We start from the raw sequence: 57671 nt of genomic DNA, 5'->3' as shown, positions 1-57671 counted from the left end.
CGCCAAGCGGCAGCATAAGCACTGTACTCTCCGTTGCCATATTGAGCTTCTCGGCGAGCTTCCTGCCGAGCTGTTCATTCTCTTCCACGGTCGTCCGCATCAGGGTGACTGTAGGATTATGATGATAGAATTTGCGATCCTTGAACTTCTCCGGTACGGTATCCGCCGGGCCGAAGTTGCACATGTCCAGGGCCCCCACCGAGACGACCTGCGGAATGCGGTTGCGGCCTGCGGCCTCCAGGCGGTGCGGTCCTGCGTTCAAGACGCCGCCGATCAGTTCATCTGCCCATTCGGTGGTGGTTAAGTCCAGCACCCCTTCAATGAAGCCCGCTTCGATCAGCGCCTCCATCGATTGTCCGCCGATTCCGGTTGCATGGAATACCAGCACCTCGTAGCCGCGCTCCTCCAGGTATTTGCGCGCTTCAGTCACACAAGATGTGGTCACTCCGAACATGGTGGCTGCTACCAGCGGCTTTTTCTCCGGTTCATAGTCTGCTTCGAACAGGAGCATGCCCGCGATGGCAAACATCGCATTGCTGAATATTCTCGTCGAGATCGAATTGAGGCCTGAGACATCCACGACAGACGGAATCATCATAATATCGCTGGTCCCGACATAGGGGGCGGTATTTCCGGAGGCAACCGTGGATACCAGCACCTTCGGTACGCCGATCGGCAAGGCTCTCATGGCAGGGGCAACCAGTGAAGTTCCGCCGGTACCCCCGAAGGATATGATGCCGTCAAATTTCCCCTCCTGGTATAACCGGGGAACAAGCTTCTCCAGCCCCTTGGACAAGACCTCTGTAGCTAACGCCCGGTCCTTCTTCGCGGCAAGCTCGTCCAGCTCCACACCAGCGGCGGATGCGACCTCCCGGTTAGACACATCGGGTTGAAAGGCTGGCTCGAATACACCGGTATGGATCATCAGGGCTCTGAGGCCCAGCTCCTCTGCAAGCTGCTTGATGTACAGGTACTCCTCACCTTTCGTATCAAACGTTCCAGCTATGGCGATCGTCTTCATTCTGTGGCCTCCTCGTATACGAATCATAGATTCATCATACCGGGCATTTTTATGGATGAAAACGCTTTTATGTTCTATGTTTTTGTGTTTAGGTTAGATTTGTACTGCTTGGGCGAGCTGCCCATCAGCTTTTTGAACATTCTGCTGAACTGGGCATAGTCGGGGTAGCCGACCATTGCGGACACCTCGGATAATTGCAGATGCGGGGCCTGGAGCAGGATGGCAGCCTTTTGCATACGGAAGCCGACCAGATAGTTCTGGAAGCTGCACCCTACCTCCTTTTTAAACAAGCTACTCAGGTAACTGCGTGACACATGTGCCACCTTGGCCAGATCCGCGAACACTACTTCCTCGCTGTAGTTCTGGGCGACATATTCTTTGACGAATTCTACGTAATCGTAATGCCGGGTGATGCCGCTGAGCATTTTGACCATGAGATCATCCTCATCCAGCTTGCCCAGTCGCTTGAAATCGCGGGTTATGGCTGTAATCGACTGCTCGGAGGGAATCCGTTCAAAGGCAGAGCCGCCAATGTAGCCCATAATCTGCGTGTTATTGCTGTACATATACTGGACATCAACCGGAGTCTTGACCGGACCGCCGTAGATCATCTTAATGACTTCAGGCTTAACCTCTCCGCAGGCAGTGAGAATACGCAGCGCCTTCGCCTTGGCAGCTTCCAGAGAGACCACCTTCCGCGCCCCCAGCAATCCGCCTACAGTCAGGCCGAGATGCACACAGATCACATCCGCCCCCGCCTCTGCCATCTGGACCGCCTGGGCTTCGTCGAAGACGAAAGCCACCGTGAACAGCTCCTGCTGATGAGCCAGACGTATAGCCTCAACCTCCCTGTCATAGCTGATACCGTCCTCCTCCAGTGCCTCTCTGAACACCCCGTCGATCAGGCCGACCGTCGGATAATTATTCACTCCCGCGAAGCCTCTGGCCTTAATCTCTTCTATATACAGGGACATTTCTCTCGTTGGATCATTCGCATTCAGCCCGAACAGCACCGGAGTGTCTCTTACCAGCGGCACAATCTCCTTCGAGGCAAAATCCATCACCATCTCATTGCTGTTGCAGAAGGGCAGGAACCCCGCCAGCGAGCTTCTCCCCATCTGCCGGAACTTGCCGGAGTTCAGCATTAGAATGAAGTCTGCTCCGCTGTCAGCGGCAACCTTGGCTGTAATTCCCGTACCTGTCGAGACACCAATAATATGGTTGCCTTCGCGCAGCTCTGACTGAAGCCGCTCCAGTATGGCTGTTCTGTTCAAGCTCTATCTCCTCATCTCTCCAGCAGAATTCCCAGCAGAACATACGCAAGCATGATCCCGCCGGCTGCATAATCCATCCGTGCATATTTTAGCACCCGATAGGAAGTCCGTCCCTTCCCGTTCCCGTAAGCCCTTGCCTCAATCGTCATCGCCAGCTGCTCCGCCCGCGCAAGGGTGGTGACGAGCAGCGGAATCACCAATTGGATGTAAGCCTGTATCCGGTTAAGGCCTTTGGTATCCTTGATATCATACCCTCTGGCCTGTTGCGCCACAAGAATGCGGTCCAGCTCCTGGGTAATAGTGGGGATAAAACGAATAGCCAGCATGACCGTCAAGGCCAGCGCTTCTACCGGAACGCCCAGACGGGATAACGGCTGGCACAGCTGTTCCAGACCTTTGGCCAGATCGAGCGGTTTCGTCGTTAATGTCAGGATGAGAGCAAGCGAGACCAGGAGCAGAATCCGCCAGAGTGCGAAGAGCTCATTCCTGATCCCTTCCTGGTTGAACAGGAGATGATAGAGCATTGGCAGCAGCAGGATGAATAGAAGCGGCTGCAATGCCCGTAAGAGCATACGAAGCGGAACTCTGGACAAGAGGAGCTGTCCTCCCGCCAGAACTGTCGCAGCAATGTATCCTGTAATCGCCTGGAGATGCATACTGCCAATTGTGAAGGCTACAAGGATGAGTAGCTTGGTTCGCGGATCAAGCCGGTGGATGACAGAGTCTGAGGGGACATACTGCCCGAGTACAATTTTATCCGTCATCGCTCAGAGACCCTTTGCCTGCCAGATAGCATTCACCGTCCGAAAAATCTCTGCTTCCTTGCAGCTTGCAGGCCGTGGCTTCGCTCCAGATACTTCCTCAATGATTCTCAAGAGCTGAATCGGTTCCGGTGCAGGCAGACCCGCTTGCTCCATGCAATCTGCCTGCTTCAGGAACAGTTCGTTGACCTCCCAATGTCCTAACAACCGGCCCTGCGCCATAACCATCACCTCATCCGAGTATTCGGCAACATCCTCCAGCTGATGCGACAGGAACAGCACGGTCCGCTTGTTCTCCTCCTGCCACTTTTTAAGCCTTCTGAGCAAGTCGTTCTTGTTCCCGGGATCAAGCCCAGCGGTAGGTTCATCCAGAATAAGCAGCTCCGGCCCGGCCATCAGCACAGAAGCGATAGCCACCAGCCGCTTAAGTCCGCCACTTAGCTGTAAGGGATGCTGCTGAAGCAGCGCTGCGGGTAAGCCCAACTGCTCCATAACCTGCCGGATCGCTTGCTCCACGTTCGCCCGGGATTCACCCTTCATGGTAAGCGCAAAAGCCAGCTCCTGATTGACCGTTGCCGCAAATAGCTGCTGCTCAGGATACTGAAAGACATAACCGATGTGCGGAACAGTCTTCAGCCTGCCTTGCGGATCGCTTGGCAATGGCTGCTGACGATACGTATATTCGCCTTTTGAGATTGGCAGCAGACCCTTGAATACTTTGGCGAGGGTGGATTTTCCGGCCCCGGACTGACCGATAACCGAAATCCATTTGCCCTCCTGAAGCGTGCAGCTTACCGACTCAAGAATGTCCCGCCCGTTCATCTTCACACTTACATCCTGCAATGCGTAGACCATAAGGTTCTGATCGTCTCCTTCCATTCTGCATGCAGCGGAGCATCCAGCCCGAGCGCCTGGAATAATCTTACGGCAAAAGGAGGCGCAAGCTGATGCTCCGTCATGCTTACACTGCTGAACAAGCCGGAGGGCGTCCCGTCAAAAGCCAGCTCTCCCCGGCTAAGCAGCAGCACACGGTCAGAAGGCAGGACCTCATCCATATGATGGGTAATGTGGATGATCGTCAGCCCTTGCTGGTGAAGCATGCGCATCACCTGAAGGAGGTCCTGCCTGCCCTGCGGATCAAGCATGGAGGTGGCTTCATCCAGGATGAGGATGGAGGGCTCCATTGCCAGAACCGCCGCTACGGCAACCCGCTGCTTCTGCCCGCCCGACAGCTGATGCGGAGCGGCGTCCATATAGTCTTCCATATGAACGGCTTGCAGCGCACGGGTTGCCCGGCTGAGCATTGCGGTTCTCGGGACACGCAGATTCTCCAGCCCGAAGACCACCTCATCCAGCACGGAAGCCGTAATGAACTGATCGTCAGGATTCTGGAAGACCAATCCGGCCTGCTCGCGGATGCTTACGAGATCCTGGCGCTTCAACGTGCTCAGCGCTCCCAGCCTCACCTCTCCGGCTCTTGGCAGCAGCAATCCGTTCATTAGCTTGGCAATGGTGGATTTACCGCTGCCATTCGCGCCGATGATGGCAACGAATTCGCCTTGGCGTATGTCAAAGCTGAGCTGACGGAGAACCGGCTGCCCTCTCCGGTAAGCAAAGTCTACCTGGTCAAAAACGAGCATGGGTGGAACTTCTTCCTGCACGGCCTTCTTCATGTCAACTCCTCTACCACGCGGCTCTTCATGAGCTGGCGGGCGATTTTGCCGGAACCGGTGTAGCTGAATCCCTCTACGTTAATCAGCTGCTTAGGCAGCTTATAGCTGGCCAGATAGGGGCGGCAATACTTCCTGATCTCATCGAGTGTAAGCCGTTCCTGGCCCTGCCACTGTATCAGTAACGTTACCTGCTCCCCCCAGCGTTCATCCGGTATGCCGAACACCATCGCTTCCCGGATATTCGGATGGCGAAGCAGCACTGCTTCCACTTCTTCCGGGAACACCTTGAGCCCCCCGCTCTTGATCATGCTGCCCGCGCGTCCGGCCAGGCGCAGATGCATCTGCCGGTCCTGATACACGTAATCCCCTGTGCGCAGCCAGCCGTCCCGGAATACCCGCGCCGTCTCTTCCGGCAGGAGATGATATCCGGAGAAGATCATATCGCTGCGGATGTATAGCTCCCCCACTGTGCCTTGAGGAACCTCGCGGAACTGTTCATCGCAGATCAACAGCTCTACACCGCTGAACGGCTGGCCCAGAGAGTCCTGCGGCTCCGCTCCGGTAAGCTCCAGATAGCTGATGTAGCTGGCTTCAGAGGAGCCGTAATACTCATAGAGCCTAACCCCGTTGAACCTCTCGCGGCACTTAGGTATTGAAGACACAGGCCATTTGCCGCCGGAGCTAATCAAGGCCTGAATGGACACCTCGGCGTTGCTTGACTCCGCTTGGCGCAATAACGCCTCGGTCATAGCGGGCACAACGAACAGAATCATATCCGGTACACGGGAGCACAGGGTGAGTACGCGCTCTGCATCGAATTCCGGAAGGAGATGGAACGTAGCTCTGCTGTACAGGGATTGCAGCAGGGCGAACAGCGACAGCGAATGCACGAACGGCCCGGGCGCAAGCACATGCTGCATCCGGTTCAGGCTGAACGCCTTCTCTGTAGCCTCCAAGCTGCTGAACCACGACTGATGGGTCCGCATATACCCCTTCGGGATACCTGTGGTGCCAGAGGTATACCCGATGAACAGCAGTTCAGGGCTATCTGCGGCTTCAGCCTCCGGCCCGAAGCCTGCTACCCAAGCCTCATAGCTGCCGGAGACCTGTCCCCTGCCGAAATATAGCTGGGGAATTCCACTGTAACGACCAATCAGATCAGCTGCGAAGCATACTTCACTTACAATTAGCCCTGGAGCGCATTGCTGGATGACCTGTTCCAGCTCTGCTGGAGACCATTTCGGGTCCAGCAGTACGGGAGTGCAGCCTGCATAGATAGCACCCAGGACAAATTCGGCGAATTCCATGCGGTTACCGGATAGAAGCGCAACGGTCTGATTCGTGTGTCCGCCCTGCCGCAGACCGCTGGCAACCTGTTGAACCCGTTTCGTGAGCTGCTCATAGGTACAGTCTTCGTGTCCATCTGAAATTGCAATACGGTGAGGGACGAGTACGGCACGTTCCAGAATGTGTTCTGCTAGATTCACCGGAATCTCACGCCCCCCTCTTCTCCTCAACCGGACTGAACGCCCGGAGCTGCATGGTGATGACAGCGGCCAGCAGAGCCTTGATCAGATCTCCGGGCAGAAAAGCCGCAGACCCGGCAAGTCCGGTCCAGAGCGGAGTATTCGTAATCCAGGCCATGGTCGAAGCGCCGATTAGATTAACGAGCAGAACGCCAAAGATCAGATTAACGGCGAACAGCTTCCAGGCCCGGAGCTTCGGCCAGACCGCTTCAGCGAACCAGCCGATCAACCCGGCGGCCAGCGGCCAGCTGAACAGATAGCCTGCTGTCGGTCCAACGAGTATGGCCAGCCCGCCGCGTCCGCCTGGTAATACCGGCAAGCCTAAAGCGATAAGGATAAGAAAAATGATCAGGCTGAGTGCGCCTGTCCGCCAGCCCAGAAAACAGCCGGCCAGCATGACACCAAGCGTCTGGGCAGTGACAGGTACAGGAATAATGCCTAGCGATACGGGCGGAACCAAGCCCAACACCGCGATAAGCGCGGCGAATAAGGCCGCATAGACTAGCTCTTTGATTCTCAATTCAATAACCTCCACAAGATAAGATACAGGAATTGGGCGGCCTTCCGGTCAGGGAGTCCAGCCAACAAGCTGAATTATAGTGGAGGACGCCTTCATTGTAAACCATAAATTATTAATAGGTTCACAATCATGATGTGAGTATACCTGATTTTTCTAATGATCCTAAGCATGTTAATATATTTAAAGAAATGAGATCGGAACGTTAGACTTGTGGAGGGTTATAGGCATGACAGTTAAAGAACATATCCTGGCCTTACTGGATAGCAATAAGGGTAAATACTTCTCCGGCGAGGACATCGCCGGGCGGTTATCCGTGACGCGCAGCGCAGTGTGGAAGGCCATCAAAGCGCTGCAGAGTGACGGCTATTCCATTCAGGCCGTCACCAATAAGGGATACTCCCTGTCCCCCCAGACGGACATTCTGTCCACCGCAGCGGTTGCCAAATACCTGGATGCCAGGGGGCAGAAGCTGCGGCTTGAAGTCTTCAAGAGCGTCGCTTCCACGAACGAGCTGGTCAAGGCGCTGGCTTCCGGCGGTGAAGCGGAAGGCAAAGTCATCCTCTCGGAGGAGCAGACCGCCGGGCGGGGCCGGAAAGGCCGGCCGTTCTTTTCCCCTGCGGGAACTGGCATCTATATGAGCATTCTGCTGCGGCCCCGGCTGTCGGCGGCAGATGCTACGCTTCTGACTACCTCTGCTGCCGTTGCGGTGGCTCTGGCGATCGAGAGTGTGTCCGGCCTCAGCACGCAGATCAAATGGGTGAATGACGTATTCATGAACGGTAAAAAGGTGTGCGGAATCCTCACCGAGGCTTCCCTGTCCCTGGAGAATGAGTGGCTGGATTATGCCGTACTCGGGATCGGGATCAACGTGGCACTGCCCGCAGCAGGCTTCCCCGCCGGACTGTCTGAGATTGCAACCTCTATCTATCAGGCCGGCAATCCCGAAGGGGATTTGCGGAACCGGCTTACAGCCGAAGTGCTGAACCGCTTCATGGGCTATTATGAGCAGCTTAAGGAACGGCTGTTTCTGCCCGAATACCGGCAGCGCATGATGTCGCTGGGTGAGACGGTCATGGTTGTTAAGGAGCATCAAGAGCAAGCGGCAACCGCCGTTGATATCGACAACGACTGCCGCCTGAAGGTCCGGTATCCGAATGGCGACGAGGAATATCTGTCCAGCGGCGAAGTTCGTATTCTGCTCTAACACTTAGAAACCACAATTCGCAAGAGATGCTTGCGGGGGGTGGTTTTTTTGTGCCGTTATTCCGGCTCGGATATTTGACATGTGAATTGATTATCGATATAGTGTGAATGGATTCACACCACGTATTAAAGGAGGAAGCGATGCCAAAAAATACGTTCTTTCGATTGGATGAAGCCAGGCGCGAGGAAATATCGAACAGGGCTATGCAGCTTTTTGTGGATCATCTTTACGAGGATATATCGATGAAGATGGTGCTGGATAGCTTGTCTATGCACCCCGGAACCTTCTACCGGTATTTTGAAGACAAAGATGACCTGTATTGTCACTTAATCCGTAATGTGACCCGGAAAAGAGCAGCGTATTTTAATAACAGTACTGAGGATTCCCTGTTCCGGTCTTTCCTTACCGGCTTATTTGGTAACGTGAATGGTACGGTGGCCGAGCCGCTGAATGAGCTGGAGATCAAGCTTACTGAGACTTTTTTACACATTCCCGAGGACATACTGCTGAAAGTATATCTGAACGTGCTAAAGGGCGAGTCCTTCCCCTTGATCAAGGATATTATACGGCGGCTGAGGGTGGACGGATATCTCCGGCCTGATATTGACGATGACCTGATTTCATTTATGTTTGAATCTATGCAGTTTAATTTAGTCATGTTTTATAGGGAATTCGGGATTAAGGATTCTCAGATGCAGCATAAGCTTAGCAAATACTTTGCTGACTTTATGGGTCATGGTCTGCTTGAAGATCATAAATATTCCGAGCTGGTTAGCGATATTAAAAAAGCAAAGGAGTAGAAGTGTATGAAAACTTATGAGGTTTTTCCAGCACCTGTTGGCAGCTATACGGTTGGCCGGACTCAGATGGATCTGGAGTACACGGCTTCGGACCATTCCACAAGAGAACTGACAGCGTTCGTATTCTATCCGTCTGACAGCAGCGAAGGTAAAGCTACATCAGCATACATGTTTCCTGAAGTCTACGGGATGTTAAAGGATCAGCCGCTCGTCACCGGCTATGTTACGAGCGATTTTTTCTCCATAGAGTTCAAGACCCGGTGTTACGAAGAACTTGCTCTCTCCGCGAAGGAGCAGCGCTATCCGGTGTTATTCTATGTCTGCGGCGGGGGCGGCTCTCCGGAATGGGGCACAGTGCTCTGTACAGACTTGGCCAGTATGGGATATGTTGTGGTAAGCATCGGCCATCCGAATAGCACGATGTACAAGCGTAAAGACGGGCGTCTGTTTAATGTATCCAAGGACTTCTCCGATGCCATCATAGCGTTGTCTGAAGATCCGGAGATGCTGGCGCTGGCTGGTAAGATGGAGATGCGGCCGGACGATGAAGCTGCCGTTCAGATGTGCCGTAACGTGCTTGCACTCCCGGTACTTGCCAAGTTAACAGAGTTTAGTGAGTTACAGGCAGAAGATGTGCGTTTTGTAGCCGATGTTCTGCACAAGCTGGACACTGGAGAGCTGGATTCTATCTTTAAAGGCAGATTGCTTGTTGACACCGGCATGGGCATCGTCGGGCATTCGTATGGAGGGCTTACGACGGCGATGGTCTGCCGGGACGACGACCGGTTTACCTGCGGGATTGGCTTGGATAGCGGTGCATTCGGTCTCCTCGATAGCGATCTTAGTACGCCCTTCCTGCTGCTGTATCGTGAACCCAACTACAACATGAATGCGGTCATTGGCGCTAACAATAGCAGAGAAACCTATTATTTCTCTGTTGACCGGGTTGCGCATTTAGATTACTGTGACATCGTGTTTACCGGTGTTAGTGAGGAACTCAGAGGCAAACGGGATGCGATGGAGATGCGAAATCTGGTTACAGACTATACGAAGACCTTTTTGGATCATTACCTCCGGCAGAAGGCGGCAAGTGTGGACAGTCTGGCTTACGATGGCGTGGACTTGGTCAGGAAGACCAATAATAAGTGAGCCGTACAGTCTCAATTTTCACCGGCAACAGAGAAATATCTACCCGGCGCTAAAGTCCATATTCTGTCTAAAACGCCAAAAAACCGCACCCCGCAAGCAATGTCTGCGCGGTGCGGTTTTTCAATTGCGGCTTAGCTATGGCTTATGCTTTAATTGCGGCTTATGAATGCTCCAGTGCTAAAATCACTTACTCCCCTGCGCCTGCTGGGTAGGCCCGTAATTCGCAGCTCCGGTGAAATGAACATCTTCCGGGGTGGGATACACTTTCGGGATGCGCAGATCCCGCTGATATAGTCTCAAATGCTCTCCCCGGGGAGAGATATCCACGACATCACAGCCTCTCCAGGATACCTTGTATTCCTCGCCGCGCACGATCTCTTTCACAGTCAGCGTTTCTAGCAGATGCGTAAGCTCCACAGTGTCGCCTGCTCTTACACTGCGGATTACAAGCAGATTGCCTTCCCGTGCGGCTACGCATACGGCTCCGTTTATCCTCACCGTGAGATCCGTTCCCATCCAGTCATAGACCCTTACCGCAACATCGCATGGCTGCTTGGCTGTAATGGACATATAGCCCTGATCGGGATAGCTCATCGTGACGGCAGCCTCCTCCGTCTCCTTATCCACCGGCATATTGACGATTACCATTCCGTCCTGAAATTCCACCGCCCGGTTCCATACGATCTCCAGGGCCACCGGAGCCATGCCGACGCAGCAGCCCGCAATCGATCTGAACTTGGATAACGACATGGAATTCACGAGCGAGCCTCCGGTGAAGCCCCCGATCATTCTTTGTCAATTTCCCTGTAGGTTATGCCTGCTTCGTCAGCCCGGGTGTTGTCTGTGACCACGTAGGAAGATACCTTTAGCTGATTCTCCACCAGCTGGTTCCGCGCAAACAAGGTCATATCCTCCCAATATTCCTCATAACCGGCCAGAATCAGCTCATTCGCACATTCGATCATATCCTTGATGCAGCAGGTCTCGCAATGCTCCTCATGCGGCGGATGCCACTGGGCATATTCCGGCACCCAGCCGAAGGAGGAGGACAGGCTGCGGATATAATCATAGATTCCTTTACCGGCCTTGATATAGCGCTCTTTCCCGGTAACGCGGCCCAGACGTACCAGCCCGGAAGCTACCCAGCCTGCGGAATGGACATGGCCGAAGAATTCCATCCTGTAATTGAAATAGCGAGAAGGTCCGAGCAGATGGTTGGCAATGCCCGTTGCCAGATCAAGCGCGGCCTCATCTCCGGCAATTTCATATCTGCGCACCAGAGAATGTAGGACAATGGCATTGCGGATCGCCTGCTCCCCCCGCCCGGTATGCCTGGACAGCTCGAAGCCGCCGTCCTGCAGGTACACATCATTGGGGAATTCGTACAGGGGCTCCTGCTCCTCATAATCCCCCGACCAGAACGTTCGAACCTTCCGCTCGATCACCAGAGAGCGCATTCCTCTGACCAGCCCGGCCGCTCTGCTCTCCGCCTCCTGATCCCCGGGATCATTCTCCAGCATGCGGTTCAGCGCGGGCAGAATATAGCCCATTTCATGAAAAGAACTATGATTCGTATGCGTCCATGGATAAGGCTCATGAAAGCGGAGGCCGTGCTCCCCCCAGGACTTCATGAGATGACGGTAAAAGGATTGCTGCACCGCAGCGCCTTCCTCCGTCTTCAGCATTTTGCGTACCGCGTCTATCGCCTCATACCAAGAGCCGACCAGCTCCGCATCGTCCACCCGGCAATGGGCAGCCTCGGCAGGCTTCTTATGCGGCAGTATCAGCCAGTAGGGCAGATTGTCTTCCTGCTCATCCACCATAGAGGTCAGATACCCCAGAACGAGCTTGGCGTTGTGTAACGGCGTGAACTTTTCGTAGACCTGACTTGACATGTTGTCTATCCCTCCGCTGGTTAATCTCCGGTAACCCTAACCTTGAAATCGTCGAAGTCGATGGACGCATTCGCGTAGCCGTCAACACCGAACAGTTGTCCGGTCAGAGTGCTGCCGCCAGTGTGGCGGAAGGCGAAATCCGTAGCAACCGGAACAGATTCATTGTTGATATACACGCTGTACGTCTTGGCATCCCAGTTCGCGACCATTTTGATGGCGTACCATGTGCCCAGCGAGAAGTCTCTCACCTTGACCTTGTTGGAACCGCCATTTTGCACAAGGATTTTACCGGAATCGAACGCTGTAACCATCGAATAGTTGCTTGTACCGCTATCATTTCTTACCATGGCGCCGTTGGCATACTGGAAGTTGCTGTTTAACCGGACGCGATACTCTATGACAATGCGCTGATTCCCCGCAGCACTAACCTCCCCAAGATAAGGCAGGAACAGGTTGGCTTTGCCTGATACCGCGGTCGTGGTCAGCCGCAGAAATTTGTTGCCGGCTTCTTCCTGGACTACAGCCGTAGCGCCATTCGTCAAATCCTGCGCAGTAATGCCGTAAGGATATTTGCCTGCTGTATCGCCGGAGAAATCCCGGTATGCCTTATAAGTTATACCGTTCTGCGTGGTATTCAGCGAATTCAGCAGAGCGGCTTCCGCTTCAGTGAGCGTATTAAGCGCTGCATTGAACTGCGCCTCCGTCAGCTCCGCATTGCCGGCCAGCGCCTCCGCCTGATCCACGGCGGCAACGAAGTCCGCATACTTGGCTGCACTATAATTGCCTGCCCCGTTTCCAAGCGGATAAGAGTTATTTGCCAGCTTGCTGCGCAGCTGACTTACGATCTCATCCAGACCATAACCAGGTACAACCTCTACAGAGATAGTGGAGGAGAACTCCTGGCCGCTGATCTTGAGCGTCACAGGAATCTGAACCGTGCCAATGGTGCTGAAGTCCAGTCCTGCCGTCTCGCTGCCGGTCACCTGGGCCTGAACCGTCTGGTTGTGGTAGACGGCATTTACAACGCCCGGAAGCACGGGAACCACGCCTGAAGGTGTCTTCACTGTTGAAGTGACCTGAACGGCATCGGAAGCGGCAATGACCGTTATATGGTGAGTGGTTTGCTTGCCACCGTAGGAGGCAGTAATTAGCGCCGTACCCGCTTGAACGGCATTTACCGTATGGGTGGCCGGGTCAACTCCCGCCACGCCTGGATTGCTGCTGGTGTACTGCGCACTTCCTGTTACATCCTAAACTTCATAATTGTTGTAATATGCTGTTGCCCGCAACGGTGAGCTGGTCTGGCCGCTGATCAGCACAGGCTCCGGTCCGGTGAGCGTCAAGGACTGTACTGTTTTCGGTTCAGCCTTAACGTTAACTGTAACGGCAGCAGTTTTGCCGTTATAGGTGGCGGTAATCGTTGCACTTCCTGCCCCGGTGGCCTTCACCTGATTCCCTGCTTGAATCACGGCTACGTTCGTATCGGACGAGGTCAGCATCACGCCTGCCGTGACAGCAGCATAGGTAGTTCCTGTTACTGTATAAAGGGGCAGACTGCGGGTCTCGTTAAGACCAAGCGTATATCCGGGTGTCCCGAACAGCAGCTCCGATGTATTCAGCCGGGATAGATCCAGGCTGTCGATGTCGGCCAGATTATTCCCCTTGGTGAAGCGGAGAACGTTGTCTCCCTGCTGAAGATAGATTTTCGCCGTGGAGGCTCCCCAGCGGTTCGCGCCGGAATAGACAATATTCATCGACGCTCCGGGCCCGCCGTTGACCGACAGGATATGGGAGGCATCCCCCGCATTCGCCGAGCCGTTGCTGTTGCGCACGGACATCACATAGAAGCCCGCTTCCGGCACGTTGACGTTGAACTGGGCGTAGTCGTAGGCGTTCGCGAGGTTGGTAATTTTCATCCCGCCGGAGGCGGAGCTTTCGCGCCGGACTGCCGGGGATGAAGTGCCAGCCGGATCTTTTACAAGCAGAGCTTCTTCAGCTTGATAACGAATCCGGGCTGGCTCGCCTGATGGGATTGCTATCGGACTGTTCGGATTAACGGGTTCTCCCAGGTTCGGCGTATTATCTGCGTTCCAGGTGAACTTCTGCGCGCGGACATTGCGGGTCCAGCCTGAGCCAGGCCAGCGGGCGGAATGGTAGATGATCCAGTCCTCGCTGCCGTCCGGTGAGGTCACGATACTGTGATGGCCCGGGCCGTAGACACCGTTCGCGCTGGAGAAGATCGGCTGATTACGCTTGGTCCAGGAAGCGGGATTCATCAGATCAGCGCTGGTGCTGGCGGTGATCAAGCCGAGACTATAGCTGTCTGTCCAGCTCCCATTGGCGGAGTAGACCAGATTGATCTTGTTCCCCTTGATCGTAATCTGCGGGCCTTCATTAATCCGGCCGGGTGAGGTCTCCCAGTCATACTCCGGTGTGGACAGGAGCACGCGCTGCGAGCTGATCGTCCATGGATTGCTCATTCTGGCGATGTACAGATTCTGAAAGCTGCCATCGGTGTCCTCCCAGCCGGACCAGATGAAGTAGTGCTGGTCACCGATCGTCAGCACAGTGCCGTCAATCGCCCAGCGGTCCGTGGCATCGGTAATCTTGCCTTTGAAGGTCCAGCTTCCGGTCATCGGATCGGCACTGGCATTCTCCATCACATACATACGGTGGTTAGCGTTGGTTCCGTTATCGGCTGCAACGTAGATATACCATTTGTACTGGCCGTCCGTATCTTTGAGATAATGCATCTCCGGCGCCCACACGTTGGAGCTGTACATGGTTCCCTTAACCGGCGACCAAGCCAGACTCCGCTCACCTGCTTCAATACCGGTAATCGTCTTCGACCTGCGGACCATCACTCCACTGGCATTAACAAAGGTGTTGTAATAATAGCCGTCCGTGTGCTTGTATACCCAGGGATCGGCCCCGGTCTGCATGATGACATTGTAGAAATCCGTCACATTCGTTCCTCCTTGTGCAGCCACTACCGGCTCTGGTAGTGACGTCCCCGACTCTTCCGCCGCAGCTCTCCCTCCCCACTGAGGCAGCATGAGCAGGACCGCTAGGCTGAGCAGCAGAGCTTTGACGCTTCTTCTGGACCACTTCTGTTCTTTCCGGGCTGAATTAACCGCTTTCATTTTTTCATCTCCTTCTCGTTCGAATGATGACTCCGGCTAGCGTACTCATAATACCCTCCAGGACCGCTTAAAAAAATGGACTATCTTAAATTGTTTTTGTAACCGTTTTAGTAGAAAATAATTACATTGCGGAAACGAGCCAGGTCAGTAAACAAACAATTGGATAAACGTAGCTTAATTTCTCGACATCTGGCGATTGCAGGGGAACAAGTGGAAAAAGAGCAACTGCTGCTCACGGATTCAGGCACTTTAAGTAAATAGCGCTTGAGTAAGTGTTGTTTATCCACCTGCTGCGCCAGGCAAGGCCGTATCTCCATCAGCAGGTGGAGTAAATCCAACTGTTCCCCCTTCCCGCCTGAATCATCCTGAAGCCTGCCCTCCCCTGCAGCAAACAGGGCACCTCCCGCTAAACGGAGGTACCCTGTCCAGACTCATATACTATTAACTCCTCCCGGCAGCTTCGGAATCTTCACGTTCACGGTTGTCCCATAGCCTAATCGGCTGTCAACGGTAAGTCCGTAGCCTTCTCCGAACAGATGGCGGAGCCGGTTATGAATATTCAACAGCCCGATGCCCTGTGCCGATTGCCCGGTCAGAGCCAGTTCCTTATGCTCCAGGCCAAGCTTGGCCTGAAGGGCGGCCAGTTCCTCCGGCTCCATTCCCCTGCCGGTATCCGTAATACAGAAGCACACATCTCCGCGCGCATCCAGGCTCCCGGTAATCTGAAGGCTTCCACCCTGATCCATCCGCTCCAGCCCGTGATAGACCGAATTCTCCACAATGGGCTGGAGGATCATCTTAGGGGTCTGCAGCTCCAGCAAGCTCTCCTCCACATCGAGCGATAAGGAGAATTTATTCTCGTAGCGGATCAGGATGATCTTCATGTAAGCTTGTATGCAGTCTACCTCTTCACGGATCTGCACAAGATCATCCTTCTTGATGCTGTAGCGGAAGATCTTGGACATGCAGTACGTAATTTGCGCAATCTCCCGGCTCCCATACTCCAGTCCGATGCTGCTGATACAATTCAGCGTATTATACAGGAAGTGGGGATTAATCTGGCTCTGCAGGGCAGAGAACTCCGCCTGCTTCTGGCTCAGCTCGGATTCGTATAGTCTAGCCTGGGTATTGAACATCTCCCGGGTCATTTCGTCCATCTCGTCCATCATCCGGTTAATATCCTGGGCCAGCAGGCCCACCTCGTTGGTGAACCGGACTTTGATCCGGAAGCCTCTGTCCCGCCCTGCCACCTTCTTCATATCCATGACCAATCCCATCAGGGGACGCATCAGATTGTGTAAGAAGAAGCTGCCTGTAATAATCATACTCACAATAATACCAAGGCCGACCATAATGCTAACCTTCCGCATGGGAATCATGTCGGCCGTCAGTTCCTGCACCGGGATCATACTGACCACACGCCACCCGTCAGCCTGCTCCAGCCCCTTAACCTGAACGAGAACCTCCTTGCCGCCGATCGTTGCTTTTACCCCGTTAAACAATTGGTTCTTGTCCATAGACAGCACATCTTTGATCACATTGCCCCGCGCATAGGAATTGGTGGAAGCAACCACCTCGTCCCGGTTATTCAGAATATACAAGGTGGAGTTCTGCGTTAATTCCGTATTCGCGACCAGTCCCTGCATTTTGTCCATATTGACCATCACCATGCAGTAACCCGTAATCTGTGAGAAATGGACGCCCCCGATCGACTCCACAATGGGAGCAATATAGAAGAACTGATCTGTCCCTGTCCGGTCATCCTTCAGAATGGCGGTGAACTTCCCCTTCTGCCGAAGCGCAGGATCGTTCTTGTACGGGCGGATAAAGGTCTCATACAGGTTAATATAAAAAATATCGCCGCTTGCAGAATCCTCGCTGGAGAGGCGTCTTCCCTGGAGATCATTGATCATGATGCCGTTCACATAGGAATTGAAGGACCGCATATATTCCATCAGATCCAGGGCATAGGGAGCGCTGTCGAACGCCCTTTTGTAATCATCATCGGCGATGGTGAATTCCTGAATCAGCTTGCTGTTGACCGCAAAGCCGGTGCTGATCCGGATATCATTGAACACCGAATCAATCTTGCGGCGGGTCTGCTCAATCATCTTGTTGCTGTAGGTGACCGCCCGCTTCTGTGTCAGATTCGAGAAGCTGTAGAAGAAGTAGAACTCCATGACCATGAAGATCAGGATGGAGCACACGATGAACAGCCATAGCTGATGCTTCAATTTCACCTTGCCGGTCTTCATGGCCTGTTGCTCCGTTCACTTTCCCTTTTTCTGAATTTGGCGGGCGTCATCCCGCAGTGCTTCTTGAACACCTTATTGAAATAATAGTAATCTACATACCCGGACTGGATGGCAATGCTCTCAATAGACAGGTCTGTCTGCTGCAAAAGCCCGCGGGCTTTCCTGATCCTCAGCTCAGCCACGTATTCAGAGAAGGTTTTGCCCAGATTCTTCTTGAACAATTGACAGCAATACACCTGATTGATGAAAAATTGGACCGACAGCTCCTTCAGATACAGCTTCTGCTCATAATTCCGGTCGATATAGGCGACCATCCGGTTGAAGCAGGAGAGAATATCCCCTTCCTGCAAAGCACGGCTATTCCCTTGCCGGAGCACAGTAAGAACGTCTTGCAGGAAGCTGCACAGCGACTCCAGATCCTCGAACCGCTCCTTCAGCTCGGCATAATTCAGGAACTCCAGCTCCATGTCTCTGAGTTCTTCCGAATAAGCGCTAGTCAGAAGTCCGACGGCCTGATTCCATAAGTAGACCACCTCAATCATTCCCAGCTCATGAAGCCTGAAGTATTCCTGCAAACCCAGGATGTATGTCTCGATGCTGTCATATTGATTACCATGAACTATAGAGTGCAGCTCATCTATACAGGGCTTCACCAGAGGCAGCTTGGGATTATAATAGTGAAATGCGCCGGAAGCATCATCCACGAATACCCGGGAGGCCGCCAGCTCTGCTTCCTTAATCAGCTTACTGATCTGCTTAAGCCCGCTGCCGATGCTGCTGATCCCCACCACAGGAAGCCCTGGACTGCCTGCGGCCGCAGGCCATTCATCCGTGATTCCTTCCAGCTCACTCTCCTGCTCTGTGATCAGAACCGCCAGCAGGGTGCTTGCTCCGTTCTCTACCTCCAGCACATGAACCGGCTGCCCGTCCAGCTTCAGCAATTCGCCGAGCTTCGGCCGGTTTGCCTCATAATGGACAGCAAGCACCCGGCAGCCGCCTGCACTCATGCCGGCAGGAAGGCAGCGCGTGATCTCATCTTCATCTGCCGAGGTAAGCGCATCCAATAGAAGATGATTGCGCGCCGCACTTCGCCGGGAGAAGTGCAGGGCGAGCTTCGCCAGGAACGTATCGGTCATATCCACATCCAGCGGCTTCAGGAAGTAATCCAAGGCCCCGTAGCGCAGCGCTTCCTGGGCGTATTCAAATTCCGCATACCCGCTTATAATGACGAATTCCGAGTCTATGCCCTGCGCTTTGGCCCGCTTCATCAGATCGAGCCCGGAAATCTCCGGCATCCGGATATCTGTGACCACCAGATCCGGCTCCTGCAAGGCGATGGCTTCCCACGCCTGATATGCACTTGTGAACTGTCCCGAGATTTCAAAGCCATACTGCTCCCAGTCAAAGGCATTGCTGATCCCTCTAATCGCCCACGACTCATCATCTACAATAATGACCTTGTACATGGATATCCTCCTGAGACTGTGGATTCTTCTGATGTGGTTACACAAAGGAAATGCGGATAAACCAGGCCAATGAACAGCCAGTGGTTTATCCGTATTTCAGGTGTTACTTCTTATTCGCTGTGACTTCCCTGTAGTTCTTCACATTCTCTTCCTGAACCGCTTTACCGCCGGCATCCATGTATTCTTTGACCAGCTTATCGTACAAGGCGTCGAATTCGGACTCCTTGGCCACGATCAACCGGTCAATCATCTGCTTGTTCATATCGCCCAGCGTCTTGCCGTATTTGATGTTGGATTCGTTCGGTACCCCGTAATAGAAGGATGAATAGCCGTCTGTTGTGTTAATTTTGTACGATTCCATAGCGAGTTCCTCATACTGCTTATCCCCGGAGGCCAGGGCTGCGGCATAGGTTTTGACGTTCTTTTCGGTGTCACCCAGCTCAGCGCCGTTAACAATCATCGTATAATCCATGTTCAAATTACTCATCTGCATTTTCTCGCCGGTCTGTGATATCCCTTGCGGAATGCCGTCTTTCAGGGTATGGTGAACGCCTTCTTCACCGAACTGCAGGAAGAACATCACCTCTGGGTCCGCCATCCAGTTCAGATATTTGACCGCCAGCTCCGCGTTTTTGCTGCTTTTAGGAATGAAGGAGAAGATTCCGTTCTCATTATATACCTCTTTGAGGTATTTGCCTTCGGCATTTTTGAAGGTATCCACCGGAACATAGTGGGCATCCGGCGAGTTTTGCTTCAGTGGTTCACGGATTTTCTGGGTCATCGGATAATCCCAGTTGGCGGCATAGAAGCCGACCTTGCCGTTGGTGACATCGGCATCCGCCTGCTTGGTGGTTTTGTCCAGGGCAAAATCGGGGCTGATCAGCTTCTCATTATACAGCTTATTCAGCCATTTGTAGGCATCTTTGTTGCCCGGCTTCAGCCAGTTCGGCGTGGTGACGAATTCCTCCTCTGACATCTGGCCCCAGAAGGATTGAACGAGGTTGCCGAAGGTGTAGTTCATGCCGGCTGCCGCCGTTGCCCAGGGAATGACGCCGTTCACATTGCCCGGGTTCTTGTCGCGGAAGGCCACCAGCGTATTGTATAACTCATCTCTATTGGTCGGAAGCGGCATCCCGAGCTTGTCGAGCCAATCCTTACGGATGAACATCCCGTTCCAGGCCAGCAGGGTGCGCTTGCCCGGGATGGATACCTGCTTGTCGTTATATTTGCCGTAAGCGAGAACGTTCTCCCCGAGATAAGCCTTTAATTGCTGGCCGTGGCTCTCCAGCAGCTCGTCGAGCGTGTAGAGGCCGTCACTTTTGGCAAAGCGGGTCACCAGTGTCCCGTCATAGGTGAACGAGATGTCCGGAGCCTGGCCCGCAGCCATTAATACGTTCAGCTTATCAACCTCCTGGGACCGGGGAACCGGTACATATTCCACAATGGCGTTATTCGGCTTGCCGAAATGCTCATTCACATATTTCGTCCAGAAATTATTATTCAGATCCGGCTGGCCCTGAACCCCTCTGTCGAACACCTCCACCGTCAGCTTTGCAGGAGGATCAGAAGGAGACTTTGCTGCATTAGACGACTCCGGCGCGGCTGTCTCTTTGCTCTCTTTATCATTGCCGCCGCAGCCCGCTGCAACGCCGGCCAGCAGCACGGTGCTGCACAGAACGGCCGATATTTTCTTGATGCCTGTCTTCACGTATACCACCCTTTCATCTCTTATCATGATAATAATCCAGATTATAGCTTTCTTGCCCAGGCAGCTTCAACTTCCCCCAGTCTGGCCTCCCCCCTTCCGCAGAGTATACCCGGCTCAGCCCTTTATCGCGCCCGTCATTACACCGTCTACGAAATACTTCTGCAGCTTGGGGTAGATCAGCAGAATCGGAATCGTGGTGAACATGACGCTTGCGGCCTTCAGCGACTCTGGCACGATGAACGAGCCGACACTGCCCTCGCCGCCTTGCTGACTGTCCAGCTGCTGGTTGGCTGAGATGATCTGGTACAGCTTGAGCTGCATGGGATAGAGCTCTTTTTTGGTAATATAAAATAACGCATCCTGGAATCCGTTCCACCGGTCTACGGCATAGAAGAGACTTAAGGTGGCAATCGAAGGCAGTGAGAGGGGCAGGACAATCCGGAGAAGAATTCCCAGATCCGAGCACCCGTCGATGGACGCCGATTCCTCCAGACTCTCCGGAAGGGAGCTGAAGAAGGTTTTCAGGATAATCAGATTAAATACACTCATCGCGCCCGGCAGCACCAGACTCCATATCGTATCCATCATCCCCAGGTTCTTGATCAGGATATAGGAAGGAATCAGACCGCCGCTGAAATACATCGTGAAGACCAGAGCGGACAACAGGAAGTTTCTCCCCCACAGCCGCTTTTTCGTTAACGGGTACGCCGCACAGATCGTCAGGAACATACACACCACCGTGTAAAAAATCGTCAGGACAATACTATAGCCCAGCGTATACAGCATATCGGCATCGCTCAGAATCGTCTTATACGTCTCTACAGTGAAGTCTACCGGCCATAAGCTAACCTTTTGCGAGATAATCGCTTCGTTGGAGCTGAATGATAGCGCTATCATATATAAAAACGGGACAATGCAGGTGAACGACAAAGCCACTATAAAGACTATAATCGCAATATCTGCCACACTTGTTTTCCGGCCAATCCGCCCTGCTCGTATCGTACTTGCCGCTCTCACCATATCCCATCCTCACCCAATTTCTTCGCAATATAGTTGGCACCGATCAGCAGGGTCAGACCTACCACAGACTGGAATAGCCCGACGGCCGTTGCCTGGGAGAAGTCTCCCGAGCTGATACCCACTCTGTACACGAAGGTGCTGATGACATCGGAATATTCGCTGACCAGTGAATTCCCCATGACAAACGGGCGGTCGAACCCGATCGATACCATTCGGCCAATCTGAAGAATCAGCAGAATGTTAATCGTAGATTTAATGCCCGGCAGTGTAATATGCCACATTTTGCGGAGTCTGCTGCAGCCGTCCATATCGGACGCTTCATACAGCTCCTTGTTGATGCCGGTAATCGCCGCGAGATAAATAATCGTCCCCCACCCGATGTTCTGCCATACCCCCACAGTAATATAGGTGACCAGCCAAGGGGTCTTCTGCGACAGAAATTCAATTTTCGACAGGCCCAGGCTATCCAGGAATAGATTCACCATCCCGCTGTTAGAGAACATCAGATAGACAATCCCGCCGATAATTACCCAGGACATGAAGTGAGGCAGATAGAGAATCGTCTGCGTTAATTTCTTGAACCTTGCCATGCGGACTTCGTTAAGCAGAATCGCCAGGATAATCGGGGCCGGGAAGCCCGCCACCAGATCCAGCACATTCAGGACCAGCGTATTTTTGAGGGCACGGTAGAAGCTGTCCTGCTGAAAAATAAACCGGAACACATCCAGTCCCACCCATTCGCTTCCACTCGTCCCCTGAAAAATATTGTAGTCCTGAAAGGCCATAATCAAGCCGTAAATCGGTGCATATTTAAAAATGGCAATGTACAGGAGTGGCAGCAGCAAAAGGATGTAGAGTAGGGCATCTCTCCTGATCCTGAGCCAAAAGGTGTGTCTTCGCGTGAGTCCGATTTGATCTTGCTGATTGTTTAAAACCGCTTTCATTTCTCCCATCCCTCCGGCTGTATTAAGGAGCTCTCTTGTTCTTTATTATAGCTACCCCGGAAGATATGAAAATGTAATCGCTTAAATGAATTTGGTAATAACTTAAAAGACAGCCCCCGGAGGGACTGCCTTAAGCTTCATTTCATAATCAGATCGATTCTGCCGAACAACAGCTTCACCAGCTCGGTGGGACCCGGCAGGCCTGGTTGAAATAACAGAAGAATGGTAAGCCCCGCCGCAGTAAACGTAATGCCTGCAATCACCTTTCTGGCTTTCTTGTCCTTACTGCCCCGGAATTCAAAAATAATGATCCCGCAGGAAAGCAGCAGAATCGATAGGGTCATTGCTATTTTCATGCTTCCCACATCCTTGTATGGTTGCTGGAATTCAGGCGTACCCTCCGTCAGTTGGCCGATTGCTCTGGTATGCCTTGGGGCCCGGTTGATCTTCCGTTCCCGGTAATGCTCGTCTTGACGGAGACCACCACCTGCAGCTCGGGGTACATAGTCTCCCACTGTTCCTTCTTTGCCTTCCACTCTTGCGGGTAATGTTTGCGGAAGGAATCGGCGAATCTGTAAAAGTCGGTCTTCTGCTCCTTTTGGGACATATGGAGTGCCTGATCGGCAGCTTCCTTAAGCCGCTTCTCCCAAGCCTTCTTCAGCGCCATCACCTTCGACGGATCAGTCAGATTGGCATCGGTTGTATTCAGAACGACCTCTCCACTCGCCACAATCCGGACCTTCATCATCCATTCCCCGTTGACGATGCTTGGCTTCAGCATGGTGGTGATTTGTTTAGACAGGATCGAGAAGGCCCCCTTCTCCCCTTCCAGAGTAACCGGCATGATAATATTATTAAGCTCATTAATCATGAGCAGTACTCCGAGGCTTACCGGTTCTTTTACAGTGAGGGAATAACGGCCGTGCTTATACAGGCTTAACCCCTTGAGTGAGGGGGTCGTCGCATTCGGTCCATCGTTCGGTTCCGGGGGAGCAATCAGGATACGGGTTAAGATGGCCGAACCGCTGGCTCCCTGAATGGATTGGGATAATTCCAGCAGAGTCACACGCGTGCCCAGGTTCATATTCGCCATTTCCCGGAGAGATTCGGAGGAGCTGCGCTCCAGCGGGTCCAGCAGGGCAAGAATATCCTTGGCGGAATCCTTGCTGGAGAAGATATACGCATGTTCGCGGAACTGCGGATAACGGAGGAAGAAATCGACGAATTCACGCAGCCCCTGCTTCCCCGCCTCTTCACTGATCACAATCACCTCACATTGGCCCCAGAACATATGGCGGGCGACCTTCCGCTGCAGCCGGTTCAAGGCTTCCGCAATGTTCACTCCTTCAGCAGTGCGGGTCATGGTGACTCCGCTTGCGCTTTCGCCTGCCCCGCCGCTCTCCGAGCCGCCGCTTCCTTTACGCGGAATGAAGATCTGGGCCGTCAATTGTGCCTGGCCGTCTTTATAATCCACGCCGGTGGCGAGCACGATGGCCAGGTCATTGATCTCCGTCCGGTCCCAGCATCCGCTGAGCAGTATACTGCTCAGCAGCAGCATAATCATGACTCTGCAGCCCCGCATTGCCCTCCCTCCTTATCATCATCCCTTGCTCAGAAGCTTCAGCCCCTTCTTTAGCAGAGCCAGTCCATAGATTGCGGCGGGAAGCCCCACCAGGAACATCATTGTATATATGTTAGCCGAAGCACTGATAAGCGCAGCCGCGCCCGCAGCGCCCGTCACTACCCAGTAAGAGAACAACATGCTTACGAAGGCGAGCGGTATCACCAGCGGTCTATAATCGTCCAGCCCGAACCATTCAGCGGCTGAGGTGGCGAAGATGTAGAGAAAGACAGAGATTTTGACAAAGATCCCGAAGATCCAGATCGCAATAATGAGCGCCTCAATATGCTGCAAGAAATCGGCAATCGTAATGTAACGTGCAGCAATCATCACCGGAAAAGCAAAGCTGTCCGTCAAATCACCCATCAGCAGCAGGCAGAACAGATTGGTCACCGTCATCGCCAGTGTCGTTACGACAAGCGAAACGAGCATCGTCCGGCCCAGATGTTTCTTGCTGTTGATGTAGGGCAGCAGAAAGGCCAGCACAGTATATTCACTGAACCATGCCGCCGGAGCCACCGCGCCTTTGGCGATAGGAACGAATCCGTTCTCCATGAACGGAAGCAGCTCGGCAGGCCGGAGTTCTCCGGTCAGGAGCACAAAGATCAGGCAGAGCATCACCACCAGGAGCGTAACGAACACCTGGGCGGTCCGGCTGACCACCTCTATGCCCTGCCTTACATTAATCGCGCAGACCGCAACCATCGTCCCCATAATGACAAGCAGCGGCGTCTTGGGAAGTGCATTATTCACAATGAACTCGCCGTATTCCAGAATAATCAGGCCGTTCAAATGGGGCAGAAAGAGCAGAAAACCCAGCCCGATCACCTTGCCCGGCAGCCACCCGGCGATCAGCAGACTGGACTGCATAATGGTCTTGCCGGGATAAAGCCGGTTCAGTCCAAGCGAGATCCCTATAACCGTTACACCAATCAGCGAGCCCAGGATGGGCGATAACCACATATCATGTCCTGCATAATGCATGGTGATCCCGGGGACAGACAGGATAGCGGTGGCAAGAATCGAGGGAAAAACAAGGAAGGCCAGCTGGGTAACAGATATTTTCCCTTTGTCAGTCAACATAAGAATCCCCTTCTCTGGTGAAGTCCGGCTGCCGTCATTTGCTCCGCGGCTGCGAGATCCACAATACATCCTTCAAGCCCTTGCTGAATGTCGGAGCTGCCGGTGACAGATAGGGCCTGCCGAACGAACGCAGACTGCTAAGATGAATGACCACCAGGATGATGCCGAGCATGACGCCGATCAGCCCCATCGTGCCTGCCAGAATCATCATGGGGAACCGCAGCAGACGGGTTGCGATACTGGCGGAATAACGCGGAACCATGAAGGATGCAATGCCCGTGATAGCCACGATAATGATCATCGGTGCAGAGACAATTCCCGCAGTGGTGGCAGCCTGGCCTATGATTAGTGCGCCCACGATACTGACAGCGGAACCTATCTGCTTCGGCAGCCGGACGCCGGCCTCCCGCAGCGCCTCGAAGGCTATCTCCATAATGAGCGCTTCCACCAGGGCCGGAAAAGGGATCTCCTCTCTCGCCCGCGCGATACTCAGCAGCAGTACGGTAGGTATCATCTCCTGATGGAAGGTGGTGATGGCGACGTAAGCCGAAGGGAGCAGGAGCGACAGAGCATAGAAGATGTATCTGAGCCAGCGGACAAAAATACTCATGTAAATGTTCTCGTAGTAATCCTCCGGGGATTGCAGCATGGAGAACATGTTAACCGGGGCAATCAGACTGAAGGGAGTCCCGTCAATCAAGAGCGCAAACCGGCCCTCCAGCAGATTGGAGACCACCACATCCGGGCGTTCCGTGGCAATCATCTGCGGAAACGGCGAAAAGGGCTGGTCAATGATGCCCTGTTCAATATACTGGCTCTCCAGCACATCCTTGATATTCAGGCGGCTTAGCCGTTTATTGACTTCAGTGACCAGTCCCGGCTGAATGATTCCTTCCACATAAACGAGGGTGACCTTCGTATGGCTGTACTCTCCAATAGTGTTAGAGTGCAGCTTCAATGCTGGCGTTTTAAGCCGCATACGCAATAGAGACTGATTCGTAGCCAGAGCTTCCGTGAATCCGTCACGGGCACCGCGCACAGTGGATTCAGCCGCCGGTTCTTCGGGAGTCCGAGTGGGCACCTTGTATAGAGGATAGCCCTTACCCGAAGCCTGGCCGTCCAGCAAAAGCACAGCTTCACCGTCCAGGATCGCTGTTACGGCTTGTCCTACGGTTCTAATCTGGTGAATCGAGGCGACCGGAACCTCAGCAGACCCTTCCACTGCCGGTTCAACTGCAAGACCAGTCTGCTCCAGCGGGGCCAGCAATTGCTGCTCCAGCCGCTCCGTATTACATAATCCTGTACAGTACACACAGAGCGCGGAAGTACGATGAATCGTCTGGAACGAATGGAACACCACATCCTCACAGCCCGCAAACACTCCGCGCAGCACCTGTCCATTCTCTGCCAGCCGCCGGGTCAGCTGGGTCTCCTGTTCTGCTTCCGATGCAGTATTCATCCGTACTCCCTCCCTGCGCTATCCTTTGAATTTCATATTCATAGTGATGTTATCCTGTGCTATTTGGGGAAAAATTATGCAAGCCCGGCCTTCCAGGCTTCCCGGTTCAATTCGCCATTCACCGCAGCAGCAGCCAGCGCGCCCGATGCGGCAGCAGCGATGGATTGATGCATCATGGTGGCGGCATCCCCGGCGGCGTAGATCCCGGGCACGCTGGTCTGGCCGGACTCGCCGATTTCAAGGATACCCTGCTCAGATATCCGGCAGCCCAGGGAATGCGGCAGATCCGTTCCCGGAGCCAGCTCGGGCCGGAAGAAGATTCCGGTACACGGAATTTCTGTTCCATCCATAAGCTTCACATGGTTAACCATGCCTTCCTCTGATGCAATCTCACGAATAGGAGTATCGAATAACGGAATAGCGTGGGCACGCAATTCTTCGCGTTCTGCTTCTGTCAGCTCATCGGGTCCATTCGTGCAGACCGCAAATTGCTTAGTCCACCCATATAACAACGGAGCCAGATGCATGAGTGCTGCTCCTCTGCTGATGATTACCAGCGGCTGATCTCTTAATTCCCAGCCATCGCAGTACGGACAGACAAAGGCGCTCTTCCCGTAGACCTTGGCCAGCCCCGGAATGTCCAGCCTGCGGTCCTTCATGCCTGCGGCGAACAGCAGCTTCTTGCTGGTCAGCTTAAGCCCTGAAGCCGTCTCCAGCAGGAAGGCGCCATCCGCCCCGGTAATGGACACTACTGTATCTTCAATGTGTGAAACGGATGGATAAGCGCCTAGCTGTTCTATGGCAATCCGCCGGAGTTCGAACGGAGCGATCCCGTCCCGGGTCAGAAAGCCGTGCGCTTCCCGGGTGACCGCATTACGCGGCTGCCCGGCATCTATAACAATCGTCCGTTTGCGTGCACGGCCCAGCATCAGCGCAGCATTAAGCCCGGCTGGGCCACCGCCGATAATTACTGCATCTGCATTTGCGGTATTTGCTGCATCTGTATTAACTACATTTGCGGCATCATTATTTTTCAGATTCGTCATTTGTAAGTCCTCCCTGTGGTTGGTTTGAGTGGTTGGTGTCTGGTGTGGCGGTGACGGCAGGTCGATTTGCGGATATTAGAGACTTCTGTAGTCCGTGAATATTACAAAAAAATAGACACCGCATCTCCATCGCTCACCTGCGTCGCCAATCTGTATCGCACAACTGCATCGACCAATCTGTACTGCCAATCTGTAATGTCAATCTGTACTGTCAATCTGTAATGAACATCTGCGTCGACCAACCTGCATCGTCCAATCTACATCGCCTATCTGCAATGTACATCAGCATCGCCCTTATTAAGGACTATGTGTGTCTATAATAACTTTGAATTTGAATGATGTCAATTGTGGCGCTTCCTGGCGCTTATTAAGCCTTATTGAAACAGATGCTTATGCTGATTGAAAAATTGATAGAAAGGTTGTATATTCTCCAGCTCATACCATTGCGCTTGGATAGCGCATGAGACTGGGATGTGTATGCTTGCGGGAGAGCATTTAGTTGGATTTTCTCCACTTCCTGAGGAACGTATGGGTCACGCGAGGTAAACAATTGGAAAAATGGCACTTAAATAATCACTGTTTACCTGAAACGGCCCAATCCGTAAGCAGCAGTTGCTATTTTTCCACTTGCTTCAGGACATTTCGCAGAAATAGGGAAATTAAGATACGTTTATCCATTTGTTTGCTGGCAAGGCAGATTTGCCTTAATCCAAGCCGCCTTGATTCGCACTTGTATGGATCTTACACAGGCCAGTCAAGGCTGCAAATAACCGATAATCTCCATTTTACCCCCTACTCTGGACTGAAGGTCGCTAATCCTGCGTTCCTCTGCCGCAAAAATCACCGCTGTCGCCGGCCCCCCGGATGCCTGCAGCTTATCCTCTATTCCTGGCACCGGCTGGAAGCTGCAGCCGCTTAGCTCCGCCAGCAGTCCTGCTTCATACCCGGCTCCCTTCGAGCCGACCGGGTGAATGTCGTGGACCTCCGGCGCGCCTGCCAGAAGCTGAAGCTGCCGGAGGGTACACTGGCTTGCTTCCTGCTCCAGAACAGCGCTTCCGACCAGCGGTTCGCCCAGCATCACGATACAGTCTCCGCCCTGTGAGCACCCCAGCTTCAACTGCGTCTCATCCGCCTCCCCGATTACAGTGATTCCTATTCCTGTCTGGCAGGTCACGAAATTATCCTCGGTGCTGCCGTTCACGTGGGCGGCAGTCAGTCCGGCTTCCTGAAGCAGCCTGTGGATGCCCCCGATAATCTCATTCCCTGTAGGCTCCTTCTCTACCGCCAGGGTGTCGATGACCGTTAAGATCTCCGCCCCCACAGACAGCACCTCCATTACTGCAACTCTGGCAGCATAATAGCCTGCAACAGCCGGGGGTGTCTGCACCGCATCCATCGGCTTATTCCCGATGCTGGCGCTGGAATCGCAGCCGATGACCAGCAAGCGCCCTCCCTCTCTTCGTACTATGGTCAGATCACGGATTCGCTGAACTTGCGGTTTCATATGTTTGATCCTCCTGTATCTTTTTCGTTCCCGTTCCTAAGTGCGGCCCGGTATTCACTCGGCGGCATGCCCGTAGCTTTGCGGAATTGCTTGGAGAAATACAGGGCATCATTGAAGCCGACCGAGGAGGCCACCTGTTCGATGGTCAGCGGGCTTGCGAGCAGCTCCTTGGCCTTGTCCATCCTGACTTTGAGCAGATACTGCTTCGGTGACATTCCGGTCCGCTGCTTGAAGGCCTTGGATAGATGAACCCGGTGATAGCCGAGCGAAGACGCGATGTGATCAATGCTGAGCTGCTGGTGGAATTGCAGCGTAATCCAACGGATCGCCTGGTCGATCTGCCGGTCGATCATCTCCGGCATTTCAGACGGATGCGGCGGCAATTGATCCAGATTGTCCCGCCCGAAGCGGTGAAGCAGCAGCCGCACCCAGCCGGAAGCCTCCAGGCTCTCCAGCCGCGGATATGCGGATTGCTTGAAGGATTGCCGGATGCCGGTATACAGGCTATGCAGCTCCGGGACATTGCCGGAATGGGCGAAGGGCCGTTCCCTGGTAATCCCTACTGCCCGAAGCTGATCCAGTACGCCGATGCCCTGCAAGGCAACCCAGGCATAATGCCACGGGTGGTCCGTATCCGCCTTGTAGCTGAATAACATGCCGGGGATAATCGCGAAGGTGTCGCCCGCCTTGCACTCCGCCGAGAACGTTTCGGTCTCGAACCGGCCGCTGCCCGCAAGAACGGTATGGATCAGGTAGAAATCATGTACAGACGGTCCGACGGTGTGGCCGGGATGCGGCCTCCCTTCCCCGCTGAACAGCACGGACAGCTCCTGCTCCTCCGGGGTCAGGTTGATGCCCAGGGTGAATTCATAATGCTCCGGGTCCATGCAACATTCCTCCATATGTATCTTGTCTTTCTCCATAGCCCGCGCAGCGGTTCTATTCTATAGTGATTATAGTAGAAATCAGCGAAAAAAGCTTCTGTTTCAGCACATTTATGTCAGTTTCGTCCGCAAGCGGCTGTATGACAGAAGGCTTTTCACGCATCTTATAGGAGGCTTATCACTTATGTCTAAAGTTACATTTATCGGTGCCGGAAGTACCGTCTTCGCGAAGAATGTCCTCGGCGATATCATGGCTACACCTGCCCTTCAGGGCTTCGAGCTTGCATTATTCGATATCGATCTTCAGCGCTTGAATGACTCAGCGAGTATGCTCCAGAATCTGAAGAAAAGCAGCGGCAGCACATGCACTGTGACCACATATACCGACCGTAAGGAAGCGCTGCGCGGTGCCAAATATGTGGTGAACGCCATTCAGGTTGGCGGGTACGATCCTTGTACGATTACGGATTTTGAGATTCCCAAGAAATACGGCCTGCGCCAGACGATCGCTGACACCGTGGGCATTGGCGGGATCTTCCGCAACCTGCGGACCATTCCGGTGATGCTGGATTTTGCAGCGGATATCCGCGAGGTGTGCCCGAATGCGCTGTTCCTGAATTATACGAACCCGATGGCCGTTCTGACGAATGTCATGAATACCTACGGCGGCGTGAATACAATCGGCCTGTGTCACAGCGTACAGCAATGTATTCCCGGATTATTCGATCACCTCGGCATTGACAAGACAGGCGTTCAAGCCAAAATCGCCGGGATCAACCACATGGCCTGGCTGCTCGAAGTCACCAGAGACGGCGAAGATCTGTACCCGGAGATCAAACGGCGCGCGGCCGAGAAGCAGCTTGAGCCGCACTACGATATGGTCCGCTATGAGATGATGCTGAAATTCGGCTACTATATTACGGAATCCTCCGAGCACAATGCCGAGTATCATCCGTACTTCATCAAGCGGAACTACCCGGAGCTGATCGAACGCTTCCAGATTCCGCTGGATGAATATCCGCGCCGCTGCGTGGAACAGATTAAGGGCTGGGAGCAGATGCGCGGAGATCTGGTGAACAACCAGGATCTGACGCATGAGCGTTCCCATGAGTATGCCTCTTACATCCTGGAAGCCATGGAGACGGATGTGCCGTTCAAGATCGGCGGCAATGTGATGAATACTGGCCTAATCACCAATCTGCCGAAGGAAGCTTGTGTCGAGGTGCCTTGTCTCGTGGACAGAAGTGGCGTAACGCCAACCTTCGTGGGTGATCTGCCTCCGCAGTGCGCAGCGCTGAACCGGACCAACATCAACACCCAGCTCCTGACCATAGAAGCCGCTATGACTCGTAAAAAGGAGCATATCTATCACGCCGCCATGCTGGACCCGCATACCGCCGCCGAACTGTCGATGGACGACATTGTCAGCATGTGCGACGACCTGATCGCGGCTCATGGTGACTGGTTGCCGAAGTATCAATAATTTCTCCATCACAAAAGCAGCGATCTCCGTTAACAGGGGATCGCTGCTCTATATTTTTTAGCTGCACCTTCTTGCTGAATCATCTTTATTTCACATAAATTCGGATTTGATCAGGTGCTGTTCTGGCGAGAACCCGGTACCCTTCTACTGAAGCGGTTGCTACCCCATTCTCACCAGGCAGACAGAATCCGTTCACCTGACAGGTTCCATCATCACGGACCAGCAGCTTACCCATGGTTCCTACAGCCACCCACTCTGGACGATCCATCCGTGACACATAGGTTTGGGAAGGGTCGAATTGGGGATTGATCACGGCCGTGTTCACAAAATGGGCAGGTGCCAGGATATTTCCCTCATTATCTGTCACAGCCTCTACTGCCCGATCTTCATAGATGACCCTGCCCCATTTATCAACTGCGTATTTTCCTGACCAGTTCAAGTGGCTTGCGTTCCCAAGGAAGGAAGGACTTGCACTGACCACGCCCAAGATATATTGATCTGACGGGGTTGCTTTTCTGACCCGCTCTCCATCCGTGGTTACAAAATATCCAGGCTCTATCGGCAATCCATCCACCGTCTCAAACATTTCGGCATAGTCTGCCCCAGGAGATATTACAGTGCCTTGAAGATATAAATTTCCTGTAGAACCCTGGAGCACCGCAGCCAAATCGGGGGCAGATGAACTCCCGTTGGCTAAATGCCAGGAACCGGGGTAAAGAGTTTGACCATTCGTACCCATGATGTGAGAATTAGGGTGGTCAGGAAGAGCGATAGTATTACTACCTTCAGCGTGCGAATTTGATCCGCCTGCAATTGTAGAAAAACCTTCTGCATGCGAAGAGAGTCCATTTGCCTGAGTTAGTAGCCCTTCTGCATGAGAACCATTACCGGCAGCCAGGGTATCTCCGCCTTCTGCGTGGGCAAAAGCACCGCTTGCAGTGCTATATTGCCCTTCCGCATGTGAGATTTCACCTGATGCAGTCGTTTGATTGCCCTCGGCGTGGGATTGAGTTCCCGAAGCAGTCGTCTGAGCACCCTCAGCGTGAGATTGAGTTCCGGAAGCCGTAGTTAATCCTCCCTCAGCATGGGCAGCGTCATTAACAGCAAAGGTCCTGTAGCCTTCCGCATGTGAGGCTGGTCCTGATGCAAGCGTACCATTCCCTTCGGCATGGGCCATATCCAAAAATGCAATGGTCTGGTAGCCTTCAGCGTGAGACGCAGAGGCACTGGATGTAGTCTCATACCCCTCAGCGTGAGAAGCAAACCCGCTTGCGGTCGTGGAGTTCCCCTCTGCATGTGAGCAAGATCCGGAAGCGGTCTGATTGCATCCTTCGTCTGCCATAATCCATTCCTCCTAATATTGTGGTTTTTATGGTCCTGCCCTACACAATATTACGGACTTGATGGAATGGACACGGCATGTCTCCCGGGTACAAAACAATATTTATTATGGATTCTTGAAACACGTCTTAGTAATCATTTATTTCACATAAATTCTGATTTGACCAGGTGCTGTTCGTTCAATAACGCGGTACCCGTCGACAGAAGCAGTAGCCACTCCGTTCTCATCAGGCATACAATATCCGTTCACCTGACAGGTTCCATTATCCCGGACCAGAAGCTTGCCCATGGTTCCGACAGCCACCCACTCCGGGCGATCGATCCGCGAAACATAAGTTTGGGAAGGGTCGAATTCGGAATTGATTACTGCCGTGTTCCTAATATATGCAGGAATCAGAACCTTGCCCTTGTCGTCTCTCACTGCCTCCACTTCCCGCTCATCATATTTGATCCTGCCCCATTCATCCCTTTCGTATTTCCCCTTCCAGTGCAAATGACTTGCGTCTCCAAGAACAGAAGGGGTAGCACTGACCACGCCCAAGATGTATTTATCTTCCGGGGTTGCTTTTCTGACCCTTTTCCCGTCCAGAGTAACAAAATAGCCAGGTTCTATCGGCAATCCGTCCACCGTCTCAAACATTTCGGCATAATCTGCCCCTGGATTTATTACAGTGCCTTGAAGGTATAAATTTCCGGTAGACCCCTGAAGCACAGCAGCCAAGTCGGGGGCAGATGAACTCCCGTTGGCTAAATGCCAGGAACCGGGATAAAGAGTATGACCACCTGAACCCATGATGTGAGAATCAGAGTGTTCTGGAAGAACGACAGTATAACTACCTTCAGCGTGTGAGTTTAATCCGCCTGCAATTGTGGAAAAACCTTCTGCATGCGAAACGAGTCCATTGGCCTGAGTAAGGGCGCCTTCTGCATGAGAACCGCTACCCGCAGCCAGGGTATCACCGCCCTCTGCGTGGGAAAAATCACCACTTGCAATGCTGTTTCTCCCTTCCGCATGTGAAGATTGGCCAGATGCAAGCGTCTGATTGCCTTCTGCATGTGAAGCTACACCCGAAGCAGTCGTCTGAGCACCCTCAGCGTGAGATTGACTTCCGGAAGCAGTAGTGAGACCTCCCTCAGCGTGGGCGGCGTCACTGACTGCATGAGTCTGGTAGCCCTCCGCATGTGAGGCTGGTGATAATGCCAGCGTGACATTCCCTTCGGCATGGGCCGTATCCAAAAATGCAATGGTCTTGTAGCCTTCAGCATGAGACGCAGGAGCATAGGCTGTGGTCTCATACCCCTCAGCATGGGAAGCAAAGCCGTTTGCATAAGTGGAGTTCCCCTCTGCATGTGAGCAAGATCCGGAAGCGGTCTGATTGCATCCTTCGTCTGCAATAATCCATTCCTCCTAATATTGTGGTTTTTATGGTCCTGCCCTACACAATATTACGGACTTGATGGAATGGACACGTCATGTCTCCCGGGTACAAAACACTAATTGTCATGCCTTCCTCGGCGTGCCACTTATTTTAGCCCAAAGTCAGCCATCTCCGGTCATGATGCTCCTGAACCTCAACCGGGATATCGAAGAAATCGCTAAGCACCTCGGACTTCAGGCACTCTGCTGTCTCGTCAGCTTTGTAGATTTCCCCTTTCTTAACCAGCAGGGTATGTGTGAAGCAGGGAGTAATCTCCTCAATATGATGAGTCACATACAGCAAAGTGGGGCCGCCCTCCTGCTTCGTGATTTTCTCGATCATCTGCAGCAGCTGCTCCCGCGCAAAAATATCCAGCCCTGTGCACGGCTCGTCCAGAATAAGCAGCTCGGGATTGGCGATTAGCGCGCGGGCAATGAGGATCTTCTGTCGCTGCCCCTGGGATAAGGTATCATAAGTGCGTGTAGCCAGGGCCGAGCAATCCAGGAATTCTAGCAGTTCCTCTGCCTGCTTCAAATCCTCTACTTCCGTCTTGTCGTACAGCCCGATCGTGGCGAATTTGCCGCTCAGTATGATGTTCAGCGCCGTCTGATGGCCGTACAGCTTCTGCTGCAAAGAGGTGCTGACCCAGCCGATCCGCTTGCGCAGCTCTCTCAGGTCTACATCGCCGAAGCGGTGGCCCAGCACCTCCACTTGTCCCTTCGTTGGCCAGATATAGCCGTTCACAACGTTCAGCATAGTCGTCTTACCTGAGCCGTTCAGACCAACAATGCACCAGTGCTGTCCCTTCTCCACCTGCCAATTCATCTCGTGCAGAATCATCGTCTGCTCACGCCGCCAGGATACATTTTCAAGCGATATAATCATGATCTTGATGTTCCCCCTTGCCTCGCAATATTCTTTAATGAAATATTATAGCAGATCAATGTATCCTTGTACTTCAGAATGCGCCCAGGCCAACAATTTTCAAGTACGTATCCTGTTGATCGGCAAAACACGCCTACAGCAGATCCTCAGCCGTTGCAATGGAGCGCACATCGTACGCCAGAACATTCCCGAGCCGGCAGAGATGCTGTGTAACTGCTGATTGAATTGTATAGATGCAATAAGAAAGAACCCGGACGAATGCCCGGGTTCTTTCTTTTGGTAGATAACATGGTTACAGCTACTCACCAGCACAGCCTAGTAGCTCATCAGGTTTAAACGTGTGAGAATTACTTTACTAATGGCTTGTTGAGGGGTTGCCTCAGCCCGATTAGGGTGGAAGGGATAGGCTTAATTGCAATTCGTACAACTAAATCGTCCGATATGCCGCCAAATCTCCGTTTAGATGTAGTTCATGCAATTAAAATGCCCCTATACCTGGATTTTCGCCCATCCGGGCAAATGTAGTTGTACAGACTACAATTAGAAGTGGAAAGTCTTCCGTTTCCCTGTTTTTAGTTGTACAAAATACACTTAGCCCTGTTTATTCGTTCCGAACGCAGCTCTGTACCTTACCTCATTTATGGAATGAAATCACTTGTTGAATTCTGATGGTCAACTAAGTTATTTCGACCATAGTAAAGCTTCAGGTTCGTTACATCTACCAGGTACAAGATGTCAATGCCCTTCGGACTGCGGTCTACCGCCAGCCTTTCCACCGGAATACCCGGTGCAAGCGAGCTCTCTGTCCAGCCTCCGCCGGTATTCACTGCCATGAACGCACGGTCAGTACCGCTGCTTTTGACATAATAGATTCTGGATGTTGTACCCGTCCAGGTCACATCAATGGCCGCGTTGGTGGGGGCAGCGTTATAGACGGTCTGTAAGTTCCAGCCCCCTGCACCGTAAGTGGCCTGCTTCACAGCAAAGCTAGTGCTGCCCTCCTCACGGTAGCGGTAAGCGATCACCGGACGTCCCGCTGAATCAAGCGTCATCTTGGCACTCTGCACGCCCGGTCCGCCGGGGTCGCTGCCGCTCTGCACATAGGCTTCACTTGGAGCCATAGGCTGCACAATATCCGCCGTAGTCAGGGAGACTGGCGCTGTAACCGGAGCTCCATCCGCTTTGCTGAATACCCCCGTGAACGGGCTGTACTTCAGATAGGACAACTGATGGCGCAGCGGGCTGGCGGCAAAGTATGCCCACTCGAACAAGATATGCAGGTCGCCATTCGCATCAAAAACCAGGTCATCCGGATAGACAGACCGGTTCAGATGCGCCGCAATGGTCTTGACCTGAGTCCATACGGAATCGGCATTGTTCCAGCGGAATAGCACGGCCTCTCTTTTGCCCGCCGGGTCTTTGTCAACGCGCACCAGCAAATACAAATCTCCATTCGGAGCAGTCGTCACTACCGGATAGGTTACTGTCATGCCTGCGGGCAGCTCGTCCGAGTGATTCTGCGGAATCCCGCCCACGGTATCTGAGCGGTAGTAGTGCCAGGGATTGCTGTGCATGGAAGCAAAAACGTGGAACCGTCCGCTCCCGTCTCTCGCCACAGAAGGCTGGTTATGCCCGAGATCGTCCAGATATTCCGCCGGGGTTGTCCCATCCATGAGCGGAAGCTTGCTCCATATCCCGTCGTTGTCTCTTCTTGCAATAGCTACCGTATGCTTGCCGGGGATCGATCCCGGGGCGTTATAAGCCATATAAGCATACTCATAACCAAGCCCGTAAGTGGCAAGAGGAGACCACCATCCCGCCTGATTGCTGGAATCCATCGGAAAAGGCACCTCCTCCAGCACAGCCGCCGCGCTCCCCGCCCCCGCTGGCACTACAGTCAGCAGCAACGTCATCATAAGAGTAAGCATCCATTGTTTGATCTGCTTCAACGATTACGCCTCCCTTAATTCTTGGTCTTACATACATAAATAGATACCGGGTAGCCATGTGAACGCATTACCTGCCTACTGAATGGAATGTTATCGAAGAGAAACGAACACAAAAAAAAGACGAATACAAAATTACCGACGAACACAAAACCACCTAAGTGTAAGCGCATACATATATCTCCGGCCCCGCCTCCCCGTTCCAGCAACTATCCTGGTGTTCGTATGCCTGGTCCTAGTGTGTGACATGTGCTACTGTACGCAAGTTGCTAGTGTTACTGTTACTGTTACTGTTGCTGGACCAAGAATAGCATGCTGCTTAAAGGATTGTTACTGTACTATTGCAAGATTGCTGTAACTGGCGGCTATTATTGTAATAGCTGCACCAAATTGCACGAATGCCCACTCTCTTTTACTCTTCGCCTACTTTTAGCAACATCCAGTGTAGGGAGGTGCATTAGTGCTCCTTATTTGCTCGTTTTGCTCGTATCCGGTACATTCGGGGGCACTAGTGCACTATATTTGCCCCGTCCGGCCCGCATTCGCTGGATTCAGGTGCACTTTTGCTCTTCATTTACGATTGCCGCCTACTTTCGCATAACTCTGGGGCACTAATGCTCCTCCTGCCTCTCCTCCATCCCCATTCCGACCAAGCCTTGAGATGTATCTCTCGAAGCACAAAAAAGCCCGGTTCCCCGGGCTTTTCCACTAAATTTCACACGATCAAGCGCATCATCCGGTCTTCAGCCAGCCGCTCACTTCCCTACAGTCACTGTCATCTTCGCAGATCTGGTCTCGCCTGCTGCGTTGCGCAAGACGGCTTCGTATTCATAGGTTCCGGGGGTTTTGCCGGAGATTGCAGTGACTGCGGATTGGGCATCCGGGGTATGCGCCTGTAGAGTCTGTGTATCAACCAATACTCCATTCTCGTACAGCTGGTATTCCGTTGCATTCGTCCCCCACCACAGATTCATCATCACCGCATAGCTGCCGTCCCCGTCCCAGTTATCACCCGATAATACCGCTTGCCCAGGAGAAGCATCGGTGACCGTCACCGTCAAGGGTGCGCTCGTCACCGATCCATGCAGATTGCTGAGCTCCAGCGTATAGACGTATGTCCCGTTCGGTCTGCCGGCAATATCAATCTGCACGGACTGGGCGGACGGTGACTGGTCTGTCAGAGCGCCTTCTTCAATCTTTTCGCCATTCTCATAGAGCTTGAAGCCGGTGCCATTGTTGCCCCACCAGAGATTCATCGTAACCGCATAATCGCCGTCCCGCAGCCCCGTATCATGCCCGTTATTATCTGACAGCACCGGCATACCTGGAGCGCTGTCCGCGAGCGGTATTCCCTGACTGATCCATGCGGCCCATCTCGTTAGCACATTCCTTTGTTCCACCGTAAAAGCCGCAGCGGCCCCAGAGCTGACCTCCTGGCTGTATGCTGCAAGCAGCGTTCTGGCCTTCGCCCCTTCACGCGCCCCCGCCACTTGCTCCGCCAGCATTAACTTACTGGCGAGCTGCTCTGCAAGCGCCGCTGCACCCGGGTCTGCCGATTCACCCGCGAAGGCACGGGTCAATTCAGCCAGACTCGCAAACGTAGCGTAAATACTATAGCTGAAATCCACACTTGTCTCACGGCCAGCAAGGTCGCTGACGGTGGCCGTTATTTTATGCAGACCGGGTTCAAGTGTATACGCAGGTGTATTCAGCAACTCGCCGCTTGGTTCCGCAACACCGGACACCGAATCGGAAGCCGTATAGCTAATCTCGACCTGCTGGTCAATCGTATACTGTGCCTCTCCCTGAATAATTACCGCCGGAGGCGAGAGGTCAACCGCTACTGCCAGTGTCTGCTCGGTCTCCTTATTACCCGCTTTATCCACGCTCCAATAGGTCAGAGTATGCTTGCCCTCCTCACTTATCGTCAGCTTGCTGCCAGTCTGAAGCTCCCCGCCATTCACCTTGAAATACGTCTGGTCAATCCCGGATTGCTCATCGCTCGCGGTGAATGTCACTTCCGCCGCCGATGTGTACCAGCCGTTCTGCTCAGCCCCCTTCACTGCCGCAGACGTATGCGGCGGGGTCTGATCCGTTTGCTCTCCTTCCAGAGTAACTAAGGCGGACAACGGAATATTCAGCTCCTTCACCAGCCCCGCTACCAGCTCCGATACCTTAATCGCACCGTTCATCTGCAGATGGGTGTTGTCCTCCGTGGTTCCCGTCCACATGAAGATGGATTTGGTGCCCTCTGTGCCCAGCTCCTGAAAATACTCCCAGCTCGCTTGATTCAAATCAATCAGCAGCGTGCCCGTCTCATGCGCCGTTTCCTTCATCGCCTGTACGTATGCCGGGAAGCTTTTGTTCAGCACTTCACCACTGAAATCCCTCCGGTTGACAGGTGTAACCAGCACGGGTACCGCATCTCTCTGCACAGCGCCGTTAATGTAATCCTTCAGATACACCTTGAACTGCTCCGGAGTAAGATACCGTTCCGGGCGGGAAGGTGTGGAATCATTATGCGACCACTGCATGAACAGATAATCCCCTTCATGAATGCCTAGCAGAATCTCGTTCAGATATCCGCCGTTCAGGAAGGTTTTGCTGCTTAGCCCGCCGACTGCCCTGTTATCAATACTGATCTTCTCTGTGTCAAAATAACGGCCCAGCGTCTCGCCCCATCCGGCCTGCGGACGGTAGCTCTCCGCATAATTGGCCACTGTGGAATCACTCGCCAGATAGAGCGTTGGCTTATCGGCCACGCCCTGCTCCGGCAGCCGCTCAATCTTCAGCGCGTTGATCTTCGGCGTACTGCCGGAGAAGCTGAAATTAAATACGCCATCGATCAGGGCGATATCATATGTCACTTCCTTGAATTGGCCTGAGGGGATGGTGGCAGCCGGCAGTTTGTTCATTTGCTCCACTGTAACACCGGTCTGGGTCACTTCTTGCGCATCCCCGATGGTCATCGTCACACGGTAATTCGCCGGCTTCATCTCCACCAGAAACGAGGTGCCGTTCACACGGGTGAAGTCTTCTGTCAGCGGGTTGCCGGTTCCCCGGTTCTCGTCCTGGACCAGCGCGGTGTCGGCGAACCCGTATGCGTTCCCTTCCACGTAGGCCCGTTTGGCATCCACCTTCGTATAGCCGTCTGCTGCGCTGCCGGAGCCAAAATCAAATGAGTACGTGCTTACATCACCCGCAGGCTCACGGGTTAGTGAGTCGCGTGCAACCTTAAGCATATTCACAGCATGATCGATTTGCGCCTGCGAGGCTGTTGTCCCGATTAGCGCCTCGGCAGCGTTCAAGGCTCTATGCACCACAGCTACAGAAGCTTCCGTGTAGGATGTGAGATCGATAGCCTTCACTTCCTGATGCAGCGCAATCAATGCCGTCATATCGCCTGCCGCCAACGGAAGCTTCGTACCCTCAATCTTCACGTTGTCAATCTGGGTGGTCCAATTCAGCGTACCTCCTCCTCCTTTTCGCGTACCCAGGAACCGCAAGCCCCTGACGTTATTGTCATAGACTCCCGGACTCAGCGGAATATCGCGGATCGTCTGGGTGACACTTGGGTTAGAGAGACTGGTCAAGGTGAGATCCAGACTTTTCTCAGCAAAATCAATCTTCAGCTTGATATTCACCCACTGATTCTTGGGAATAGTCGTAGCGGTTCCGCCCCCTGGAATGGCAGTGGTGCCGGTACCATAGTCTGGTGTGTACGGGCCGGTGAAATAATGAATGTTCGTATTCGGGCTTGCCGCTCCAGTCTTGGTGAACAGGGTGAAAATAATATTCTCACTGGCATCCTGCAGACTTAAATGCCCCTCCGACGGGACAGCGCCCACATTGCCGGAATGCCAATTGAAATCGACATTCACAATGTCGCCGTTCACCGCATCGAACAGGCGGAATACCTTGGCGCGGTTGCCGGAGCCGGAACCCGTCACAGACAATACCTTGTTCCCGTTCTCTTCTGTAACCGTCCCCGCCATAGTTCCGGCAATGCCAGTAGCATTCACCATCGAATATTGTGCTGCGGCCGGGTCACCCTCGAAGTCCTCCGCATACTGCTGCACCTCCGGCTCTGGCTCCGGCTCGGTAATACCGGGATCAATCACGAACGGGGATATGCTGAGGTTCATCTCCTTCACTGCGCCCGCCACCAGACCGGCAATGACCTGTGCGCCATACGTGCTGAAATGGGTATTATCGCTGACCCCGTTCGGGTATTTCGGGTATTCGCCAGGATTGGCATACAGGAAAAGCTTCTCCGTAGCGGCCAGGCCGACACGGTTATACTCCGCAATGCTGAGCTGGCTCAGATCGATCAGGGGCACGTTCAGCGCAGCCGCTGTTTCTTTTGCCGCCTTCACATATTCCGGAAAGCTTACGTTGAATTCTTGAGTGACCGTATTGAAGTCCCTGCGTCCTACCGGCGTTAACAGAACCGGAGTGGCCCTGCGCTGCTTCGCTCCGTTCACGTAGCGGGTCAAGTACGCTGCATAATCTGCCGGAGAGGCATAACGGTCAGGGATGCCCGCGCTGGCATCGTTGTGGCCGAAGGAGATGAAGAAATAATCGCCCGGCCTGATCCGCTGCAGGATACTATCCAGACGGCCATCCACCATGAACGACTTGCTGCTTCTGCCGCCGATGGCATCATTCTGGATCGATACTCCGCTGCTGAAGTATTTACTGAATTGCTGGCCCCAGCCTTCCTGCGGAGCCTGCATTCCGCTGTAGGACTGCATCGTCGAGTCACCAGCCATATAGATGGTTGTTCCGGTTCCCGGCGTCTTCTGCGGGTACTTCTCAATCTTGATCTCCTGCACATCGGCAGCCGTGCCGGAGAAAATAAACTCTAACTGGCCGTCCACCACTGCAATGTCATAGGAGTAGAGCAGTGGTGTGCCGGCACGGATTTGAGTGAGCGCCAGCTTTTGCACAAATTCAGATTTGACCCCTACACTTGAGTCTCTGTCTCCGCTGCCCAGCTTGAGCGTCACCTTGTAATTGGCATCCTGTAGGTCCACCGCAAACTTGGTGTTCTCCGGCAGGGAAGCGTGGCTCGAACCCAAAGTGATTCCGCTTATGCTCTCGAAACCATATCCCGTTCCCTCCGTGTAAGGGGTAGCCTGCACAGAAGTTGTTCCTGCTGGCGGCTCCGTACCGAACCCGAAGTGGTAGAGCTGCTCCAGCGGTTGCGGCGCGCCGGTCAGTGTAAGATTTGCTTTTGGGAATGCCGTGGCCTCCGTTCCGAGGTAGAAGCTGGTGTGCGGCGGCTGGTTGTACGCTACATTCTGCCAGGCTATTCCCAGCCGGTACACCGGGTCTTGCATGAGCGTTGGAATTCTGTAGGTGGTTGGAATCGTGGTGGTATAGAGCCGGAACTCCGTGCTGTCTTCGCTGCGCAGCAGCAGCTCCTCGCGCCAATCGCCCAGGAGATCCGCCTGAAGGGCCGGGTTGCCTTTGGTATGATTATTGGTCAATGAACCGGCTGCCCGGAGAATCTCCTTCAGCTGCTTATTGCGGTAATCCCACTTATAAATCAGCGGAATGCCTTGCGCGGTAGTGTTGTTCCAGTCGTGGTCGAACAGTTCCCGCTGAAGATCCCCGTCCCACCAGATCGCAAAATTCGCACTTCGCGGCACTTCATTCTGTTCATAAATCACCTCACCGTCCGCTGCATAGCCGCGGGATAACGGGTCCATCTGACCATTCACAATCGTGGATGCCCAAGACTCATAACCGGGATGCTCCGGATCGATATCTGCTGACATTCCCCGCCCGGTATCTTTGCCGGTGAATTGTCCCCAGAGGATCTCTCCTGTAGCAGCATCGCGCATCTCCAGTCCGTAAGCAGCATCCTTATGCTCATGCACACTGACAACCTGATACCCTTCCCGGTTCGGATCGAGCTTCCCGGCATGCATCGCATCTCCATGACCAAGCCCGGTGCTGTAGAGCAGTGTGCCGTCATCGTCAATCGCCAGCGCACCGTACATGATCTCATCCCGGCCGTCACCGTCTGCATCCAGCACACTGAGGTTGTGATTACCCTGTGCTTCATATTGTGCGCCAGCTTCGTTCGTGTCGAAGTTCCAGCGCTTCACCAATGCGCCATTCGTGTAGTCGTAGGCGGTAAGCGTTGTTCTTGTATAATAGCCACGGGCCATTACAACGCTCGGCTTCACGCCGTCCAGGTATGCGATCCCGGCCAGGAAACGGTCGACGCGGTTGCCGTATCCGTCTCCCCACGAGCTGACATTGCCCCTTGGCGGGTCATAGTCAACGGTGGACACCGCAGCACCGGTCTGGCCGTCGAACAGCGTTAAATATTCCGGCCCGTCCAGGATATATCCGCCGTCATTGCGGTAATCCTTGGTGCCGTCACCGATGACTGTACCCTGACCGTCTTTGGTGCCGTCTGCCGTTTTGACCACCACCTCGGCTTTGCCGTTGCCGTCCAGATCATACACCATCAGCTGCGTATAGTGCGCCCCGGCCCGGATGTTCACGCCAAGATCAATGCGCCAGAGCTTGGTGCCGTCCATTTTGACCGCATCGATGTAGACGTTCCCGGTATAGCCGGCTTGTGAATTATCCTTAGAATTGCTGGGACTCCACAAGAAAACGATCTCATATTCCCCGTCCCCGTCCAGATCCCCAACAGAGGCATCTCCGGCATAATAGGAATACGTCCCCCCGTCTTTGGTCCGGCCATCAGCAGGCTTATCCAGCGGAATCGGCAGATAAGAGTTATGCCACACTGCCGCCCGCTCCGGCTGCATTTCCTCCTTCCCGGCAACAATCGTAGAAATCTGATATTGCGAGCTGTCTGCACCCGTCGTATCCACATAGTTGGTAGAGTCTACGATCGGTGCGGGGTTCACCTTCATCCCGTTCTTATAGACGTTGTAAGCGATTTCATCCGAATCCGTATTCAAGTACCTCCAGCTCACAAAGACGCCGCCATCGGTCAGAACCGCCACCAAGCCACGGTCCAGATATTCTGCCTGCCTGGCAGGAAGATTTCCGGTAGAAGCTGCATGTGCCGGTGCCGGCGGGAGAGCAAGCGGTAAGACCAGCAGACAGGATAATAAGAATGTGAGCAATGAATTCTGAACAGACCTCTTTTTTCTACCCATGGGCTTAACTCCTCCTATTATTCTAAAATCAATTTAGAAATCAGGGGAAACTTGTGCAGATGCTCTCCTAGTTGTCTTCCAGCTTGAGCTTGAGCGCTCCCGCCTCCTTTCCTGGTAACATTCATATGGAGCGTAACAAATAATAGGGATCCGTTCTGCTCAAAAAAAAGCACTTTCAGCCTAGAATCGACTTTTATGAGGGGCAAGCAAGATTACAATATGTGGTATCATGGTGAATATGTTTGGTTAGGAGGGTGTTTATGGCAAAGGCACACGGAGTTTCAAATGAACGAATGAATCAAGAATATGTACATATTCTTTTCGGCATGTCGGATGCAGGTTCCTTAAAAGTAACGCTCAGTGCCCTCGGCATACGTGAGACAAACCAAGTCCTGGCTTTTAATGAGTCATTCTCAATTGGGCCCTTATCAAGCTTGGACACCATAACCGGAATGCAGAACAGGCAGCTATGGATGATGGAACGTGATGAGAATTACAGCCTTAGTCAGCAGCACAATCAAGAGAATCAGCTTGTCCGTATGGTACAGACTGTGAAGAGCATCCCGCACCATGCCAGCATCATCATATGGGTGGCGGATAATGCGCATGACCAGACCGGCCTGCGTTTCGTATTGCATGTGTTGCGGGATCGCATACAGCCGGTGCATATAGTTAATGTGACTGAGCTATATCAATCAGCAGGGATTCATGGCTCAGATGGTTTCGTACCCTTTTATAGTGGCGCAATCGATCGTGAGAGTTACTTGCTTATCGTGAAAAAATATAGTCAAGGCGTCCCGCTTGCATCTGATCAGAGAAGGGGATATGAATCGGATTGGCTGAGGCTGGCTGAGGAAAATCAAATGCTGCGTCTGTGGAAAGATGGGGCCATTATTAGCTGTGATGAAAGTGCGCTGGATGAGATAATCCTTAGATCCGTTATTGAACTGGAACTGGAGCAAGAGCGCAATCAGGTCAGGAAGGGATACGTTAGTGCAGGGAGTGTCTTCATCCGGGTGTTCGAAGTCTCACGTCAGTTCTTGGGCACTTCATTTATACTCAGTAGAATGCGGGCATTGGTTAACCAGGGTGTTTTGGTGTCCAGAGGATATTCAGGGGATTTGAATCAATTCTTGCTTAGGCGGGCACAGGTTGATTAAGTTAATGGATTTAAGCTAGTGAAAACAGATGTACCCAGTCACTTGCGTAAGGTTTATCGTGCCCTGATTAAGGTGTATGCGGAAGTACTAGGCTTAGCTGCATTACGTACAACTATATCGCCTGATGTACCGCCGAAAATCCATTTAGCTGTATTCCGTACATCTAAAACACCTCTAAAACTCGGTTCTCACCCTTTCGGGCAGTTTTAGTTGTATAGACTACAGTTAGAAGAGAAACTCCTTCCTTTTTACTGTTTTTAATTGCACCGAATACACTTATCACCCAATTTCTGCTCCTAACTATCTACTAACTCCTTTTGTGCGGATGCTCTTGTAGTATGATTACCTAATTCACAGGTTCTGTACAGTCACGAAAATGGTCAAAAAACAGCGCAGCGGCCCTCCTTACGAGAGAGTCGCTGCGCTCTTGAATTACTTCATATACAACTCCACCAGCTTATAACAACGTTCCTTCGTCACGGATGCCAAGGTCGCCGCGTACTCCAGCCCCTCCATCGTTCCGCCTTTATACTTGGCAGCCGCTTCCTCTGCTGCTTTATCGCGTTCCTTGATCCAGTTTAGTTGTTCCTCTTTCAGTTTCACCATATCGGCTTCGTTAAGCTGCACTTTTAGCGCCTGGTAGATTTCATTCAACGCCTTGTCCCAGCGCTCATGCTCCTTGGAGGCGGCCTCCTTCATATCAGTCATGACCCCGCTGTCTGACATTGCCTTCAGATCGCTAAGGCCCTCTTCAATCTTATCCAGCTTGTCAAAATAAGTCTGCCGCTGCGAATCCCCCGCCGCCGCACTGGCCTTCGGCGTGGTTTCTGGTGCGGTCGTCTGTGCTGGTGCCTGTGCCGTTGCTTCCGGTGCGGGCTCTGCGGTAGCCTCAGCTGCCGGTTCCGGCGTGACCTCGGGTGTAACCTCCGGGCTTGCCGTCGCTGCTTGTCCGGTCTCTGGAGTAGCCGCCGTACCGCCATTTGCCGCCCCGTTATTGCCGCAGCCAGCCATTAACAGACTGGAGATGAGCATGGTAGTCAGAATTGCTTTTCGCATAAGTCCTCATCCTGTCATTGGTTTATAGTCGAGACTCTCTTGCATATCGGCTTTTAAAGCCGTCTTGAGAGTTATTACCTGATTTCACCCGACTGTAATCATTTTTGTGAGACGCTCGGTGCTGCGGACGGACGCGAATTGCTGCTTGACAGCACTTTGAGATCGGAGTAGTATTTTGAAATACTTCTAAATACAACGAAGCAATACTTACTTTCACAGAAAGGCGGTTCCCCCATGATTGAAGCATTACGCAAGCTCGGCTTATCCGATCTGGAAGCCCGCTGCTACCTGGCGCTACACGGCCAGCCGCCCTCCTCGGGCTATGAGGTCGCCAAGCAGGTGTCCGTGTCCCGGTCCAATGTATACGCCGCGCTGCGCAGTCTGGTCGATAAAGGAGTCTGCCGGACAGTCGAAGGCGAGCCGGTGACCTTCGCTGCCATTCCGGTCCGGCAGGTCGTTAAGCTGCTTCAGGCGGAATTTGAGCGCACCGCCCACCTACTGGAGAACGAATTGGGCCACCTGCCTGCTGTACCTCCCTTCTTCAGCAACTGGAAGGGAGATGCTCAGGTGGATCTGGCGGTAAAGCGGCTTGCTGCCAATGCCAGCGCAGAGATTCTGGTAGATATCTGGGCGGAGGATCTGCACCGGATAGAAGACACACTGCTTGCCGCCGAAGAACGGGGCATTGCCGTCCACCTGATGGTGATAGGTGACATACCTACAGCGCTGTCGCGTGTCATTGTGCATAGCGTGCCGGCAGGCGGACCGAAGACCACCCGGAACTTCTCGCTCCTGCTGGATAAAGAGACCTCGCTTCTGGGCAGCTTCACCCGCCATTCGCAGGCTTCGGCGCTGGAGAGCAACCATCCGGCTGTGCTGGATGTGCTTCAGACGTCTTATTATCACGATGTCGTGATGATGCGCATAGAGCAGGATTTCGCCGCGGAGCTGGAGGCGCGTTACGGCAAGAATTACGACTTAATATTCCAGGAACACCCTGAGATGCGCGGGCGGAAGCCGGCCCCCGAATCTGAACCCGATTCTAATCGCTTGGAGGATGACACCCATTGAATACACTGAATACATCGAATGCGAATACTCCACGCTCGTCTGTACTGCATAACCGCTCATTCCTGCGCCTATGGATCGCGCGGATCTTCTCCACCAGTGCCTTCCAGATGCTGTCGGTGGCGATTGGCTGGCAGATGTATGCGCTGACCGGCAGCGCCTACCAGCTTGGACTGGTCGGGCTGGCCCAATTCCTGCCCATGCTGCTGCTTACATTGCCTGCCGGACAGACGGCAGACCGCTATGACCGCCGAACCATTGTGTTCCTGTGCCAGCTTACAGAGTGCCTCATCGTGCTGTTGCTTGTCCTCGGCAGCATTGAAGGCTGGCTCAGCGCGGTCCACCTGCTGGCAGCCGCAGCAGTCCTTGGCGCGTGCCGTACCTTCGAGAGTCCGGCCTCGGCGGCGCTGGTCCCCGATATCGTGGACCGTGAGCAGTTACCTAAGGCAGCGGCCTGGTCTGCATCTGCTATGCAGACGGCAATGATCGTCGGCCCGTCCCTCGGGGGTGTCCTCGTGGTCTGGGGTACGGCTGCCGCCTATATCGCCTCGCTTGCCGCCCTGCTGGTATCTACGGTGCTGATCTTCTTCGTCAAGACTGTTCATTTCGTCAAGAAGCTGGACGCGGTCAGCATGGACACCTTCCTCAGCGGCCTGCGGTTTGTCTTCGCCCGCAAGATTATCCTGGGTACAATCTCGCTGGACTTGTTCGCTGTACTTCTTGGCGGGGCCACGGCATTGCTGCCGATCTTCGCCGAGGATATTCTGAAGACCGGCTCGCTCGGTCTTGGCCTGCTGCGCTCCGCCCCGGCGGTAGGCGCGATCATCGTCTCACTCATCCTGACCCGCTATTCGGTGGAACGGGCCATCGGCCGGATGCTATTCGCCTCGCTGGTCGTCTTCGCCCTGGCCACGATGCTGTTCGGCATCTCCCACAGCTTCTGGCTGTCCTTGTTCGCGCTCGTTCTGATCGGCGGCTCGGATGTCGTGAGTGTCGTTATCCGCTCGACACTGGTGCAGGTTAATACGCCGCAGGAGATGCAGGGCCGGGTGAACGCAGTGAATTCGTTATTCATCGGCACCTCGAACCAGCTTGGCGAATTCGAGTCCGGCACGATGGCCGGGCTGGTCGGGGCCGTGCCTGCAACCGTGATCGGCGGAGTTGGCACCCTGATTATTACCGTGCTCTGGATGTACCGGTTCTTCCCGGTCCTCCGCACCCAGAAGACGTACACAGCGGAGGAGATTTGAACGATTCAAGGGGCTGCCAGATTGGCAGCCCCTTATGGCCGTTCAAGAATGTATATGGTTTTGGGGCCCCGCAAATTATCTGAATAGACTCCGAAGCTTAACTTCACTTTGTGGGGATTTTTATTAATACTCTCCCTTAATCACAAAGAACGAACCCCGGATCGTTCCAGCCAGCTTCGACTTTTGCCGCGCGAACTTGAACTTGTCCGCCAGCTCCGCCGGAACCTCCATCCCCTCGGAGAGCTTGAACCCGACCGCCCGCTTCTTGGGATCATCCACCGTGTACATTACGTTAAGGGCAAGGCCATCCTCATAGAAAACGTAGGCGAACCGAATGTTCTCAACCTGAAATTGCGAGGTTTGGAGTGGCTTGGCAGCAAACTCAAGACCCCGCTCCTTGCTCAGAATCCCGTTCACGTAATCCAGCGTCTCCTGGCTTTCACTGGCAGGAACGACTGTGAATTCATGCTTATATTTGTTCATGAAATACCGCGCCTCATTCGCACGCAGACCCGCCAGCGCTTCAGCAACAGGCGATGACTCCAGGCCTTGCAAAGACACCTCTTTGAAATCCACTGTATATGGCATAGTTACGTATCCTCCATTACATTATTAATTTCTGAGTACAGGAATCCACATTTCACCATACAGAGAGCCGTCCCTCCGGCCCATCTCCACAGCCGTATTCGGCCCGCCCACGTAGGCGTATCCTTCTGCTTGCGGCAAAGCTTGTCCGAAGGCCAGGCCCGTCAAAGTATTGCTTAATTCCTCCGTTGTCGCTCCTTCGCCTGCCACTACGAGGTATTCCCCCTTCGGGAATTGAATCACCCGGGCTTCCTGCGGAATCTGTGCGGCTGCACCTGCCATTACCCCGGCATAATGCATCATCTTGCCGTTCACCGCTTCGTTCACCACAAACACATAGTCATTCGCCGCAAGCCCTTTTAACAAGTCGAGCCTGCCATCTTCACTGACCGCCTGCCAAAAATCCATCTTCTCCTTATGAATCCCGGCATAGTCCGTGTAATCACTCTTAAGATCAACACCCAGACCAATCACCGTAAAGCTGTCTTTCTCTTCGATAGTATACCCTGCCATTGTTATATCCCGCCTTTATTCATATTTGTGTTCCTCACCTGCTATGTATATGATAACCTTGAACCATGTCAAAAAATGAACCTGTTTAGGAGCCGCGATGAAAAAAGTAGAACGGATCAACATCATCATGCGGTACATTAACAATCGTGCCCATTTTACCCTGACGGAAATCATGCGGGAATTCAATATTTCGCGTTCGACCGCCCAGCGGGATATCCGGGAGATTGAGGCGCTCGGAATGCCGCTGGTTGCAGAGGTGGGCCGGGATGGCGGGTATTCCGTTATGCGTAACTCTCTTCTTCCCGTGGTCCGGTTCACGGATAATGAGGTCAAAGCGCTGTTCATTGCCTTCATGGCGACAAGAAACGGCCAGCTTCCTTATCTCAAGAGCCGCCTGTCGCTGACGGAGAAATTACTGGGGCTCATCTCGGAGAATCAGCAGGAGGAGCTTGTTCTTCTCAATCAGATCCTGCTGTTCGAGGGCACCCACCCGGGCAATCCTGATCTGCTGGACCTGTCCGATCTCCCCCACCCTATGCTGGACAAGCTGATCCGGCTCCTGCTGGCGGACCGTTATCTGTTCATCACCTGCCGGGAAGACCAGAAGGATATCTCTTATGCTGTGTATCTTTTACGTCTCTATCAGCAGAAAAGCCTGTGGCTCATCGAGGGCTTCGACCTGGACGCCTCCAGGAAACGGATCATCCCGGTTGATCAGCTAACTGATGTCATCCCCTACCCGGGCTCCAACAGGCCAAGCGCGAAAAAAATTAAAGAGAAGCTGAGCAAGCAGCAAGTGAAGAACAACCTTGTCCTGGAACTCGGTCCCCGGGCCATTGCCCAATACCGGAAATATCACCCGTTCAGGGTGACGCTGTCCTATACTAACCCCTACCAAACTACCGCTATCCTGAAAATGGAAGTCGAGGTGAACCGCACGGAGGAGCTGAAGGAAGTCAAGAATTGGCTGTTATTTCTGGGCGATGACCTTAAGGTGAAGGAAATGCCGGATGAAGTAAGAGCGGAGCTGCAAGCGAGAATAAAGCTGTTTCAGTTTTAGGAAGCGCGCGGCCCCCCTACTGTTGCCTAAGCCGCTGCCCAATGTATTCGGTTTTTCGCATACGTTCGGCCCATCTGCCCTCCCTCGCCCCCGCATTTTCCTATACCGTAAAAAAAGAGCAGCGCCCCCCATTATCAGGAGAATTGCTGCTCTACTATACTTATGCTGTTATCCTCCGGCCTACGGATTAAGCAACACACTCAATACCTTCGCACACTCTGCGCGCGTCGCATTGGCCAGGGGCTTGAGGAATCCGTCCGGAGTCCCCGTGATGAAGCCCAGTGAACCGGCGGAACTTACGGCTTCCTTAGCCCAGCTGTCAATCTTGGCGGCATCGGCAAAAGCTGGCAAGGAACCTGCCGGAGCCGGACTTCCCGAATGTAACTCGTAAGCTCTCACAAGCAGCGTTGCCATCTCTTGCCGTGTAATATGCGACTCGGGGGCAAATTTGCCGGTGGAGTCCCCTTTAACGATTCCGGCTGCAAAAGCGGCGGCCACATCGCCCGAATACCACTTGCTGCTGTCTACGTCAGCGAACGAACGCAGGCCTTCCGCCTTCAGCCCAAGGGCACGGACAAGCATCGTAACGAATTCGGCCCGGGACACTTCTCTCTTCGGAGCGAAGTGTCCTTCCCGGTCGCCCTCGATAATATGCTTGGCAGCCATCTCTTTTATCACTGAGTAGGCCCAATCCGCCGGAGTCACATCTGCAAAGCTCTTGTCATACTCCAGTACAGCATAATTGCCGGATTGCCGTACCTGTGCAGTCAATACGGACGGTTCCCAGGTTCCGCCTGCATATTCGAGCGTTCCATCGTCTGCCGTGGCATACACACCTGCGAGCTTCGGATTGCCGTTCGCCTGAAGCTTCAGGCGAAGACTGACTGGTTCCGCGAACGAGACCAGAGGAGTCTTAGCTCCCTGCTGATTCAGCACAGACAGCCTGAGATTGAACATTTCTCCGGCTGTTCTCAGTTCAGCCTTATTCTTCTTATTCGCCTGAAGTATCCAGGCCGTCTTCTGCTCTGGTGACGATGGCTCAAGCACGATAGACATCATCGAGCCCTTCTGCTGCTGTCCTGCCAACGCTTGAAGCTGCTCAAGAACCTTGCCTGGAATCTCTACAGACACTGTCTTGCCTTCCACCTTCAGAGCGGCTATTCCCTTAAGGGCCGCAGCGTCAGCGGGAATTCTTACTTCGCTCTGCCCTTCAGCGATTGGAATCACAATCTGGTTCTGGGCATTCACCTTCGGATCAGTTACAGTCAGAATCTCCGGCTGCGGCGTAGCTTGCGGTGCAGCTGAAGCTTGTGCTGTTGCCAGCGGAGCTGTCCAGCCTGAACCGGAGCCCGTTCCTGGTGCCGTAGTCGGGCTTGGTACCGAACTGGCTTCCGGACTTGTCACCGGCTCCGTTGCCGGAGGCGTTACTGGCTCTGTTACCGGAGGTGTCACCGGCTCTGTGACCGGGGGTGTTACAGGCTCCGTTACTGGAGGTGTTACCGGTTCACTCGGTTCACTTGGTTCGCTAGGAACCTCAGGTGTAGTTGTGCTATTGCGCACGAAGGTCACCTCTTGCAGATAGCCGTAATGATTATCCGAGTCCGTGAGGACTTTGAAGCCCAGCGATGCGCTGCCGTCTTCCCCAATGTGCACATGCTTTAGCGTCAGAGTCCGGGGCTTCAGCCAGGCGCTGCCTGAATAGGTAACCGGCACCGAATACGTCTGCCCCTCGGAGATCACATACATTACCGAATCGGGAGAAGGTTCACCCTTGTCCCCAAAGATTTTGGCCTGGAGGGTATAGGTTCCGGGCGCAAGTCCGGTCATTTCATGAGTAAGGCTGAAGTTAATCGGCTTGTCATCCCCGTAATCGAAGCCGCCTGAAGCATTGCTGTCTCCGAAGGTAGCGGGCTTGGTGCCGCTCAGATACCAGTCGGACTTAGCGCCGTTCACCGTGAGATTATTGGTGCTGACGGCTCCGGCTTTTTTGACCAGCTTGAAATCATCAATATTCCCCCACTTGTCTCCAGCGTATTTCAGATTAGCGCCTAGTGTCAGCGTTCCATCTGTAACTTCAACGGTATCGATGGTTGGATTACTCCATTGCTGCCAGCCTGTGTTGACGAACGGCTGCTTCTGATTGCCCGCAAAAATCTCTGCCGTCTCTTCCCCTCCCCCGCCCGAGACCCAAGCGGATAACTGATAGGTACCATTTTCAAGTCCGGTGACCGTCTGGGAGATTTGGAATTCCGCAGCCCCTGAGCTCCAGTAGTGCAGTGCAGCCGAACCGGAATGGGCATCCGACTCCACATTGACCGCCGCGCTATCGCCGCTTACGGTCCAGCCGTTCAGCCCGTCCTCGAAGCCTGGATTCTGAATGAAGCTTGTGCTTGGCGAGACTGTGATCTCCGTTGAATCTGTAAATCCGCCGTCATACGTAACCGCTGTTACTGTAGAGGTCCCGGCAGCAAGCCCGGAGATGGTTCCTTTATACTTGTCTACCTTGACGATGGCTTCATCCGAGCTGGTGAAGGTTAGCCCCTTATAGGTTGCATTCGCCGGGCTGATCGTTGCCTTAACGCTGCCGGTTCCGCCTACTTCTAGGATAGCAGTCTGCTTCTCAACTTTTACCGACTGAACGGGTACCCGGTTGATTGCCGAAGCACCGTCGATAAAAGCATCCATCGCGAAGGAAGGCTTCCCGTCCGGGTTCCAGGCAGACAGCCCATAGCCGAAGTAGACGCCCTCGGGTGCCCAATAGAACACACCTGTTCCCTGGCCTCCAGGTACAGCCTTCACGCCATCCTGCACAGCAACTAGCATGTTGTATACATTATCCACATTCTTGCTCACATCGCCGCCAACCTCGACGACCATGACCTCCTTGCCATATTTTGCAGCCAGAAGATTCATGTTGGAGGATAGTTCATTAATAGAAGAAGTGTAGATAGAATCCGGGTAATAAGATAACCCGATAATGTCATAATCACTGTCCTTAAGACCCGCCTCGACCAGACCTGCATAGAACGGATCTACACCGGTGTCTGCCCCGTTGGCTCTATGAATAATGATTTTGGTCTCAGGAAAAACAGCCTTGGCCGCATGTGATCCCGCCTGGATCAATTCCACCAGATTCGCAGTATTGCTATAGCTGCCCAGCGGATGCATCATCCCGTTATTAATCTCATTGCCAATCTGCACCCACTCGGGGGTTACCCCCGCAGTCTTCAGCGCTTGCATCACCTCTGTGGTGTACTCTGAGACATGTGCTTTGAGCTGCTCCAGATTATCACTGGCCCAGGCGGCCGGAGTAACCTGCTTCCCGGGATCGGCCCAGGAATCACTGTAGTGCAGATCGACCATCACCCTGAATCCGAGAGCGCTTACACGGGAGGCCAGCGTAACCATCTCTTCGGTGCTGTTATGGCCGTTGATCGGATCATCGGATGGATTGACGAAAGCCCGGAGGCGTATCGAATCGATTCCGTGATCTTTTAGAATCTGGAGCAGGTCCTCCTCGTCTCCCTGATCGTTATAGAATTTGTAGCCCTCAGCTTCCATTTGCGGCAGCCAGCTGACATCTGCGCCCTTGGCGAAGGATTGCGGAATCGGAACCGCTCCAGCTTGTGCCGGTAATCCAAGTGCAGTCAGCGACATGATTAGCATTGTAAAAGTAAGAACCGCCGCAAGCCATCTTGTTCTCTTTTTCAAAATATTCCCTCCCTGTATTAGTCTCTCCGTTAGTATAGATGACCAGGAAGGTAACATTAAATTAAGCGAAGCAACGAAAAACTATACTTATTCAATTTTTTCACTGAAATGCGCTTACATTTCACTCTGAAAGACGTATAATATTCTCTATGTGAAATGCTATTCACCCTGGAATATAGATAACGGATCATACCAAAGGAGACCTAGAGATGCTGGATTCAAACACTACCCGTCTAATCACCAAAGCGCTGAGCGCAAGCATTGCCAATAAGGAAATCGCCGGTGCGAACTTCATGGTGATTCAGGACGGACAAGAAAGCTGGTATCACGAAGACGGCTATGCCGATATTGAAGCTGGACGCAAAATGTCCAGAGATTCGATCTTCCGCCTCTACTCGATGACGAAGCCGGTTACTGCCGCAGCCGTTATGCTGCTCCTGGAGCGCGGGGAGATCGACCTGTTCGATCCGGTCAGCCAGTACATACCTGGATTTAAAAATCAGAAGGTGGGGAAGAACGGGGAGCTTGTGCCCGTAACTCGTGAGGTTGATATTAACGACCTGCTGAACATGACCTCCGGTCTGGTCTACGGCGGAGCCGACGACCTGGCGGGTCAGTATACGGAGGCGCTGTACCAGGAACTGAACAGCCGCCTGCTTGGCACGAACCCGATGAGCACACTGGAATTCGCCAACAGATTGGGAGAAGGCCCGCTGGCCTTCGAGCCGGGAACCTCCTGGCAGTACGGAACCTCTGCGGATGTTCTAGGTACATTAGTTGAAGTCGTCAGCGGCATGCGGTACGGCGAATTCCTGCAGCAGGAGATCTTCGGTCCGCTGCAAATGAACGATACCGGCTTTTGGCTGCCCGAAGACAAGAGAGAGCGGCTGGCCTCTGTCTACCAGGATGATGGTGAAGGCGGATTGATACCCTTTTCGGAGAGTCCTCTGGGCGTTAATCATCATATGGACCGGGAGGCAGCTTACGAGGCAGGCGGAGCCGGGCTGGTCTCGACGATTGAGGATGCAGCCAAATTCACCACCATGCTGATGAATCAGGGCAGCTTGAACGGGGTGCAGCTGCTGAAGCCCCGCACCGTTCAGTTTATGACCTCGGCCAGCTTGACCAGCCCGCAGCAGCAAGGCTTCAATCCCTGGCATTCGCTGCAAGGCTACAGCTACGGCAATCAGATGCGCATCCTGACCGATCCGGGTCAAGCCGGAGGGCTCGGCAGCCTGGGAGAATACGGCTGGGACGGCTGGCTGGGAGCTTATTTTGCCAATTGTCCGCTGGAACGCCTGACCATCCTGTTCATGATCCAGAAGAAGGATTCCGGTACTCTGCCCATTACGCGCAAGCTGCGGAATATCGTGTTGAGTGCATTTTAAGCACCATTAGGAGCCGCGCCAGAAACAGGTGGATTTTCTCCACCTGCTCATGAACAGAACAGCCCTCTCCAGGGAACAGTTGAAAAAAGGGCACTTAATATACTGTTTTTCCACCTAAATGTGAGAGATCCACTCCTACCATTTGGCATTTGCCCTGTTGGCGGCAATTACTTCAAGGAAGCGGTCGGGATAATTCGTATGCACTCCGTCTACTCCCCAGGAGTAGGCTTTATCCATATTGAGCTGGTAGTTCACCGTATACGGGATGATCTTGAGCCCCGCCCGCTTCACTTGAGCCACATAAGCCCCGCTGATTCCCTGGAAATTCGGGCTGATGCCTACGGCATAGGTCTTCACGGTATCCAGATAGGACTGAGTCACCCTCGTAGCCGCATAATCATTCCATACCAGCTGGTATAGCGGAATATCCGGGTTAATGGAATGAAGCTGCCTCAGACTGGCTGCGCTGAAGGAGTGAACGGACACCCTTTTGGCGAGATCATATTTCAATATCGTATCATTCAGGATCGCTTCGATCCCGAACTTCGATGCAGGCTCCTTGATTTCGATCATATAGTTGATGTCCTTGCCGAATGTCTCGAATACTTCTTCAAGCGTTGGGACGGTAAGCCCTGTGTATAGATCTCTGGCGAACATCGGGTAGTCCTGATTGAACCATGAGCCTGCATCGAGCTGTTTAATCTGCTCCAGGGTCATATTTTTCACAAAACCTTTGCCGCTCGTGGTACGGTTAACCGTCTCGTCATGGATCACAACAGGAATCAGGTCCTTGGTCAAATGAATATCGAGCTCAATCGAGTCGGCACCCATCTCACGTGCCAGCTCGAAGGCCGGTATCGTGTTCTCGGGAGCATAACCGGATGCGCCGCGATGGGCAATCGTATAGACTTTGTCCGCCGGCTCGATCATCTCCTTCACCTTCACCCGGATCACCGGAGAATACGCGTACAGTGTGGAGAACAAGGAAATACACAATACAATGTGCACTCCGATAAAATAACCCTTATGTCTGAACATCCTCATCATGCTGTTGTCCCCATTTGTGTGTGATTATAAAAAGCTCAAGAGAAAAGAACTAGAAAGCGTAATCGTCACTGCGGTGAACATTTGGACTTCCGGCCGCTGTTGTCCCCAGATTTCTTGATTTAAACCGCTGTTCGCGGTAGAAATCCGGTGACAAAGGCGGTCGCTACCGCTCCTACAGTTCCAAATTTCCCCTCCGCTCCTTCTCGCTTTTCATTATTCTCTGAGAGCTTTTATATAGCGTGTCACTGCATTATATCCAAGCAATACCCCTGCCCGCCGGCAAGCACAGCCTCCTGCACCGGAACCCAGTAATAGTCAAATACAAGGCCCGCATCCTCCCCTGCTGCTGATATCCTATGCTCCCAGGCGGGCAGCGGCTCATGCACGAATTCCAGCCAGTATACATGCCGTTCATGCCGCTGCTGTTTATGTTCTGCGTAGTAGAGATATGTCTTCAGATGCTTGACCAGCCGCAACTCCTGCTGCTCAATGCCTGATTCCTCCGCGATCTCTCTATACAGCGCGTCTTCTACACTCTCATCTGGTTCTACCGTTCCTGCGGGGACCTGAACCCCGGCCTCCGGCGCATCCCGGTGCGTGAAGACAAGCAGCTTATCGTTATACGTGATGTAGGCCAGGACTTTCCTGTATAT

Annotated in this window: 43 protein-coding genes (2 of these 43 running past the window's edge); 9 read left to right on the top strand and 34 right to left on the bottom strand. The window is 53.4% G+C overall.

Features of this window, described 5'->3' with window-relative positions; translation table 11 throughout:
• The 7 genes from J2Z70_RS06925 to J2Z70_RS06895 all read right to left on the bottom strand — a co-directional run.
• Positions 1–1021, bottom strand: partial view of a Tm-1-like ATP-binding domain-containing protein gene (locus J2Z70_RS06925; RefSeq protein WP_209870841.1) — the 5' portion only. It extends 197 nt beyond the left edge of the window; 1021 of the gene's 1218 nt are visible here — the first part of the coding sequence; the start codon lies at positions 1019–1021; the stop codon falls past the left edge of the window.
• A gap of 74 nt (positions 1022–1095) precedes the next feature.
• Positions 1096–2295, bottom strand: coding sequence for a phosphoenolpyruvate hydrolase family protein (locus J2Z70_RS06920; protein ID WP_209870840.1), 1200 nt, complete (start codon positions 2293–2295; stop codon positions 1096–1098).
• Positions 2296–2306: 11 nt separating this feature from the next.
• Positions 2307–3059 (bottom strand): energy-coupling factor transporter transmembrane component T family protein, encoded by a 753-nt coding sequence (locus J2Z70_RS06915; RefSeq protein WP_209870837.1) that lies wholly within the window; start codon positions 3057–3059, stop codon positions 2307–2309.
• 3 nt (positions 3060–3062) lie between these two features.
• Positions 3063–3935 carry an ATP-binding cassette domain-containing protein gene (locus J2Z70_RS06910; RefSeq protein ID WP_245368033.1) on the bottom strand — a complete coding sequence of 291 codons (873 nt, stop codon included), beginning with the start codon at positions 3933–3935 and terminating at the stop codon, positions 3063–3065.
• Positions 3887–4729 carry an energy-coupling factor transporter ATPase gene (locus J2Z70_RS06905; RefSeq protein ID WP_245368032.1) on the bottom strand — a complete coding sequence of 281 codons (843 nt, stop codon included), beginning with the start codon at positions 4727–4729 and terminating at the stop codon, positions 3887–3889. Before J2Z70_RS06905 ends, J2Z70_RS06910 begins: the two co-directional genes overlap by 49 nt.
• Positions 4726–6216, bottom strand: coding sequence for a class I adenylate-forming enzyme family protein (locus J2Z70_RS06900; RefSeq protein ID WP_209870835.1), 1491 nt, complete (start codon positions 6214–6216; stop codon positions 4726–4728). Before J2Z70_RS06900 ends, J2Z70_RS06905 begins: the two co-directional genes overlap by 4 nt.
• Before the next feature lie 7 nt (positions 6217–6223).
• Positions 6224–6775: a biotin transporter BioY gene (locus tag J2Z70_RS06895; protein ID WP_209870832.1), complete on the bottom strand. Its 552-nt coding sequence runs from the start codon at positions 6773–6775 to the stop codon at positions 6224–6226.
• A gap of 226 nt (positions 6776–7001) precedes the next feature.
• On the opposite strand from J2Z70_RS06895, the gene J2Z70_RS06890 reads away from it, so the two are divergent.
• The 3 genes from J2Z70_RS06890 to J2Z70_RS06880 all read left to right on the top strand — a co-directional run bounded on the left by J2Z70_RS06890 (position 7002) and on the right by J2Z70_RS06880 (position 9928).
• Positions 7002–7979: a biotin--[acetyl-CoA-carboxylase] ligase gene (locus J2Z70_RS06890; protein ID WP_209870830.1), complete on the top strand. Its 978-nt coding sequence runs from the start codon at positions 7002–7004 to the stop codon at positions 7977–7979.
• A 140-nt stretch (positions 7980–8119) separates the two neighbouring features.
• Positions 8120–8779, top strand: coding sequence for a TetR/AcrR family transcriptional regulator (locus tag J2Z70_RS06885; RefSeq protein WP_036727030.1), 660 nt, complete (start codon positions 8120–8122; stop codon positions 8777–8779).
• Positions 8780–8785: 6 nt separating this feature from the next.
• Positions 8786–9928, top strand: coding sequence for an alpha/beta hydrolase (locus J2Z70_RS06880; RefSeq protein ID WP_209870826.1), 1143 nt, complete (start codon positions 8786–8788; stop codon positions 9926–9928).
• Between the two features lie 183 nt (positions 9929–10111).
• On the opposite strand, the gene J2Z70_RS06875 is transcribed toward J2Z70_RS06880, so the two are convergent.
• The 16 genes from J2Z70_RS06875 to J2Z70_RS06805 form a co-directional block, all read right to left on the bottom strand.
• A complete protein-coding gene (locus tag J2Z70_RS06875) occupies positions 10112–10717 on the bottom strand; it encodes a hypothetical protein (RefSeq protein ID WP_209870823.1) in 606 nt (201 codons plus the stop codon).
• On the bottom strand, positions 10714–11823 hold the full coding sequence (locus tag J2Z70_RS06870; protein WP_209870821.1) for a hypothetical protein: 1110 nt from the start codon (positions 11821–11823) through the stop codon (positions 10714–10716). Before J2Z70_RS06870 ends, J2Z70_RS06875 begins: the two co-directional genes overlap by 4 nt.
• A gap of 20 nt (positions 11824–11843) precedes the next feature.
• Positions 11844–13031, bottom strand: coding sequence for a hypothetical protein (locus J2Z70_RS33155; RefSeq protein WP_245368031.1), 1188 nt, complete (start codon positions 13029–13031; stop codon positions 11844–11846).
• Positions 13032–13073: 42 nt separating this feature from the next.
• Entirely contained in the window at positions 13074–14966 is a 1893-nt protein-coding gene (locus J2Z70_RS33150) for a family 43 glycosylhydrolase (RefSeq protein ID WP_245368030.1), read from the bottom strand.
• 431 nt (positions 14967–15397) lie between these two features.
• Entirely contained in the window at positions 15398–17221 is a 1824-nt protein-coding gene (locus tag J2Z70_RS06860; RefSeq protein WP_209870818.1) for a sensor histidine kinase, read from the bottom strand.
• On the bottom strand, positions 17218–18687 hold the full coding sequence (locus tag J2Z70_RS06855) for a response regulator (protein WP_209870815.1): 1470 nt from the start codon (positions 18685–18687) through the stop codon (positions 17218–17220). Before J2Z70_RS06855 ends, J2Z70_RS06860 begins: the two co-directional genes overlap by 4 nt.
• Before the next feature lie 103 nt (positions 18688–18790).
• On the bottom strand, positions 18791–20422 hold the full coding sequence (locus J2Z70_RS06850; RefSeq protein ID WP_245368029.1) for an extracellular solute-binding protein: 1632 nt from the start codon (positions 20420–20422) through the stop codon (positions 18791–18793).
• A gap of 87 nt (positions 20423–20509) precedes the next feature.
• A complete protein-coding gene (locus J2Z70_RS06845) occupies positions 20510–21415 on the bottom strand; it encodes a carbohydrate ABC transporter permease (RefSeq protein ID WP_209870812.1) in 906 nt (301 codons plus the stop codon).
• A complete protein-coding gene (locus tag J2Z70_RS06840; protein WP_081751225.1) occupies positions 21409–22359 on the bottom strand; it encodes an ABC transporter permease in 951 nt (316 codons plus the stop codon). The genes J2Z70_RS06845 and J2Z70_RS06840 overlap by 7 nt, the downstream gene beginning before the upstream one ends.
• A 137-nt stretch (positions 22360–22496) precedes the next feature.
• A complete protein-coding gene (locus J2Z70_RS06835; protein WP_209870809.1) occupies positions 22497–22715 on the bottom strand; it encodes a hypothetical protein in 219 nt (72 codons plus the stop codon).
• A 47-nt stretch (positions 22716–22762) separates the two neighbouring features.
• Entirely contained in the window at positions 22763–23941 is a 1179-nt protein-coding gene (locus J2Z70_RS06830) for a Ger(x)C family spore germination protein (protein ID WP_209870806.1), read from the bottom strand.
• Positions 23942–23959: 18 nt separating this feature from the next.
• Entirely contained in the window at positions 23960–25063 is a 1104-nt protein-coding gene (locus J2Z70_RS06825) for a GerAB/ArcD/ProY family transporter (protein WP_209870804.1), read from the bottom strand.
• A 34-nt stretch (positions 25064–25097) separates the two neighbouring features.
• A complete protein-coding gene (locus J2Z70_RS06820) occupies positions 25098–26522 on the bottom strand; it encodes a spore germination protein (RefSeq protein WP_209870801.1) in 1425 nt (474 codons plus the stop codon).
• 74 nt (positions 26523–26596) lie between these two features.
• Positions 26597–27568: an NAD(P)/FAD-dependent oxidoreductase gene (locus tag J2Z70_RS06815; protein WP_209870798.1), complete on the bottom strand. Its 972-nt coding sequence runs from the start codon at positions 27566–27568 to the stop codon at positions 26597–26599.
• Positions 27569–28322: 754 nt separating this feature from the next.
• A complete protein-coding gene (locus J2Z70_RS06810; RefSeq protein ID WP_209870795.1) occupies positions 28323–29072 on the bottom strand; it encodes an AIR synthase related protein in 750 nt (249 codons plus the stop codon).
• Complete coding sequence (locus tag J2Z70_RS06805; protein WP_209870793.1) at positions 29069–29959, bottom strand: AraC family transcriptional regulator; 891 nt, start codon at positions 29957–29959, stop codon at positions 29069–29071. Before J2Z70_RS06805 ends, J2Z70_RS06810 begins: the two co-directional genes overlap by 4 nt.
• A 181-nt stretch (positions 29960–30140) precedes the next feature.
• On the opposite strand from J2Z70_RS06805, the gene melA reads away from it, so the two are divergent.
• Positions 30141–31439, top strand: coding sequence for an alpha-glucosidase/alpha-galactosidase (melA, locus tag J2Z70_RS06800; RefSeq protein ID WP_209870790.1), 1299 nt, complete (start codon positions 30141–30143; stop codon positions 31437–31439).
• A gap of 85 nt (positions 31440–31524) precedes the next feature.
• On the opposite strand, the gene J2Z70_RS06795 is transcribed toward melA, so the two are convergent.
• The 5 genes from J2Z70_RS06795 to J2Z70_RS33610 form a co-directional block, all read right to left on the bottom strand.
• Entirely contained in the window at positions 31525–32781 is a 1257-nt protein-coding gene (locus tag J2Z70_RS06795; RefSeq protein ID WP_209870787.1) for a peptidase G2 autoproteolytic cleavage domain-containing protein, read from the bottom strand.
• Between the two features lie 138 nt (positions 32782–32919).
• On the bottom strand, positions 32920–34017 hold the full coding sequence (locus J2Z70_RS06790; protein WP_245368028.1) for a peptidase G2 autoproteolytic cleavage domain-containing protein: 1098 nt from the start codon (positions 34015–34017) through the stop codon (positions 32920–32922).
• Positions 34018–34309: 292 nt separating this feature from the next.
• On the bottom strand, positions 34310–35083 hold the full coding sequence (locus J2Z70_RS06785; RefSeq protein WP_209870783.1) for an ABC transporter ATP-binding protein: 774 nt from the start codon (positions 35081–35083) through the stop codon (positions 34310–34312).
• A gap of 638 nt (positions 35084–35721) precedes the next feature.
• A complete protein-coding gene (locus tag J2Z70_RS06780) occupies positions 35722–37032 on the bottom strand; it encodes a BNR-4 repeat-containing protein (protein ID WP_209870780.1) in 1311 nt (436 codons plus the stop codon).
• Positions 37033–37784: 752 nt separating this feature from the next.
• On the bottom strand, positions 37785–44180 hold the full coding sequence (locus J2Z70_RS33610) for a rhamnogalacturonan lyase family protein (RefSeq protein WP_209870777.1): 6396 nt from the start codon (positions 44178–44180) through the stop codon (positions 37785–37787).
• A 260-nt stretch (positions 44181–44440) separates the two neighbouring features.
• Here J2Z70_RS33610 and J2Z70_RS06770 point away from each other — a divergent pair, with 260 nt between their 5' ends.
• Positions 44441–45340 (top strand): DUF1835 domain-containing protein, encoded by a 900-nt coding sequence (locus J2Z70_RS06770; protein ID WP_209870774.1) that lies wholly within the window; start codon positions 44441–44443, stop codon positions 45338–45340.
• Positions 45341–45772: 432 nt separating this feature from the next.
• Here the strand turns inward: J2Z70_RS06770 and J2Z70_RS06765 are convergent, their stop codons facing one another.
• Positions 45773–46396, bottom strand: coding sequence for a lysozyme inhibitor LprI family protein (locus J2Z70_RS06765; protein ID WP_209870770.1), 624 nt, complete (start codon positions 46394–46396; stop codon positions 45773–45775).
• 234 nt (positions 46397–46630) lie between these two features.
• Here J2Z70_RS06765 and J2Z70_RS06760 point away from each other — a divergent pair, with 234 nt between their 5' ends.
• Both J2Z70_RS06760 and J2Z70_RS06755 read left to right on the top strand, forming a co-directional pair.
• Positions 46631–47467: a TrmB family transcriptional regulator gene (locus tag J2Z70_RS06760; protein WP_209870768.1), complete on the top strand. Its 837-nt coding sequence runs from the start codon at positions 46631–46633 to the stop codon at positions 47465–47467.
• A complete protein-coding gene (locus J2Z70_RS06755; protein ID WP_143803563.1) occupies positions 47464–48714 on the top strand; it encodes an MFS transporter in 1251 nt (416 codons plus the stop codon). Before J2Z70_RS06760 ends, J2Z70_RS06755 begins: the two co-directional genes overlap by 4 nt.
• 123 nt (positions 48715–48837) lie before the next feature.
• Here the strand turns inward: J2Z70_RS06755 and J2Z70_RS06750 are convergent, their stop codons facing one another.
• Positions 48838–49302, bottom strand: a complete 465-nt coding sequence (locus J2Z70_RS06750) for a phage tail protein (protein WP_209870765.1) — start codon at positions 49300–49302, stop codon at positions 48838–48840.
• A gap of 24 nt (positions 49303–49326) precedes the next feature.
• Positions 49327–49812, bottom strand: a complete 486-nt coding sequence (locus J2Z70_RS06745) for a GyrI-like domain-containing protein (protein ID WP_209870763.1) — start codon at positions 49810–49812, stop codon at positions 49327–49329.
• A 97-nt stretch (positions 49813–49909) separates the two neighbouring features.
• Here J2Z70_RS06745 and J2Z70_RS06740 point away from each other — a divergent pair, with 97 nt between their 5' ends.
• Positions 49910–50872, top strand: coding sequence for a helix-turn-helix transcriptional regulator (locus J2Z70_RS06740; protein ID WP_209870760.1), 963 nt, complete (start codon positions 49910–49912; stop codon positions 50870–50872).
• Between the two features lie 180 nt (positions 50873–51052).
• Here the strand turns inward: J2Z70_RS06740 and J2Z70_RS06735 are convergent, their stop codons facing one another.
• Positions 51053–54583, bottom strand: a complete 3531-nt coding sequence (locus tag J2Z70_RS06735) for a glycosyl hydrolase 53 family protein (protein ID WP_209870757.1) — start codon at positions 54581–54583, stop codon at positions 51053–51055.
• A gap of 209 nt (positions 54584–54792) precedes the next feature.
• On the opposite strand from J2Z70_RS06735, the gene J2Z70_RS06730 reads away from it, so the two are divergent.
• Complete coding sequence (locus tag J2Z70_RS06730) at positions 54793–55971, top strand: serine hydrolase domain-containing protein (RefSeq protein ID WP_209870755.1); 1179 nt, start codon at positions 54793–54795, stop codon at positions 55969–55971.
• 135 nt (positions 55972–56106) lie between these two features.
• On the opposite strand, the gene J2Z70_RS06725 is transcribed toward J2Z70_RS06730, so the two are convergent.
• Positions 56107–57009, bottom strand: coding sequence for a glycerophosphodiester phosphodiesterase (locus tag J2Z70_RS06725; RefSeq protein ID WP_209870752.1), 903 nt, complete (start codon positions 57007–57009; stop codon positions 56107–56109).
• Between the two features lie 251 nt (positions 57010–57260).
• On the bottom strand, positions 57261–57671 hold the 3' portion of the coding sequence (locus J2Z70_RS06720; RefSeq protein WP_209870749.1) for an NUDIX hydrolase. 6 nt of this gene lie beyond the right edge of the window; only the last 411 of its 417 coding nucleotides appear in the window; its start codon lies off the right edge, out of view; it ends in the stop codon at positions 57261–57263.

Origin of the sequence: Paenibacillus silagei, from assembly GCF_017874735.1 — a bacterium.
GTDB lineage: Bacteria > Bacillota > Bacilli > Paenibacillales > Paenibacillaceae > Paenibacillus_AQ > Paenibacillus_AQ silagei.
The sequence above is the reverse complement of the archived record's forward strand: the minus strand, read 5'-3'. Positions and strand labels throughout refer to the sequence as shown.

Coding starts and splice junctions, on each gene's coding strand:
- J2Z70_RS06915 (WP_209870837.1), bottom strand. CDS start 3,059: ATGACGGATAAAATTGTACTCGGGCAGTATGTCCCCTCAGACTCTGTC.
- J2Z70_RS06910 (WP_245368033.1), bottom strand. CDS start 3,935: ATGGAAGGAGACGATCAGAACCTTATGGTCTACGCATTGCAGGATGTA.
- J2Z70_RS06905 (WP_245368032.1), bottom strand. CDS start 4,729: ATGAAGAAGGCCGTGCAGGAAGAAGTTCCACCCATGCTCGTTTTTGAC.
- J2Z70_RS06890 (WP_209870830.1), top strand. CDS start 7,002: ATGACAGTTAAAGAACATATCCTGGCCTTACTGGATAGCAATAAGGGT.
- J2Z70_RS06885 (WP_036727030.1), top strand. CDS start 8,120: ATGCCAAAAAATACGTTCTTTCGATTGGATGAAGCCAGGCGCGAGGAA.
- J2Z70_RS06880 (WP_209870826.1), top strand. CDS start 8,786: ATGAAAACTTATGAGGTTTTTCCAGCACCTGTTGGCAGCTATACGGTT.
- J2Z70_RS06875 (WP_209870823.1), bottom strand. CDS start 10,717: ATGATCGGGGGCTTCACCGGAGGCTCGCTCGTGAATTCCATGTCGTTA.
- J2Z70_RS06870 (WP_209870821.1), bottom strand. CDS start 11,823: ATGTCAAGTCAGGTCTACGAAAAGTTCACGCCGTTACACAACGCCAAG.
- J2Z70_RS33150 (WP_245368030.1), bottom strand. CDS start 14,966: ATGAAAGCGGTTAATTCAGCCCGGAAAGAACAGAAGTGGTCCAGAAGA.
- J2Z70_RS06860 (WP_209870818.1), bottom strand. CDS start 17,221: ATGAAGACCGGCAAGGTGAAATTGAAGCATCAGCTATGGCTGTTCATC.
- J2Z70_RS06855 (WP_209870815.1), bottom strand. CDS start 18,687: ATGTACAAGGTCATTATTGTAGATGATGAGTCGTGGGCGATTAGAGGG.
- J2Z70_RS06850 (WP_245368029.1), bottom strand. CDS start 20,422: ATGATAAGAGATGAAAGGGTGGTATACGTGAAGACAGGCATCAAGAAA.
- J2Z70_RS06845 (WP_209870812.1), bottom strand. CDS start 21,415: ATGGTGAGAGCGGCAAGTACGATACGAGCAGGGCGGATTGGCCGGAAA.
- J2Z70_RS06840 (WP_081751225.1), bottom strand. CDS start 22,359: ATGAAAGCGGTTTTAAACAATCAGCAAGATCAAATCGGACTCACGCGA.
- J2Z70_RS06835 (WP_209870809.1), bottom strand. CDS start 22,715: ATGAAAATAGCAATGACCCTATCGATTCTGCTGCTTTCCTGCGGGATC.
- J2Z70_RS06830 (WP_209870806.1), bottom strand. CDS start 23,941: ATGCGGGGCTGCAGAGTCATGATTATGCTGCTGCTGAGCAGTATACTG.
- J2Z70_RS06825 (WP_209870804.1), bottom strand. CDS start 25,063: ATGTTGACTGACAAAGGGAAAATATCTGTTACCCAGCTGGCCTTCCTT.
- J2Z70_RS06820 (WP_209870801.1), bottom strand. CDS start 26,522: ATGAATACTGCATCGGAAGCAGAACAGGAGACCCAGCTGACCCGGCGG.
- J2Z70_RS06815 (WP_209870798.1), bottom strand. CDS start 27,568: ATGACGAATCTGAAAAATAATGATGCCGCAAATGTAGTTAATACAGAT.
- J2Z70_RS06810 (WP_209870795.1), bottom strand. CDS start 29,072: ATGAAACCGCAAGTTCAGCGAATCCGTGATCTGACCATAGTACGAAGA.
- J2Z70_RS06805 (WP_209870793.1), bottom strand. CDS start 29,959: ATGGACCCGGAGCATTATGAATTCACCCTGGGCATCAACCTGACCCCG.
- melA (WP_209870790.1), top strand. CDS start 30,141: ATGTCTAAAGTTACATTTATCGGTGCCGGAAGTACCGTCTTCGCGAAG.
- J2Z70_RS06795 (WP_209870787.1), bottom strand. CDS start 32,781: ATGGCAGACGAAGGATGCAATCAGACCGCTTCCGGATCTTGCTCACAT.
- J2Z70_RS06785 (WP_209870783.1), bottom strand. CDS start 35,083: ATGATTATATCGCTTGAAAATGTATCCTGGCGGCGTGAGCAGACGATG.
- J2Z70_RS33610 (WP_209870777.1), bottom strand. CDS start 44,180: ATGGGTAGAAAAAAGAGGTCTGTTCAGAATTCATTGCTCACATTCTTA.
- J2Z70_RS06770 (WP_209870774.1), top strand. CDS start 44,441: ATGGCAAAGGCACACGGAGTTTCAAATGAACGAATGAATCAAGAATAT.
- J2Z70_RS06765 (WP_209870770.1), bottom strand. CDS start 46,396: ATGCGAAAAGCAATTCTGACTACCATGCTCATCTCCAGTCTGTTAATG.
- J2Z70_RS06760 (WP_209870768.1), top strand. CDS start 46,631: ATGATTGAAGCATTACGCAAGCTCGGCTTATCCGATCTGGAAGCCCGC.
- J2Z70_RS06750 (WP_209870765.1), bottom strand. CDS start 49,302: ATGCCATATACAGTGGATTTCAAAGAGGTGTCTTTGCAAGGCCTGGAG.
- J2Z70_RS06745 (WP_209870763.1), bottom strand. CDS start 49,812: ATGGCAGGGTATACTATCGAAGAGAAAGACAGCTTTACGGTGATTGGT.
- J2Z70_RS06740 (WP_209870760.1), top strand. CDS start 49,910: ATGAAAAAAGTAGAACGGATCAACATCATCATGCGGTACATTAACAAT.
- J2Z70_RS06730 (WP_209870755.1), top strand. CDS start 54,793: ATGCTGGATTCAAACACTACCCGTCTAATCACCAAAGCGCTGAGCGCA.
- J2Z70_RS06725 (WP_209870752.1), bottom strand. CDS start 57,009: ATGTTCAGACATAAGGGTTATTTTATCGGAGTGCACATTGTATTGTGT.